At 60.4% G+C, this 56,766-nt stretch carries 54 protein-coding genes, 1 tRNA gene, 2 pseudogenes and 1 riboswitch (2 of these 58 cut by a window edge); of the genes and pseudogenes, 20 read left to right on the top strand and 37 right to left on the bottom strand.

From position 1 onward, the window contains the following. The 6 genes and pseudogenes from panC to ACFOFO_RS17320 form a co-directional block, all read left to right on the top strand. Nucleotides 1-197, top strand: partial view of a pantoate--beta-alanine ligase gene (gene panC, locus ACFOFO_RS17295; protein WP_390332150.1) — the 3' portion only. It extends 643 nt beyond the left edge of the window; the window shows 197 of its 840 coding nt (coding positions 644-840); its start codon lies beyond the left edge, outside the window; it ends in the stop codon at nt 195-197. Nucleotides 198-228: 31 nt separating this feature from the next. Next, complete coding sequence (locus ACFOFO_RS17300) at nt 229-996, top strand: hypothetical protein (protein WP_390325607.1); 768 nt, start codon at nt 229-231, stop codon at nt 994-996. 94 nt (nt 997-1,090) lie between these two features. Beyond that, nucleotides 1,091-2,488: a hypothetical protein gene (locus tag ACFOFO_RS17305; RefSeq protein ID WP_390325610.1), complete on the top strand. Its 1,398-nt coding sequence runs from the start codon at nt 1,091-1,093 to the stop codon at nt 2,486-2,488. Next, nucleotides 2,481-3,212, top strand: coding sequence for a hypothetical protein (locus ACFOFO_RS17310; protein ID WP_390325611.1), 732 nt, complete (start codon nt 2,481-2,483; stop codon nt 3,210-3,212). Before ACFOFO_RS17305 ends, ACFOFO_RS17310 begins: the two co-directional genes overlap by 8 nt. A gap of 7 nt (nt 3,213-3,219) precedes the next feature. Beyond that, nucleotides 3,220-6,060, top strand: a complete 2,841-nt coding sequence (locus ACFOFO_RS17315; RefSeq protein WP_390332152.1) for an ATP-binding protein — start codon at nt 3,220-3,222, stop codon at nt 6,058-6,060. A gap of 33 nt (nt 6,061-6,093) precedes the next feature. Beyond that, nucleotides 6,094-6,338: pseudogene (locus ACFOFO_RS17320) on the top strand (transposase); the annotation flags it as partial. 31 nt (nt 6,339-6,369) lie between these two features. Here ACFOFO_RS17320 and ACFOFO_RS17325 read toward each other — a convergent pair. From ACFOFO_RS17325 to ACFOFO_RS17380, 12 genes and pseudogenes are all read right to left on the bottom strand, one after another. Beyond that, nucleotides 6,370-7,077 (bottom strand): GntR family transcriptional regulator, encoded by a 708-nt coding sequence (locus ACFOFO_RS17325; RefSeq protein ID WP_390332155.1) that lies wholly within the window; start codon nt 7,075-7,077, stop codon nt 6,370-6,372. 14 nt (nt 7,078-7,091) lie between these two features. Beyond that, the gene (locus ACFOFO_RS17330; protein WP_390325617.1) at nt 7,092-8,543 is read right to left on the bottom strand and encodes an NAD-dependent succinate-semialdehyde dehydrogenase; all 1,452 of its coding nucleotides are present in this window, start codon (nt 8,541-8,543) and stop codon (nt 7,092-7,094) included. A gap of 155 nt (nt 8,544-8,698) precedes the next feature. Next, complete coding sequence (locus ACFOFO_RS17335) at nt 8,699-9,784, bottom strand: ABC transporter ATP-binding protein (protein WP_390332156.1); 1,086 nt, start codon at nt 9,782-9,784, stop codon at nt 8,699-8,701. Then, complete coding sequence (locus ACFOFO_RS17340) at nt 9,781-10,581, bottom strand: ABC transporter permease (RefSeq protein WP_390332158.1); 801 nt, start codon at nt 10,579-10,581, stop codon at nt 9,781-9,783. The genes ACFOFO_RS17335 and ACFOFO_RS17340 overlap by 4 nt, the downstream gene beginning before the upstream one ends. 1 nt (nt 10,582) lies before the next feature. Next, nucleotides 10,583-11,467 (bottom strand): ABC transporter permease, encoded by an 885-nt coding sequence (locus tag ACFOFO_RS17345; RefSeq protein WP_390325619.1) that lies wholly within the window; start codon nt 11,465-11,467, stop codon nt 10,583-10,585. A gap of 71 nt (nt 11,468-11,538) precedes the next feature. Further along, nucleotides 11,539-12,570, bottom strand: coding sequence for an ABC transporter substrate-binding protein (locus tag ACFOFO_RS17350; RefSeq protein ID WP_390332161.1), 1,032 nt, complete (start codon nt 12,568-12,570; stop codon nt 11,539-11,541). Between the two features lie 54 nt (nt 12,571-12,624). Further along, nucleotides 12,625-12,939 (bottom strand): NIPSNAP family protein, encoded by a 315-nt coding sequence (locus tag ACFOFO_RS17355; RefSeq protein ID WP_390325622.1) that lies wholly within the window; start codon nt 12,937-12,939, stop codon nt 12,625-12,627. A 12-nt stretch (nt 12,940-12,951) separates the two neighbouring features. Then, nucleotides 12,952-14,424, bottom strand: coding sequence for an aldehyde dehydrogenase (locus tag ACFOFO_RS17360; protein WP_390325624.1), 1,473 nt, complete (start codon nt 14,422-14,424; stop codon nt 12,952-12,954). 34 nt (nt 14,425-14,458) lie between these two features. Next, complete coding sequence (locus ACFOFO_RS17365; protein WP_390332163.1) at nt 14,459-15,496, bottom strand: LLM class flavin-dependent oxidoreductase; 1,038 nt, start codon at nt 15,494-15,496, stop codon at nt 14,459-14,461. Between the two features lie 49 nt (nt 15,497-15,545). Next, entirely contained in the window at nt 15,546-16,484 is a 939-nt protein-coding gene (locus ACFOFO_RS17370; protein WP_390328162.1) for a flavin reductase, read from the bottom strand. 96 nt (nt 16,485-16,580) lie between these two features. Next, a pseudogene (locus ACFOFO_RS17375) lies at nt 16,581-17,351 on the bottom strand (alpha/beta fold hydrolase); the annotation flags it as partial. Further along, the gene (locus tag ACFOFO_RS17380) at nt 17,341-17,928 is read right to left on the bottom strand and encodes an amino acid synthesis family protein (protein ID WP_390325627.1); all 588 of its coding nucleotides are present in this window, start codon (nt 17,926-17,928) and stop codon (nt 17,341-17,343) included. The gene ACFOFO_RS17380 and the pseudogene ACFOFO_RS17375, both read right to left, overlap by 11 nt. Nucleotides 17,929-18,250: 322 nt before the next feature. Here ACFOFO_RS17380 and ACFOFO_RS17385 point away from each other — a divergent pair, with 322 nt between their 5' ends. Further along, nucleotides 18,251-19,435, top strand: coding sequence for a diguanylate cyclase domain-containing protein (locus ACFOFO_RS17385; protein WP_390325630.1), 1,185 nt, complete (start codon nt 18,251-18,253; stop codon nt 19,433-19,435). Nucleotides 19,436-19,441: 6 nt separating this feature from the next. Here ACFOFO_RS17385 and ACFOFO_RS17390 read toward each other — a convergent pair whose 3' ends face one another. After that, the gene (locus ACFOFO_RS17390) at nt 19,442-19,813 is read right to left on the bottom strand and encodes a DUF6691 family protein (RefSeq protein ID WP_390325633.1); all 372 of its coding nucleotides are present in this window, start codon (nt 19,811-19,813) and stop codon (nt 19,442-19,444) included. Between the two features lie 2 nt (nt 19,814-19,815). After that, nucleotides 19,816-20,184, bottom strand: coding sequence for a YeeE/YedE family protein (locus ACFOFO_RS17395; RefSeq protein ID WP_390325636.1), 369 nt, complete (start codon nt 20,182-20,184; stop codon nt 19,816-19,818). Nucleotides 20,185-20,220: 36 nt separating this feature from the next. Here ACFOFO_RS17395 and ACFOFO_RS17400 point away from each other — a divergent pair, with 36 nt between their 5' ends. The 6 genes from ACFOFO_RS17400 (at nt 20,221) to ACFOFO_RS17425 (ending at nt 25,351) form a co-directional block, all read left to right on the top strand. Then, nucleotides 20,221-21,081, top strand: a complete 861-nt coding sequence (locus tag ACFOFO_RS17400; RefSeq protein ID WP_390325639.1) for an MBL fold metallo-hydrolase — start codon at nt 20,221-20,223, stop codon at nt 21,079-21,081. A 77-nt stretch (nt 21,082-21,158) separates the two neighbouring features. Next, nucleotides 21,159-21,839 carry a DUF599 domain-containing protein gene (locus tag ACFOFO_RS17405; protein ID WP_390332165.1) on the top strand — a complete coding sequence of 227 codons (681 nt, stop codon included), beginning with the start codon at nt 21,159-21,161 and terminating at the stop codon, nt 21,837-21,839. Between the two features lie 140 nt (nt 21,840-21,979). Beyond that, nucleotides 21,980-22,558: a GNAT family N-acetyltransferase gene (locus ACFOFO_RS17410; protein WP_390325642.1), complete on the top strand. Its 579-nt coding sequence runs from the start codon at nt 21,980-21,982 to the stop codon at nt 22,556-22,558. 194 nt (nt 22,559-22,752) lie between these two features. Continuing rightward, the gene (locus tag ACFOFO_RS17415; RefSeq protein WP_390325644.1) at nt 22,753-23,715 is read left to right on the top strand and encodes a chromate resistance protein ChrB domain-containing protein; all 963 of its coding nucleotides are present in this window, start codon (nt 22,753-22,755) and stop codon (nt 23,713-23,715) included. Then, nucleotides 23,712-24,884: a chromate transporter gene (locus tag ACFOFO_RS17420; RefSeq protein ID WP_390325645.1), complete on the top strand. Its 1,173-nt coding sequence runs from the start codon at nt 23,712-23,714 to the stop codon at nt 24,882-24,884. Before ACFOFO_RS17415 ends, ACFOFO_RS17420 begins: the two co-directional genes overlap by 4 nt. Before the next feature lie 11 nt (nt 24,885-24,895). Beyond that, nucleotides 24,896-25,351 carry a chromate resistance protein ChrB domain-containing protein gene (locus ACFOFO_RS17425; RefSeq protein ID WP_390325647.1) on the top strand — a complete coding sequence of 152 codons (456 nt, stop codon included), beginning with the start codon at nt 24,896-24,898 and terminating at the stop codon, nt 25,349-25,351. Nucleotides 25,352-25,504: 153 nt separating this feature from the next. Here ACFOFO_RS17425 and ACFOFO_RS17430 read toward each other — a convergent pair whose 3' ends face one another. Further along, nucleotides 25,505-25,939 (bottom strand): hypothetical protein, encoded by a 435-nt coding sequence (locus ACFOFO_RS17430; RefSeq protein ID WP_390325649.1) that lies wholly within the window; start codon nt 25,937-25,939, stop codon nt 25,505-25,507. Here ACFOFO_RS17430 and ACFOFO_RS17435 point away from each other — a divergent pair. Then, nucleotides 25,938-26,087 carry a hypothetical protein gene (locus ACFOFO_RS17435; RefSeq protein ID WP_390325651.1) on the top strand — a complete coding sequence of 50 codons (150 nt, stop codon included), beginning with the start codon at nt 25,938-25,940 and terminating at the stop codon, nt 26,085-26,087. The genes ACFOFO_RS17430 and ACFOFO_RS17435 overlap by 2 nt on opposite strands. Nucleotides 26,088-26,319: 232 nt before the next feature. On the opposite strand, the gene bluB is transcribed toward ACFOFO_RS17435, so the two are convergent. The 21 genes from bluB to ACFOFO_RS17540 all read right to left on the bottom strand — a co-directional run bounded on the left by bluB (nt 26,320) and on the right by ACFOFO_RS17540 (nt 50,433). After that, nucleotides 26,320-26,988, bottom strand: a complete 669-nt coding sequence (gene bluB / locus ACFOFO_RS17440; RefSeq protein ID WP_390325654.1) for a 5,6-dimethylbenzimidazole synthase — start codon at nt 26,986-26,988, stop codon at nt 26,320-26,322. Next, on the bottom strand, nt 26,985-28,487 hold the full coding sequence (locus tag ACFOFO_RS17445; protein ID WP_390325657.1) for a cobyric acid synthase: 1,503 nt from the start codon (nt 28,485-28,487) through the stop codon (nt 26,985-26,987). The genes bluB and ACFOFO_RS17445 overlap by 4 nt, the downstream gene beginning before the upstream one ends. Beyond that, on the bottom strand, nt 28,484-29,293 hold the full coding sequence (locus ACFOFO_RS17450) for an ABC transporter substrate-binding protein (protein ID WP_390325659.1): 810 nt from the start codon (nt 29,291-29,293) through the stop codon (nt 28,484-28,486). The genes ACFOFO_RS17445 and ACFOFO_RS17450 overlap by 4 nt, the downstream gene beginning before the upstream one ends. Then, nucleotides 29,290-30,207: a cobalamin-binding protein gene (locus tag ACFOFO_RS17455; RefSeq protein ID WP_390328163.1), complete on the bottom strand. Its 918-nt coding sequence runs from the start codon at nt 30,205-30,207 to the stop codon at nt 29,290-29,292. The genes ACFOFO_RS17450 and ACFOFO_RS17455 overlap by 4 nt, the downstream gene beginning before the upstream one ends. A gap of 512 nt (nt 30,208-30,719) precedes the next feature. Next, the gene (cobD, locus tag ACFOFO_RS17460; RefSeq protein ID WP_390325660.1) at nt 30,720-31,730 is read right to left on the bottom strand and encodes a threonine-phosphate decarboxylase CobD; all 1,011 of its coding nucleotides are present in this window, start codon (nt 31,728-31,730) and stop codon (nt 30,720-30,722) included. Between the two features lie 98 nt (nt 31,731-31,828). Beyond that, nucleotides 31,829-32,785 carry an adenosylcobinamide-phosphate synthase CbiB gene (gene cbiB / locus ACFOFO_RS17465; RefSeq protein ID WP_390325663.1) on the bottom strand — a complete coding sequence of 319 codons (957 nt, stop codon included), beginning with the start codon at nt 32,783-32,785 and terminating at the stop codon, nt 31,829-31,831. Nucleotides 32,786-32,809: 24 nt separating this feature from the next. Next, nucleotides 32,810-33,361: a bifunctional adenosylcobinamide kinase/adenosylcobinamide-phosphate guanylyltransferase gene (gene cobU / locus ACFOFO_RS17470; RefSeq protein WP_390325666.1), complete on the bottom strand. Its 552-nt coding sequence runs from the start codon at nt 33,359-33,361 to the stop codon at nt 32,810-32,812. Next, nucleotides 33,349-34,674, bottom strand: coding sequence for a cobyrinate a,c-diamide synthase (locus ACFOFO_RS17475; protein ID WP_390325667.1), 1,326 nt, complete (start codon nt 34,672-34,674; stop codon nt 33,349-33,351). Before ACFOFO_RS17475 ends, cobU begins: the two co-directional genes overlap by 13 nt. 32 nt (nt 34,675-34,706) lie before the next feature. Further along, a complete protein-coding gene (gene cobO / locus ACFOFO_RS17480; RefSeq protein ID WP_390332167.1) occupies nt 34,707-35,342 on the bottom strand; it encodes a cob(I)yrinic acid a,c-diamide adenosyltransferase in 636 nt (211 codons plus the stop codon). Then, entirely contained in the window at nt 35,339-36,118 is a 780-nt protein-coding gene (locus tag ACFOFO_RS17485) for an ABC transporter ATP-binding protein (protein ID WP_390325669.1), read from the bottom strand. Before ACFOFO_RS17485 ends, cobO begins: the two co-directional genes overlap by 4 nt. Beyond that, nucleotides 36,115-37,134 (bottom strand): FecCD family ABC transporter permease, encoded by a 1,020-nt coding sequence (locus ACFOFO_RS17490; protein ID WP_390328165.1) that lies wholly within the window; start codon nt 37,132-37,134, stop codon nt 36,115-36,117. Before ACFOFO_RS17490 ends, ACFOFO_RS17485 begins: the two co-directional genes overlap by 4 nt. A 577-nt stretch (nt 37,135-37,711) precedes the next feature. Continuing rightward, nucleotides 37,712-39,604: a TonB-dependent receptor domain-containing protein gene (locus tag ACFOFO_RS17495; protein ID WP_390332169.1), complete on the bottom strand. Its 1,893-nt coding sequence runs from the start codon at nt 39,602-39,604 to the stop codon at nt 37,712-37,714. 131 nt (nt 39,605-39,735) lie between these two features. Continuing rightward, a riboswitch (cobalamin riboswitch) is annotated at nt 39,736-39,963 on the bottom strand. Nucleotides 39,964-40,328: 365 nt separating this feature from the next. Continuing rightward, the gene (cobC, locus tag ACFOFO_RS17500; protein WP_390325676.1) at nt 40,329-40,919 is read right to left on the bottom strand and encodes an alpha-ribazole phosphatase family protein; all 591 of its coding nucleotides are present in this window, start codon (nt 40,917-40,919) and stop codon (nt 40,329-40,331) included. Nucleotides 40,920-40,932: 13 nt separating this feature from the next. After that, nucleotides 40,933-41,745, bottom strand: a complete 813-nt coding sequence (locus ACFOFO_RS17505) for an adenosylcobinamide-GDP ribazoletransferase (protein ID WP_390325677.1) — start codon at nt 41,743-41,745, stop codon at nt 40,933-40,935. Between the two features lie 19 nt (nt 41,746-41,764). Beyond that, nucleotides 41,765-42,796, bottom strand: a complete 1,032-nt coding sequence (gene cobT, locus ACFOFO_RS17510) for a nicotinate-nucleotide--dimethylbenzimidazole phosphoribosyltransferase (RefSeq protein ID WP_390332171.1) — start codon at nt 42,794-42,796, stop codon at nt 41,765-41,767. 158 nt (nt 42,797-42,954) lie between these two features. Beyond that, a tRNA-Ser gene (locus tag ACFOFO_RS17515) sits at nt 42,955-43,044 on the bottom strand. 99 nt (nt 43,045-43,143) lie between these two features. After that, on the bottom strand, nt 43,144-44,433 hold the full coding sequence (gene serS, locus ACFOFO_RS17520; RefSeq protein ID WP_390325679.1) for a serine--tRNA ligase: 1,290 nt from the start codon (nt 44,431-44,433) through the stop codon (nt 43,144-43,146). A 275-nt stretch (nt 44,434-44,708) separates the two neighbouring features. Further along, nucleotides 44,709-45,233 (bottom strand): REP-associated tyrosine transposase, encoded by a 525-nt coding sequence (locus ACFOFO_RS17525; protein WP_390325682.1) that lies wholly within the window; start codon nt 45,231-45,233, stop codon nt 44,709-44,711. Between the two features lie 76 nt (nt 45,234-45,309). Continuing rightward, complete coding sequence (locus ACFOFO_RS17530; RefSeq protein WP_390332173.1) at nt 45,310-46,593, bottom strand: replication-associated recombination protein A; 1,284 nt, start codon at nt 46,591-46,593, stop codon at nt 45,310-45,312. A gap of 595 nt (nt 46,594-47,188) precedes the next feature. Continuing rightward, nucleotides 47,189-47,965 carry an outer membrane lipoprotein chaperone LolA gene (gene lolA / locus ACFOFO_RS17535; protein ID WP_390332175.1) on the bottom strand — a complete coding sequence of 259 codons (777 nt, stop codon included), beginning with the start codon at nt 47,963-47,965 and terminating at the stop codon, nt 47,189-47,191. A gap of 86 nt (nt 47,966-48,051) precedes the next feature. After that, a complete protein-coding gene (locus tag ACFOFO_RS17540) occupies nt 48,052-50,433 on the bottom strand; it encodes a DNA translocase FtsK (protein WP_390325687.1) in 2,382 nt (793 codons plus the stop codon). 501 nt (nt 50,434-50,934) lie between these two features. Here ACFOFO_RS17540 and trxB point away from each other — a divergent pair. Next, nucleotides 50,935-51,891, top strand: coding sequence for a thioredoxin-disulfide reductase (gene trxB, locus ACFOFO_RS17545; RefSeq protein WP_390332177.1), 957 nt, complete (start codon nt 50,935-50,937; stop codon nt 51,889-51,891). A 154-nt stretch (nt 51,892-52,045) separates the two neighbouring features. Then, entirely contained in the window at nt 52,046-52,690 is a 645-nt protein-coding gene (locus ACFOFO_RS17550; protein WP_390325689.1) for a Smr/MutS family protein, read from the top strand. A 102-nt stretch (nt 52,691-52,792) separates the two neighbouring features. Here ACFOFO_RS17550 and ACFOFO_RS17555 read toward each other — a convergent pair whose 3' ends face one another. After that, nucleotides 52,793-53,284 carry an Lrp/AsnC family transcriptional regulator gene (locus ACFOFO_RS17555; RefSeq protein WP_390332178.1) on the bottom strand — a complete coding sequence of 164 codons (492 nt, stop codon included), beginning with the start codon at nt 53,282-53,284 and terminating at the stop codon, nt 52,793-52,795. 139 nt (nt 53,285-53,423) lie between these two features. Between ACFOFO_RS17555 and kynB the strand changes: the two genes are divergently transcribed. The 4 genes from kynB to ACFOFO_RS17575 form a co-directional block, all read left to right on the top strand. Continuing rightward, nucleotides 53,424-54,080: an arylformamidase gene (gene kynB, locus ACFOFO_RS17560; protein ID WP_390325691.1), complete on the top strand. Its 657-nt coding sequence runs from the start codon at nt 53,424-53,426 to the stop codon at nt 54,078-54,080. 118 nt (nt 54,081-54,198) lie between these two features. After that, nucleotides 54,199-55,449: a kynureninase gene (kynU, locus tag ACFOFO_RS17565; RefSeq protein ID WP_390325693.1), complete on the top strand. Its 1,251-nt coding sequence runs from the start codon at nt 54,199-54,201 to the stop codon at nt 55,447-55,449. Between the two features lie 138 nt (nt 55,450-55,587). Next, complete coding sequence (kynA, locus tag ACFOFO_RS17570; protein ID WP_390325695.1) at nt 55,588-56,427, top strand: tryptophan 2,3-dioxygenase; 840 nt, start codon at nt 55,588-55,590, stop codon at nt 56,425-56,427. Between the two features lie 160 nt (nt 56,428-56,587). Beyond that, a protein-coding gene (locus ACFOFO_RS17575; RefSeq protein WP_390325697.1) for a DMT family transporter crosses the window boundary here: on the top strand, nt 56,588-56,766 show its 5' portion. Its footprint extends 769 nt past the window's final position; only the first 179 of its 948 coding nucleotides appear in the window; its start codon is at nt 56,588-56,590; the stop codon falls past the right edge of the window.

The raw sequence follows: 56,766 nt of genomic DNA on the forward strand, positions 1-56,766 counted from the left end.
TGGACGTATTCGCGCTGGAGCATGAGGCGATGGACCGACTCAGCAAGCGCGGCTGGAAACCGGACTACATCTCGATCCGTAAGCGGGTCGATCTGCAACCGCCGGCTGCCGGCGACATCGCCCAGTCCGAACCGCTGGTAGTGGTGGCTGCCGCCAAGCTGGGTGGCACGCGCCTGATTGACAATCTGGAAATCTGACCGCTGGTCAGGGTGCTAGCACAGAGAACCGATGACAATTGCCATTTTTATCCTGCTGTCCTTGCTCGGCATCCCATTCTGGGCATGGCTGGTGCTGCGGATCCGGCGCGTCAGCAATCTGGGCGCGATCCTGCCTTTCATCTTTGCGGTGCCGGCGCTGTATTGGGCCTGGCGGCTATGGGACGATGACGAAGCCAAGATTCGTGCACCATTCATCGCGGTAGTGGTGCTCAATATTGTCCTGGCCGGCGTCGGAATGAAGATCACCCAGGCACAGATCGAGACGCTGCTATTCGGCCAAGAGGCGGTACAGGCACAGGTTGCCACCCAATCGGACGGGCGCCATGCCGACATGAAGCGCTGGTGCCGGGAGCAGCATGATGCCGACTACGATGTGGATCTGGCGACCTGCGTCGAAGCCACGACGGACGATGCGCAGGCCAGAATTGACGATCATCAGGTGTTCGGCCAATTGGCCAAATACCTCGATCAAAGCGGTATCAAAGGCGAATTCGACGAGACCCGCACCACAGGCACCGAACAACTGCTGGCGAAGCCCGGCGTGACCGGCGTATCGGCTTACGACTTCCTGCCGTTGTCGATGTCACAGGCACCGATGTCCATATTGCAATGCGTGTCCGAAATTGCCTGCCTGCAACTGGAAGCCGATACCGGCCTGCTTGGCAGCCACGCGATGCTGCGTAACCGCAACCTGTTGCTGCTATTCGGTCCCGACGCCGCGGACGATGCCCGCATCAACCAACTCAAGGCCGCGTTTTCCAGTTTCCGCCCGACCTGATTGCGGCGTGCAATGACACCGCATCTACATTGACACAGGTGGCAGGCAGCAACCGGCCCAGACCCAAGCACCAGGCATCCCCCTCACATTCAGTATGCAGAACACATCACACAATAACAAAGCAGATAGCCCGGCAGCGCTCGATGCGGACCCGCAATATCCACAAGATACGCTGCAAGCGTATTTCAAGGCGGACGTGTCGCCCGACGAGATCGAGCAGGTGTTTCATCTGAAACGCGCACAGCCGCTGTTACAGGCGTTCACCGCCCTGTTTCATGGCGGTTTCAACGGCGTACTGGTACGTCTGCTGGTGCTGCGCGAACTGGCTGCCGATGCCCATTCGCCGACATTTTCGCGCGCCGACATCAACCTCAAGCTGTCGTATCTGGAGCCGGAAAGCCTGGAAACGGTGTTGGCGCGGCTGCGCTCGCATCAACTGCTGGCGTGGGACGCGGCGCAAGGCGTGTATCGGGTCACGCCGACTGCACGCAATGTGCTGTCGGCTATCGATAGCCTGCTGCAGCTGGGCCAGGCAGACGATGAAGAAGCCGAAATGGGTTTCCTGCTGTCCCAGGTCGCCGGTGCGCAAGCGATCGGTGGCATCTCGGTCGAGCAGTTACAGCATTTGCTCGGGCGGCTGGTCGACCTGACCGAGGAATTTCGCGATGCGATTGCGTCCGGCTCGGAATTTCGCTTGCGCTCGGCCCAGGCAAAATGGAATACCGCCTGCGACTGGGTCGAAAAAGGCTCGCAGATCGTGCATGCGATTACCAGCGATGCGCGCGCCGACGCCGCCACCCACCGCGCCGCGCAGGCCATCGGCCGGGCCCAGAGCACCTTGCTCAATATGCAGGGCATGTTCTCGCGCGCGCTGAACCAGATCGAGCGACAACGCGTACATCTGGGTCAGTCCGGCTTGTCCACGACAGACATCAAGACCTGGCTGTTGCAGCAGGACGACCTGGCGGCGCTGGCGCGCGATGCGGTCTCGCAGCCGGTCACGCCGCTGTTCATCACGCCGGCGGAAATGATCGACGTCGCCGAAGCCGAACTGTTTTCGGACCGCGCCGCTGCCGTCAGCTCGGTGCTGCCGGTCGGCGCCGATGCGCCGGTCTCGATCAGTGAAGCGGTACCGATGATGCGCGAGCTGGACGACTGGCTGGAGCGATTGTCCAGCTTTGCGCTGCCCGCTGCCGGCACCGCCGCCGCAGCGCAGCCGACGCCGGTGCAGGACGCGCTGCTGCCGTCCAGCTTTGCGATCGCCTCGTATCGCGCGTCGCTGCTGCCACTGCTGGGCGACAGCAGCGAGACCGCATTGCAGGGCGCGACCGCCGCGCTGGCGCGCTTGCCGGTATCGCTGCAGCACGGCGACGGCATGATGACGCTGAACGACCCGCAGGTCGCCGCCATTTCGCTGGCTAGCCTGATACGCAATTTGGACCTTGATCTGAACCTATCCATGAACCAACAAGCGGAGCCGCAGCATGAATGATGATGCACAAATTCTGATCGCGCGGCTGTTGACGCATCAAACCCTGCGGCGCGACGACAAGCTGGTCAGACGGGCATTGTCCGATGAATTGTTCCGCGCGGAACTGGACGCGCGCCTGTTCGGCTGCGGCATGAAACTGCTCGACAACGTCTACGCCGACCACGTCACGCTGGCACTGACGCGCGAGATCGAACCGAAGATTTTCGGCGCGCGCGACAGCTGGCAAAACAATAATTTCGGCCTGGCGCGTGACGGCGTCGCGCTGCTGGTAGTGCTATGGGCGCAGATCATCCTGCCCAAGCGCGAACGGCAGGAAGCGCATCAGCACGCGGACCAGAACCAGAACGACATGTTCGGCAAGGACAAGCCGCTACCCAGCGCGGAAGAATCGTCGATCGGGATTTCGTATCGCGCGCTGCTGGCCGACTTCGGCGACAAGCTCGGCAAGAAGACCCGGATGGACATGAATCTGGGACAACTGGCCAAGCTCGGCTTCATCGAGAAGAAAGGTGATGCCATCCTGGAAGGCCCGCTGCTGGACCTGATGATGGACACCGACACGCTGAAGGAACGGATACTGAACGGTGCGCTGGCGGAAATCTTTGGCCCTGCCGCGACCAAGTCCCTGGCGTCCACCGAGCCGGCGATCGCCAACGCTACCGCTGCCGACTCGGACTCAGCAGACGACACCGCCGCCCACACAGCCGCCCACATTACAGAATAAGACCGCCATGTTTCATATCAAATCGCTAGAAATGGTGCACTGGGATTATTGGCAGCGCATCAAGAACATTCCGCTCGACGCCAAGATCATCACCATCGCCGGCCAGAACGGTTCAGGCAAGACCACCTTGCTGGACGCGCTGCGCACGCTGTTCGGGCTCGATTGCTCGATGGGCCGTACCTACAAGCACTATGCGCGCCATTCCGGCCAGCAAAGCGCGTGGCTGCGGGCGGTGGTCGATAACAAGAGTGTCGGCCGGCAATTGTCCAATCGCCCTTTCCGCAGCTCTGGCTTTTTCAGCGAAGACGAAGTCACGCTGTTTTGCCAGATCCAGAAAAACGGCGGCGACTGGAAACGGCAATACCTGATGCGCGCCGGCGTGGTCGAGATCGAAGAAGTGACTGACGCAAGCGACTGGCTGGGCGTCGAAACCTATCGCAAGCGGCTCGCCAATGCCGGCCTGTCACCGGCGATGGCCAAGGTACTGGCGCTGGAACAAGGCGAAACCGACAAGTTGTGCGAATACGCACCGCGTCAGCTACTCGACCTGGTGTTCCAGGTGTTCGGCGACAAGGAAGTGCTGGACGCCTACGACGAAGCGAAACGGCATCAGCACGACACCGAAGTCGAGCTGCAGAGATTCGAGACCGAGCTTGAGCTGTCGAAAGCCAATCTGGACGGCCTGCGCCTGCGCGTCGCCAGTTTCCATCAATGGGAGGGCCTGAACAAGGAACGGCGCGACCTGCAGGAAGAAATCCTGCCAAGCCTGCAGTACCATGAAATCCGCCAGCGCGCCGCGCACGACAGCCGGGTGCTGCGCGACACCAGAAAATCGTTGCTGCAGCAGGACGGGCAGCTGTCCGACAAGCGCGCCGAACTGTCCAGCCGCATGCAGGCGTTGACCGCCGCACAGCAGCATGAAACGGCGCTGGAAGCAGAAAAGTCAACGCTCGAGCAGCGACTCAATGAGATCAACGGCAAGCTGAAACCGCAGGAAAGCCTGCTCGAACAAAAGGTGCGCCTGCAAAAACTGGCGGCCGACGCCGGTGCCGGCATCGCCGATGTCGCCGCTGAGCTGGAGCAAAAAGACACTGAGCTGGCGCGGCAAAAGCAAGCGCGCGACAAGATCGCCGCCCGGATCGCCGCCGACCAGACCACCATTGCCGCGCTGGAAAGCAAGACCGCCCTGCCCGAACCGGACCATGTGCGCGGCATGCGGCGCGCATTGCGCGACGCCGGCATCGGGCACGCGATGCTGCCCGATATCGTCGAAGTGACCGACGCCCGCTGGCAAGGCGCGGTCGAAGGCGTGCTGCGCGCCTATACCGCCGTGGTGCTGCTCGAGCATCCACGCGATGCCGCCAGCGCCTATCGCATCGGCGAGCAGGAACGCTACGGCCACTTTATCGTGCCGGAACGCGTCGATGCGCCGTCGTGCAACGACGACAGCCTGCTATCGGTGGTCAAATTCAGCGCCCCCGCACCGTCCTGGCTGATCGAGCAACTGGCCCGCATCAGCCGCGTCGATTCGGTCGAAGCCGGTATCAAACAAGCTGATAAGCAAGGCGGCCATCAGGAGTGGATCACACCCGAGGCCTACCATCGCGAACGACGCGGCGGCCGCTCGCTGTTTGTCGAGGCATCGCGCTACCGTTTCGGCCAGGCCGGCCGCAACCAGCGCCTGGCCGCGCTGCAAAAAGGCTTGCCGGCATTGGAAGCGGGAGAAGATCAGCTGACGCTCAGGATCGGCAAGCTGGCCGGTGAAGTCAGCGCGCTGAAGGCACGCATCGCCGGTGTCGATGCCGCCAAGGAGCTGGTCGCACGCCAGGCCGAGTTCGACGAAGCGACGCACAACGCACAACCGCTGAAGGCGGCACGCACCGAAGTCGGTGGCCGTCTCGGCGAATTGTTCGGCCTGATCAAGAGCGCGACTGAAGCGCGCACCCGCGCCGACGGCGCCTGGCATGGTGCTAAAAAAGCGCTGGCCGATAGCGAATCGCACCTGACCCACGCGCAGAAGCAGAGCCGCGAAACGCGCAGCGAGCATGCGCAGGCGCTGACGGAAATCCATCGGGCATGGCGCCACCTGCCGTTCAGCTGGCGTCGTCCGGCACGCCGCCTGGCGCTGGTCGATGTCCATCAAAATGCCCATCAGGTCGAATTGCGCATCAAGAATCTGACCAGCAACCTGGACCGCGACGACTGGGAAACCAACGATACCGTGGTCGACCAGCACGCCCGCATGAACGCCCAGTTGACGGGCCGGCAAGCAGAAACGGACGATCGGCGCTACCAGAACAACCGCGCGATCGAGGCCACCGGCAACGCCCGCGGCGCCTACATCGAGCGGCTGCGCTACACCATCAAGACCTACAGCCGCAACATCAAGGAGCTCGGCGAACTGGCCGGCATCGAGGTCCATGCCGACAGCGTGCGGCTGGAAAACGACGACGTGCAACTGGCGCAAGCCGGCCTGCACGTGCGCTTCAAGTTCGACGGCAAGGGCGCGATCGGCATGAACGACGGCGAAGCATCCGGTGGTCAGCAAGTGATGAAGTCGCTGATCCTGCTGATCGGCCTGCTGAAATCGGACGACGGCTCCGGCGGCTTCGTCTTCATCGACGAACCGTTCGCCCATCTCGATATCCGCAACATCCAGCTGGTCGGCCAGTTCCTGAAGAATACCGATGCGCAGTATCTGATGACGACGCCGCTGACGCACAACACCGATGTCTACGATCCGTCCGAATTGACGCTGATCACCAGCAAGAAGAAGAAGGATGCGCCGTGGGCGCAGCCGATATTTGTGTTGCAGCGGCGGCTGGAGGAAGTGAAGCGGCGAGCGTGATCTGGCACGATGCGCATGCTTGTTCTATGTCGACGTCGTCACAAGACGGGCGTACCTGAGGACTGACGTTTGCAACCAAACCGGAAATCGCGCTGGTGCAACTACGTGGAGCGATCGCATCGGGTGTGCCGACAGGTGTGGTATTGGCGGACGCCGGTTATGGAAACGAAACTGCCTTTCGTGACGGCATGACGGAATTGGGTTTGCTCTACGCAGTGGGCATTCGGCCAGCAACGACCGTATGGGCACCTGGCGTCACGCCGTTGCCACCGAAACCGTGAAGACCAAGTGAATGAATGGGTGCGATGCCTAACCTGCCTCGGCAGCCTGCTTGGCCTGACTCGCCTCCTGTAGTTTTGCGATAGCGATCTCAGCAACCCGACGAATGTGCGCGACCGACATTTCGTGGGCTTTATCCGGATCCCGATGTTGGATCGCATCCAGAAGCGCGCGCATTTCCGACACCGCATCGGCACCGCGGCCACTGGAGCTGATCGTCATTGCACGCAGGCGGTTGATGCGCGCGTTGAGCGATTGCACGATTTCCAAAGAGGTTGTTTTACCACCGCCAACAAACATCCCTTCATAAAACTCGGTGGTATTACGCATTACTTTCTGAAAATCGCGCTCGGCAAAGGCGCTTTCTATTTCGTTGATCAAGTCACCCAACTGCCTGATCACCTCATCGCTGGCCAACACGGCACAGGCTCTGGCTGCGTGTCCTTCCAGCAACGCGCGAATCTCGTAAATCTCCGCGACCTTGCTCACGTCGAGGGTTGCCACCACCGGTCCCTGTTGCGAGCCGGTTTCCACCAGCCCTTCCGTTTCCAGATGCCGCAGCACCTCGCGCACAATGGTCCGACTGACGCCCAGCTCGTCGCAGAGTGTTCTCTCGATCAGGCGCTGGCCAGGTAGAAAGTAACCGTTGATGATCGCTTCCCGCATTTTTTCCAGAGATAGCTCTCTCAGGGTTTTCGCCGTGCGTTCTATTTTGATCGAGTTAGCCTTGGGGTTCATACATCACCTCTTCTTTATTCAATGCCAGCAATACACAGATACTTGATTTCCAGATAATCATTGATGCCATATTTGGAACCTTCGCGCCCGTAGCCCGATTGCTTAATGCCGCCAAATGGCGCTACCTCAGTCGAAATGATTCCGGTGTTGATGCCAACCATCCCTGCTTCAATCGCCTCCGCCACACGCCAGACCCGGCCGATATCGCGCGTGTAAAAATAAGAAGCAAGCCCGTATTCGCTAGCGTTGGCCTGGCTGACAACATCGGCCTCGGAGCTAAATCGAAAAATCGGCGCCACCGGGCCAAACGTTTCTTCGGTCGCGATTTTCATCGCAGGCGTTACATTGCTCAAGATGGTCGGCTGGAAAAAAGTCCCGCCGAGCGCATGGCGCTTGCCGCCCAAGACGACTATCGCACCTTTGGCGACAGCATCGCTAATGTGCGCTTCCACCTTGCTCACCGCCGCCTCGTCAATCAGCGGCCCCTGTTCCACCTCAAGGTTCAGCCCATTACCGACACGCAAAGCTTCCACTTTGGCGCGCAGTTTGGCGACAAAAGCGTCATAAATCAAGTCATGCACATAAAAACGGTTGGTGCAAACGCAGGTTTGCCCGGCGTTACGGTGCTTGGAAGCGAGCGCGCCGTCCACCGCGGCATCGAGATCGGCATCCTCAAACACAATGAAAGGGGCATTGCCGCCCAGCTCCATGCTGACCCGTTTGACGGTATCGGCGGACTGGCGCAACAGCAGGCGACCAATTTCGGTCGAACCGGTAAAGGTGATCTTTTTCACCAGCGGATTGCGCGTCAATTCACCGCCAATTGCCACCGGGTCGCCGGTGATGATATTGAGTACGCCTTTCGGGATCCCGGCTTGTTCCGCCAGTACCGCCAACGCCAGCGCCGACAGCGGTGTTTGCTCTGCCGGTTTGGCCACTACCGTGCAACCTGCGGCCAGTGCCGGCGCCAGTTTGCGCGCCAGCATCGCGCTGGGGAAATTCCACGGCGTGATTGCCGCCACCACGCCCACCGGCTGCTTGATCACCAGCAAACGTTGATCCGATTGCGTGGCCGGAATCACATCGCCGTAAATACGCTTGGCTTCCTCGGAAAACCATTCGATATAGCTGGCGCCGTAGGCGATTTCGGCTTTGGCTTCGGCCAGCGGTTTGCCCATTTCCTCGGTCAGAATCTGCGCCAGCACGTCGCTGTGCAGGATCACCAGATCGAACCAGCGGCGCAAAATAATCGCCCGTTGGTTGCCACTCAACGCACGCCAGGTAAGGCCGGCCAGATTGGCCGCCGCAATCGCGTCGCGGGTTTCCGCTGCACCCAGCTTGGGCACTGACGCGATGATTGCGCCGGTGGCGGGATTGTGGATGACGAGCCGCTCCGGGCTCGATATCCACTCGCCATTCAGGTAGCAACTCTCCTTGACGAGGTCCTTGTATCCCAGTGTTTGCATGTGGTATTCCAGTTTAACGTGGGCAGCGCTCTCGCCGCCAAAAGTTCAGCCGTGGATTTGTGCAGCAGCCAATTATGTAAAAACACTCATAGGAGTTTAGATTTAACACCCGTACATTCAATCGGCCTTGATGCTCACGCAAGTCCTAAAGTCAATTAGGCAAACACCCGACCATGCTGGACATCCCAGTCCACCATCGCCGGCGCACCGATCGCCAGATTGTGGCCGTCCTGCGCCTGCATCGGGATGCGAATATCGATTTCCTGCTGCCACGGCGTCTGCACTGAAAAATGCATGCTGTCGCCCAGATAAGTCATGTCGCGGATCGTGACTGCCAGACCGGCCTGATCAGACGCGCCGGCAAGCGGCCGTATGCGCAATTGTTCAGGGCGCAGCATCAAGGTGCCTTCGCTGCCGCTCGCCAGCCTTTGGCTGGCCGCGCCGCCTTCGACGATGTGCCCGTTCGGTAGAACCGCGCGGGCGATATTGCCAGTGACCTCGGCCACTTTGATCGGCATGAAATTCGAATTGCCGACAAAGCCGGCCACAAAACGCGAGACCGGTGCCTTGTACAATTCCTTGCCGGTGCCGACTTGCTCGATCCGCCCCTGATTGAAGACTGCAATCCGGTCTGACAAGCGCAATGCTTCTTCCTGATCGTGCGTCACATACAGGATGGTGACGCCGGTTTCGTGGTGAATCCGGCGCAGTTCGAACTGTAATTCTTCGCGCAGTTTTTTATCCAGCGCCGACAGCGGCTCGTCCATCAACAGCACCGGCGGATCGTAAGCCAGCGCGCGCGCAATCGCCACCCGCTGTTGCTGGCCGCCGGACATCTGCGCCGGCAGGCGGTCGCGATAATCGGCCAGATGCACCAGTTTCAGCATCTGCTCGACCTTGGCCTTGATTTTTGCCTCAGGCTGGCGCCGCACCCGCAGCGGGAATGCGACGTTCTCGCCCACCGTCAGATGTGGGAACAGCGTATAGCGTTGAAACACCATGCCGATATTGCGAAGATTCGGCGGCGTCGACAGCAGCTCCTTGCCATCCAGCAAAACATCACCCTCGGTCGGCTCCTGAAAACCGGCCACAATGTACAGAGTGGTACTTTTTCCCGAACCGGAAGGGCCAAGAAAGGTCATGAACTCCCCTTTCTTGATGTCCAGCGACACACGATCAATGGCTACAACCTGGTCGTAGCTCTTTCTCAGGCCGCGAATCTGCAGAAATGCGTTGTTCATGACGATTTACCTTTTTTAATCAGAGAAACAAGCAGCATCATGACGACGGTGATGCCGATCAATAATGTGGACGCCGCGGCAATCACAGGAGTCAGATCCTGGCGTAGCGTGCTCCAGATCAGTACCGGCAGCGTGCGCAAAGTAGGGCTCGCCATAAAAATCGACAGCACCACCTCATCCCAGGAAACTAGGAAAGAGAAAATGGCAGCGGCGAACAAGCCCAGGCGAATCGACGGCAGAGTCACCCGCAATTTCACCTGCAGCGGGCTGGCGCCGCAGATCTGCGCAGCCTCTTCCAGAGAGATATCAAAGCTGCCGAGCGAATTGCTGATCGTGATGATGGAAAATGGCAGTGCGATGACCAAATGCCCAAGCACAAAACCGGTCACGGTGCCGTTCAGGCCCAGCCGCAGGAAAAACGCATACAGCGCGACTGCCAGCACCACCACCGGCAATACCATCGGCGTCAGGCAAAAGGTCTGCAGCGCATTGCGCCCGACAAACTTGCCTCGGGTGAGCGCCAAGGAGGCTAGCAAGCCGAGTGTGACGGACAAGATGGTGACCATTACGGCAACCTTGGCGCTGTTGAATAAAGCATCAATCCAGGTTGAGTCGGTAAACAACTGTTGATACCAGTGCAGCGTCCAGCCCGGCGGCGGGAAAATAAGCCATTGCGAATCCCCAAAAGAAAGCGCCGCGATGAAGATGATCGGCAATAACAAAAACAGCACCACCAGCACGCCGATGCTGACCAGGACCCAGCGCCAGGAACCCAAACGATCGAAATCAAGTAGCATCTCAGCGCCCTCCGTTAGCAGTTCGCGCGCCGCCAAAATAGCGCAGTTGCACGGCATATAGACTCAGGGTGATCACCAGCAGCACAAACGACGCCGCACCCGCCAAGCCCCAGTTCAGCAGCGATTGCACCAGCTGCGCAATCAGTTCGGCCAGCATCATGTAAGACGGCCCACCCAGCAATGCAGGCGTGACGAAATAACCAAGCGACATGACAAACACCATCATGGCGCCAGACACGATGCCGGGCAGCGCCAGTGGCACCAGCACGCGCGAGAACGCTTGCCAGCGGGTCGCACCGCAGATGGCGGCCGCGCGCAAGGTAGACGGATCGATAGCACGCAAGGTGGCGTGCAATGGCATCACCAGAAACGGCAGCATAATGTAGGTCATGCCGATGGTGACGCCGATCAGGTTATTCACCAATGCCAGCGGTTCGTTGATGATGCCCCATTGCAGCAGCAGGCGATTGATTAAACCGGTTTGCTGCAGCAGCACCATCCATGCATAGGTGCGCGCCAGCAGGTTGGTCCACATCGACAACAGCAAAATCGAAAACAGCAAGGAACTCCACTTCTTCGGCAGGATCGCCAGCAACCATGCGATTGGGAAACCGAACAGCAGGGTCACAGCAGTGACCACCGATGCCACCAGAAAAGTATTGGCGAACACCCGCAGATAAGTCGAAGAACCAAGCAGTTCGGCATAATTCCCAATGCCGGGAGTGGGTTCCAAAACGCTACGCAGCAGTAGTGCAACTACCGGCAGCAGGAAAAAAATGGTGAGCAGCAACAAGGTTGGCAACAATAATTTGATACCACGAAACCTTGCTCCCAGCCTGGACCGCTGGTGTGCGGGGGCGGCGATGGCGGCCGATGCAGTTGACATGACAACTCCTATTCAACAAATGACCGAGCCGCTGCATGAAAGCGCTACAGGGCTCGGTGTAATTTCAAAATTTATTGCGCCTGCCATGCGTACCAGCGCTTGGCGATTGCCTCACGGTTTTCCGACCAGTACTTCATATTCAGATTGATCTGGCCAGTGGTGAATCTGGTAGGCAAGCCGCTCACAGCTGCGGCCGGCATCAAGGACTCGGATTTCAGATTGATCGGTGCAAACCCGGTTTCATCAGCGAACTTGGCCTGTCCTTCAGGGCTGGTCGCCATCGCCAGGTATTTCATCGCTGCGCCCTTGTTCTTGGCGCCTTTAGGCACGACCAGCATATCCGCCGCGGTCAGATTTTGCTGCCATGAAGTGCCGACATTGACGCCGCTTTGCTTCAGGACATGCAGACGGCCATTCCAGAACATGCCGATCGGCGCTTCACCCGAAGCCAGCAACTGCTGCGACTGCGCACCGCTGCTCCACCAGACGATCTGGCTCTTGATGGTGTCGAGCATTTTGAACGCACGATCCAGATCCAGCGGGTACAGCTTGTCAGCCGGAACACCGTCCGCTAGCAAGGCGATTTCCAGTACGCCAGGTGCCGACCATTTGTAGAAGGTGCGCTTGCCCTGAAATTTTTTCAGGTCAAACAAATCTGCCCAGGTCGCTGGCTCGGCTTTTTTGTACACATTTTTGCTGTAGCCGAGGACGAACGAGTAATAAAAGCTGCCAACCGCAAATTTATCCACGAAGCGTGGGTCGAGATCCTTCTGTGGCACCACGGAGAAATCAATCGGTTCCAGCAAACCATCTTTGGCCGCCTTGTAAGCGAAATCAGCCTCAACATCGACCACATCCCAGTTGACGTTACCGCTCTCAACCATCGCCTTGAATTTGCCATAATCGGTCGGGCCGTCCATTGCCACATTGATTCCGGTTTTGGTGGTAAACGGCTGCGCCCAATACTTTTGTTGCGCCTGCTGGGTCGAACCGCCCCAGCTGGTAAATACGATTTGCTCGGCGGCCAATGCCGGAGCGCAAGCCAGAACGGCCGCACAGGTAACGAGTGCGGTGCGAGCAAAGAGGGATGTCGATTTCTTCATGCTATGTCTCCAATATGGTCTAGTTTTCTTAAGCCTGAGAACAACAAAAATTGATTACTGCATCGGGGAAAACGCCGCCGCCTTCATGATCTTGTTTTCCATTTCCTCCATCAAAGCCTGGATCTTTGGCGCAAATGATTGCCAGTCCGGATCCTGGCCAAGCGCCAGGCGCCGCTGTTCTCGCACATCCAGGCTGGGGTAGGCCCAGATATGCACGATCTGATTCAATGGTCCGATTTCGGAATAAAAATAAGCGATCAAATCACCGAGATAACGTTTTTGCAGTTCGATGCCTTCTTCTTCAACCAGTTTCAGGTAGGTCGGCAGCGTGCCTGTTTTTATCCGGTAAGTTCGTACTTCGTAATACATGGACACTCTCGCTTATCGCATGACAAAAGGATCCTGGATCGGCTCATCCGAGGTGCGAATCCAGACCGACTTGGTTCTGGTGTAGTCGAGCACGGACTCCATCCCGCCTTCGCGCCCCAGACCACTCTGCTTGTAACCGCCAAACGGCACCATCGGCGACACCGCGCGATAGGTATTGACCCACACGATGCCGGCGCGCAACGCACGGATCAGACGATGGGCCCGGGTCAGGTCGCGCGTAAACACGCCGGACGCGAGCCCGTATTCGGTGCTGTTTGCCAGCGCGATCGCCTCGGTTTCGGTGTCAAAGGTAACGACGCTTAACACCGGCCCAAACAGCTCTTCCATCACGCTCGGGACTTGGTGATCAGGGCAGCTCAGAATGGTTGGCTGGTAGTAAAAGCCTGCCCCAAACCCGTCTGGCTGCTGGCCGCCGGTCAGCACCGTAGCGCCCGCCTTGATGCTGCGCGCGACCACATTATTGATGTGTTCAAGCTGGCGTTTGGTCGCCAGCGGGCCCATTTCAGTCGCTTCATCCTGCGGATTACCGATGCGAATGCCCTTGGCTTTGGCCACCAGTTTTTCCAGCAGACGGTCGCGCACGCCGCGCTGCACCAGCAAGCGCGACCCCGCCACACAGCTTTGCCCGGTGGCGGCAAAAATCCCGGCAACAATCGCATTCGCAACACTATCGACATCCACATCATCGAATACCAGCACCGGCGATTTACCGCCCAGCTCTAACGTGGTGTAAGCCAGGTTCTCAGCCGAGTTGCGCACGATATGACGCGCCGTCTCCGGCCCGCCGGTAAAAGCGATGCGCGACACCAGTGGATGGCTGGTCAGAGCGCGGCCGCAGTCAGCGCCAAAGCCCGTAATAATGTTCACCACGCCAGGCGGGAAGCCGGCTTCATGCACTAGCCGGGCAAATTCCAGCAGTGGCGCCGGCCCTTCCTCGGATGCCTTGATGACGATGGTGCAGCCAGCTGCCAGCGCCGGACCGATTTTGACCGCAGACAGGAATAGTTGTGAATTCCACGGCACGATCCCGGCCACCACGCCGATCGGTTCGCGCCGCAGGTACACCTCCATATCGGCCTTATCAGCTGGCAGATGGGCGCCTTGAATCTTGTCGGCCAAACCGGCGTAGTAACGGTAGTACTCGGCCACATAGCTGATCTGGCTGTGCGTTTCCCGAATGATCTTGCCGGTATCGGCAGTCTCCAGCTCGGCCAACCGGGGCGCCTGCTGCTCCACCAGATCGGCCAGCTTATACAGCAATTTGCCACGCTGGCTGGCCGTAAGGTCAGCCCATGACGGCGCGCTAAAGGCGCGGTGCGCGGCCCGTATCGCGCGATCCACGTCCGCTTCGGAAGCGGCCGGCATGATGGCCCAGGACGCGCCGCTTGCCGGATTGACGCTTTCGAATGACGCGCTGCCGTCCTCAAACACACCGTCAATATAATTTTGAAACCGTCTCAACATAGCCCAAACTCCTGTTCTATAGAGTGGTGTTCGCTCACGCGCTGAACGCAGGCATGACTTGATTGATGAACAGTTCAAGCGATTTCTTTTTGCGCTCGAAACTCATATGGCTGTCGATCCAGAAGCTGTACTGATCATAGCCCAGGCCTTCATACACTTTCAGGCGCTCCACCACTTGCTGCGGCTGGCCGATCACCAGGTTCTTGCGCATCATTTCGGGCGTGTAGTTCGGGAACGACGCAATATCCTCAGCGGTGAGCGTCTCGATAAAACCTTGCTCTACCGGGCGCGCATTTTTGAACAATTTACTGAAGTAGCAATAAAACGACCCCAGATCCTTGGCACCTTCCAGCACTTCAGCTTCATCCTCACCGACGAAGGTATGCATCAGCATCATGATTTTCGGACGCGGAATTTCCGGATGGGCGGCACAGGCGTTGTTGAAACGCTCCATCAGGCTAGTCACCTCGGTGTCGCCGGCTGCCAGTGAAGTCACCTGCAGATTACATTTGTTGGCTACTGCAAATTCATGCGAATTCGGGTCGCGCGCGGCGACCCACAACGGTGGCTGCTTTTGGACCGGACGCGGCTGCGGCGTGGTCGTCGGAAATGACCAGAATTCACCCTGGTGCGCATAATCGCCTTCGAACAGTTTTTGCAGGGCTGGCACCATTTCACGCAAACGTGCGCCGGCACCAAATGCATCCAGGCCAGGATGGAGCCGTTCATATTCAAACGAGTACGCACCGCGCGCAATCCCGATATCTAGACGGCCATTGGACGCGAGATCGGTCATCCCGGCTTCACCGGCCAGTTTGATTGGGTGCCAGAACGGGGCAATCACGGTGCCGGTGCCGAGCCGGATTTTTGTGGTCTTGGCCGCCAGATAGGCCAGATTCACGAAAGGATTGGGCGCGATGGTGAATTCCATGCCGTGGTGCTCGCCTACCCAGGCGGTCTCGAATCCGCCCGCCTCTGCAATCTGCACCAGCTCGGTCATCTCATCAAACAACGCGCGCTGTGATTTTTCTTTGTTGTAACGCTCTATATGGAGTAGCAGTGAAAATTTCATGATTGGTAAACTCCTTAATTCGTTCCGATAGGTAAATGTCGCTCTTGCATTACGCCGATTTTGCCAATGGCTGCACCGATCCGCTATTGGCGTCGCCGACATAGACCCCAAACGCGTCTTCACTGCGTTCTTTCACGTAACGCCGCAACATCGAGCTGACCGCTTCATCCTGCAAACGATCCCAGGGAATCGCGTCCAGCGGCACCATTCGCACCGCGCCGTCCTGCGGCAACTCACCGATCACCTGGCCGCGGTAATACACGTGTACCACACCGGTTTTTGCCCCGGCATCTTCAAATACGGCAAACAGGAAGTCCAGTTGCGCATCGATCTTCATCTTGCTCAATACGCCGCGCAAACTAGTCGGGTCGGAAGTCGGGTCGAGTCTGGTGCCGCTCGGCAAATTGAACACATGCTCCGATGTCTCCAGCATGACGATGCCGCCGTGGCTTTCCAGAATCGCGCCGACGCGGGCGCTGGTTACCGCGGCCATCGCATCTTGCGACAGGCTAAAGGTCAGGTAGCCGCCGCGGCAGTAGCCGAGCGGGCTGGCTGAAGAGGTCGAAAAGCCAACTACTCGCCCCAGCAGGATGATGTGATCGCCGGCTTCGATTACTTGATAGGTTTCGCAATCAAACCAGGCTGCAGCCCCGTCCATGATCGGGCTGCCGGTCACACCTTTATGCCAGGCCACCTGTTCAAACTTGTCCGGCGACTTGGAAGCAAACACGCCGGACACGTTTTTTTGATGTTCGGCCAGCACGCTGATCGAGAAATGCGAGGTGCCAGAAAAAACCGGATAGCTCGATGCCACCTTGCCGATGCACACCGATACCAGCGGTGGTGTCAAGGAAACCGAGCTGAAGGAATTAGCGGTAAAGCCACGCGGCGTGCCATCTTCCTGGGTCGTTGCCACCACCGTCACGCCAGTGACAAACGATCCGAGTGCCTTGCGAAACTCCATCGTATCTATCGTTGATGCGGTCATTGCATTCGTCTCCTTGCCGCTTGCTGTATGCAGCACTGTATTTTCTGATGGTGTTGTAGTGTTGATGAACATGCTGAGATGGCGGTTGACTTCGGCTGCTGCGGTCAGACTCATCATGTGGCGCTCGCCCGGGATAACCACCAGTTGGGCGTTGGGCGCAGCCTGCGCCATCGCTGCCGACATCGCCGGGCTCGAATTCAGATCGCATTCACCGGTCATGAATAAGGCCGGCGCTTTCAAGCCAGGCAGACTATGCACATGAATCTGGTCCGAGCTTGCGAATAAATCGTAAGTTCTGGCATAGCCAAGCGTATTGATCGATTGCAGCAGTGTATGCACCAACTCGGCGACATCGGTCAGCGCGGCCGGGGTCGAATTACCGAACCAGCGCTCCATGGTCGAATCGACGGTCGCCGCAATACCGATGTCACGCAAGGTTTCGGCGCGCTGCATCACCGCCTTGCGCTGCTCGGCAGTACGCGCATAAACCGCATTCAAGGCGGCGACTTTGGTGGTGCGCTCCGGGTAGCGGATCGCGAACTCAAGTGCAATCAGCGCGCCCATCGAATGGCCGACGACGACGGCTGCCTTGATCTTTAAATGATCGAGCAAGTCCGCCAGTTGCTGTGCATACATCTGCAGCGTGACGCCTTCCGGCGGCAGCTTGCTGTCGCCGTGGCCCAGCATGTCATACACAATGACTTGATACTGCCCGGCAAAGGCGGCGATCTGGGGAGCCCAGACCACCTTGCCCATGCCGACCCCGTGGATGAAGACTAACGGCTGCCCGGCGCCATACACCGTGAATGCGGTACCGTTGGCGACGCCAGCATTCACCGGCTGTGGCAACAGGCTATCAGGCTTCATCGTTGCCAAGTTCCTTCATATCCTGGTAGCGGTCGCCAATCCGATGATGTGGCCGGCCACCGACCGAAGCACCCAATGCCACCAGAATCTCGTCATGCGCCGGTGCATCATTTATCGAAAACTGGATAGTCAGGTAGTGCGAGCGCATGCCTTCGTCATCCTTGTGCATCATCGGAATCGCTACTGGGCAGTTGGGGCCGCCGCGCACATTGGTGAAGCTGAGGAAACTCTTCGCGCCCACCGCCTGGCGATAATGGTTACCAAAACGCAGGGTATGGATCAGCGCCGAAGCATGCTCGACTTCACCGGATGTGCCAACCACGGCGGCCTTGCCATACGCCTCGACGGCGGCGCCGGAGCCTACCATCTCAATAATTTTCTTGGTCAACAGTTCGCCCAGCACTGGTGCAATCGCGTGAATCTCGGGTTTTAGATCCTCGACAAATCCGCGTCCGAACCATGGGTTCTTGAGCACGACTGCCGCTGCAAACATCTTTAGCGGCTGTCCCGCTTCCTTGCCACCCTCGATCAGGGTTTCTTCCATGTAAGTCACAACTTTACGAATTTCGAGTCCCATCTTGATTTCTCCTTGAGCCGTTGATCATTGCGTTGGTTGGAATACGTATTACGGTATTACTGTATACCACTAAATTAGCCAAGTCAATTTATTTGTATTATGGTATGCCAAAAAATTGATTGAAAATCCTCAGAGAGATCGTATCGATCCTTTCCATAGGGAGTCACTGCGCCGCGGCAACCATGTTGGACGGCATCAGCAGCCCATACCTTGCAATCCAGAAAATATTGGTTACATAAAACATACCGACAAAAAAGATTCCACCGGGCACTTTTTGAAAAGCATGCTGTCGAAGCAACACAGACAGCGAAAAAAGCCCAATATGCCCATCAAAAATGCCATAAAAGCAACAAAATCATGGTCATTTAGAAAAATCCTGCTTTCCGGCTTGCTGGCGGCCTGTGTAGCGGCGATCTTGCTTACCGGGTCGATCTTCCACGTCACGACGACGATCATGGAAACGGCGAGTACCGTCTCGCACACCTACGAACTGATCGGCAGTATTAAAAAACTGCAACTCGATCTGGCCGATATTGAATCCGGCGAGCGCGGTTACGTGATTACCGGGGATCAGAACTATCTTGCCACCTATAACATCGCGCTCCGCACGATCCAGAACCGCATCGATGCCATTGCGACGCTGACCGCACGCAATCCGGCACAGCGGGCCAGAATCAGCAGGATTGAACGTCTGGTTCCCGCCAAATTGAAAACCATCCAGATCATCGTCGACACGCGCAACGCCGGTGCGATCGATGCTGCCTTGCTATTGGTGTCGATGGAGCAGGACAAGCTGGAAATGAATCGGATACGGGCCGTGCTGGATCAGATGAAGGCGGCGGAGAGCGCGTTTCTGACCGAGCAGATCGCGGCGCGCGATGATGCCTACCGCAATTTCTGGTGGAGCTTCGGCGCGCTGGTGTCGGCCATGTTTGCCGGCGCCATCTGGCAATATCGGCAGCTGCGCAAAATCATGCGTCTCAAGGAAGAGGCCGAGCAGCGCATCCTGCATCTGGCGGAACATGATGCGCTGACCGGTCTGGCGAATCGCCGCCTGCTGCGCGCCCGGCTTGATCTGGGCATCGCGTACGCGAAGCGCAACGGCCAGATGCTGGCGGTGATCTTCCTTGATCTGGACGGCTTCAAGCAGGTCAACGACAATCTGGGGCACGAGGCTGGTGATGAGCTATTGAAGGCGGTATCGCAGCGCTTGCAGCAAGCGGTTCGCAGCAACGATACGGTTGCGCGGCTGGGCGGCGACGAATTCGTGGTGGTGCTGTCGGAGGTAGCGGATCTGTCGGTCGCGACCGCCGTCGCCAACAAGCTGATCCAGGTGTTGGCGCTGCCGCATCGGATCACCGGCAGGGATGTGCAGATTTCTGCCAGCATCGGCCTCAGCAACTATCCGAACCATGGCGATATCGCCGACATGCTGCTCTCCAAGGCCGACAAAGCGTTATATCAGGCCAAGGCGGCTGGCAAGAATCGGTACAAGATGGCGGCCTAGGGTTTGTTAGCGATGGGCGGTGGGCTGAGGTCGAACCGGAAATTCTGTACCCTCAATCAATTCAAACACCGCCATTCCAGCCAGCATAGCCCCGACGAATATAAACGCCTTCAGTTCACCGGTGCCGAGTGCTACCAGCGCCGGTCCCGGGCAAAAACCGGCAAGCCCCCAACCTATGCCGAAAGTCAGGCTGCCCAGCACCAGGGGTTGGTCAATCCGATTTGCTGTTGGCAGCAACATCGGCGTTCCCAGCAGCGAGGGGTCCCAGTTGCCGGCGATATCCAGGAAAGCCAGGACTTTTGCGGGATTGAACATGCCGGAGACGATCAATCCGATCCCGAATAGCAAGCCGGTGCACAAGGCGATAAATATCTGCATGACTATCCCTGAAATGACAGCAGGTGGCGCACCACGAAGACGCTGCAGAACCCGGCAGCCATGAAGCACAGCGTGGCGACCAATGACCGCCGCGAGAGGCGTGACAGGCCGCATACTCCGTGACCGCTGGTGCAGCCCGACCCATATCGCGTGCCCAACCCGACCAATACTCCGGCCAACGTCAAGGTCGGATAGCTTGCGTCTATTGCAATCGGCGGCATCAGGCTCAGGCCGCCGTAGATCACCGGGGCCAGGATCAGACCTGCCACGAAGGCTACGCGCCAGCCGAGATCGCCCGCCCGTCTTTTTAGCGACCCGCCCACGATGCCGCTGATCCCCAACGCGCGCCCGTTGAGCAAATGTTTGTACATATAATGATGGGCGAAACTGGAATGAAAGAGGATTGCATGCAGCCCACTATTGAGGGATTTTTCGACGACGACACCTCGACTGTGACCTACGTCGTCTACCACCGGGAAAACGGTCAGGCCGCCATCATCGATCCGGTGCTCGATTACGATCCCAATGCGGGGCGTACCCATACCCTCAGCGCCGACAAGGTAATTGCCTTTATCCGCGCAAAGTCGTTATCGGTTGCCTGGATACTGGAGACCCATGCGCACGCCGATCATCTGTCAGCGGCACGCTACCTGAAGAAAATATTGGGCGGCCAGATTGCGATTGGCAACAGGATTGCCCAGGTACAGGGCGTATTCAAGAAGATATTCAACCTGGAGCCCGAATTTCACCTTGATGGCTCGCAGTTCGATCACCTGTTCGAACACGATGAAATTTTTCAGGTCGGACCGCTGCAAGCTCAGGCATTGTTTGTGCCGGGCCACACGCCGGCCGATATGGCTTACCGGTTTGGAGACACCATCTTCGTCGGCGACACCTTGTTCATGCCGGATGTGGGCACAGCCCGCTGCGACTTCCCCGGTGGCGATGCCCATGCCTTATATCGTTCGATCCAGAAACTGCTGAGCTTTCCGGACACAACCCGGCTCTACATGTGCCACGATTATCCGCCGCCCACCCGCCCGCCGCACTGGATAACGACGGTCCGGGCGCAGCGCGACAGCAATATTCATGTCCACGACGGTATTACCGAAGAGGCATTTGTTAAGATGCGCGAGGCACGCGATGCAACGCTCGGGATGCCGGTACTGATCCTGCCCTCGATCCAGGTCAACATCCGCGCCGGGAACTTGCCGCCGCAGGAAAGCAACGGCGTCAGTTATTTGAAAATCCCGCTCAACGCCCTGTGAACAGAACGCAGAACGAGCGCGCGACTTGCAAGAATCGCACATGATGGATTGACCGGGTAACCCTCGCGGAGCAAGGCATGAATTTTATTGAGCAAAATCTCGATCAGGTATGGCAATGGGCCAGTATTGCTGCGAGCCTGATCGCGTTTGGCTGCTATGAGTTGTATCTGCGCAAAGCGGGCAGCACGGCACCGATGAAGACCGCGCGCAGTGCGCATGCCGCGATCCGCCGGCAATGGATCAAGAGTGTGATGGGGCGGCCCGGCGCCGAGATCCTGGTGATCCAGACCTTGCGCAATTCGGTGATGGCGGGCAGTTTCATGGCGTCGACCGCGGTGCTGGCGCTGTCCGGAACGCTGACCTTGAGCGGCTTCGGCAATGCGGAAAGCCGGCTGTGGCATCTCGGCACGCCGCTGACACCGCAGGATGCGCTGGCGGCGCTCAAACTATTGATGCTGGCTGCCAGCTTTTTCGTCTCGTTTCTGTTTGCGGCGATGGCGGTGCGCTTTTTTAACCATGCCGGTTATCTGATCACGACCGAGGTGCCGGTGGTCGAACTGCCCGCCCGGCAGGCGCTGGCCGCCGCCTATCTGAATCGCGCCGGCCATTATTACAGCATCGGGTTGCGTGCATTTTTCGCCTGCGTACCGTTCCTGGCTGGCCTGTTCAGCACCTATCTGATGTTGCCGGTGACCGTGCTGCTGCTGGTGATACTGCACGGCTTCGACCGCATCCCGACCGCTACCGATCTGGATTGATTATTGGACAGTATATGCAAACTTCCCAAAAATTTACTGCTGAACCAAGCTTCGCCTTGCAGAGTATCTACATGGGAAGCAGCCGATTTGACTGCACGCCCGATCATTGCGCTGAAGTACGGCGATCCTGACTGGAAAACATGAGCGCCCACTTCCCGATCCTCGAAACCTCGCGCTTGCGCCTGCGCGCACTGACGCCGGCCGACGCGCCGGCGCTGCTGCGGATTTATTCCGACGCCGAAACGATGCGCTGGTTCGGCGTCGATCCCATGCAGAGCGTCGAAGAGGCAGAAAGAATCATCGATGCCTTCAACACCTGGTTCGTCGCGTCCAGCGGCATCCGCTGGGGCCTGGTATTGCGCGACCATCAGCGCGGCAGGATGCACGACAAAGGTGATCTGATCGGCACTTGCGGCCTGTTCCGCTGGAGCAAGAACTGGCGCCACTGCGCGCTCGGATACGAACTGGCGCACGACTGCCATGGACAGGGCTACATGCGGGAGGCACTCACCGAAGTGCTCAATTTCGGTTTCACGGCGATGGATTTACATCGCGTTCATGCCGAGATCCATCGTGACAACCTGGCCTCGATACGGCTGGTGCAAGGGCTCGGCTTCCGTTTTGAAGGGGTCCATCGCGAGACCGCGTATTGGGGCGAGCAATGGCATGACCTGGGCTCGTATTCCTTGCTGGCTCAGGAGTGGCGCGAAGAGTGCTGACAAGCCCCACGGCGTTGCAGTGTTATCCCCAAAAACCGCGAAATACTGCGAAATCAGCCGTTGCGCGTCTATATTTAGCCGTTTCTCACGTAACTCTGCTGAAACGCACAGCGCTGCAGATCGGAAAATAGTCGCCCTCAAATCCGAAGCGGGCATGCCTTGTAAATATCAATACATAATGTAGAATAATCTACATGGATATTGAAAAACACGGTTGGCTACTGCTGGTGGCCAGTTTGCCGACCTCGGGTGCAACACCGAGGATGCGCCTGTGGCGGGCGATCAAATCCCTCGGCTGCGCCGCGTTGCGAGATGGCGCTTATCTGTTGCCTGCGGCCCCAAACCATGAAGCAGCGATGGCGGAACTGGCGGAGCAAACGAACCGCGAGGGCGGTCAGGCTTGGGTGGTGGACGTCGCTCCTCGCTCGCGGGAAGACCAGGCTGCATTCATGGCGCTGTTTGACCGCATGGGCGAGTACGCCGAACTCGCCGGGCAGTTAAGCCAGGCCAGAAAGATTCTGGCATCCCAAACCCCAGTTGAAGTCATCAAGCTGGTGAAGAAGCTCCGCAAGGAGCTCGACAATATCCGCCGCATCGATTTTTTCTCCAGCGAATCATCCCTGAGCGCCGAGGCCGCGTGGTCCGACTTTGCGGAGGCTGCCAATGCGCTGCTGTCACCGGATGAGCCACATGCGGCAGAGCGCCCGATTGCACTGCGCAATCCCGCTGATTATCAGGGCCGCACCTGGGCCACGCGGCGCAATCTGTGGGTCGACCGGGTCGCGAGCGCGTGGTTGATTCGGCGCTTCATCGACCGCAAGGCCAGCTTCCTTTGGCTCGACAGTCCAGCCGCTTGCCCGCCGGACGCGTTGGGTTTTGACTTTGATGATGCCGCATTTACACACGTCGGCGACCGGGTCACCTTTGAGGTACTGCTGGCGAGTTTTGGACTCGAAGCCGACCCGGGGCTGGCCAGGCTCGGCGCACTGGTTCATGCGCTCGACGTTGGCGGCAGTTCGACGCCAGAGGCGGTCGGCTTCGAGGCAATCGTCTCGGGAGCGAGGACCCGGCTGAACAATGACGATGCGCTGTTGGCCGAGATCGGGACCGTGCTCGATTCCCTGCTGGCGCATTTCAACCTGGAGAGCACCACATGACCGATTCCCCAACCATTCCGCAATACACGCTTGGGCAGATGGTGTTGTACATGCTGCGTCTCGGTGCGCTCGGCTTCGGCGGGCCAGTGGCCTTGGTCGGTTACATGCAGCGCGACCTGGTCGAGGAGCGCAAATGGATACGTCCGGAAGACTACAAGGAAGGTTTGGCCTTGGCCCAACTGGCGCCCGGCCCGCTGGCGGCGCAGCTTGGAATCTACATGGGTTACGTCCATTACCGGATTCTGGGCGCCACCCTGGCCGGGCTGGCTTTTGTCATGCCATCGTTCTTGATGGTGGTCGCGCTGGGCTGGGCCTATGTGCGCTTTGGCGGCTTGTCCTGGATGCAGGCGGTGTTCTACGGTGTCGGCGCGGCGGTGATCGGCATCATCGCGATCAGTGCCAAGAAGCTGACGGTCAAGAGCGTCGGCAAGGACAAACTGCTGTGGGCCATCTACCTGCTGCTGGCAGCGGTCACGGTGATCACCGAATCCGAAATAGCCTGGTTATTCATTGGTGCAGGCGTGTTGGTCTGGCTGTTGCGGGCACCGCCGAAATGGCTGAGCAAAACCAGCGTTCATGCCGCCAGTCTGGCGCAGCTACCGGTGGCAACCGGCTGGTTGGGCGGATTGGATGTGTCGGTGCTGAGCCAGATCGGGATTTTCTTTGCCAAGGCCGGCGCCTTCGTATTCGGCTCGGGACTGGCCATCGTGCCTTTTCTGTACGGTGGCGTCGTCACGGAACACCACTGGCTGACCGATAAACAGTTCGTCGATGCGGTAGCGGTGGCGATGATTACGCCGGGGCCGGTGGTCATCACCGTCGGCTTTATCGGCTACCTGATTGCGGGAACGTCCGGCGCCACGGTCGCTGCACTGGCGACGTTTTTGCCGTGCTACCTGTTCACGATCATCCCGGCCCCCTACTTCAAAAAATACGGCAAGTTGCCCGGTGTCATCGCCTTCGTCGACGGCATCACGGCCGCCGCGATCGGCGCCATTGCCGGCTCGGTGATCGTCATCGCCCGGCGTTCGATTGTCGATGTACCGACCGCCGCAGTCGCGCTGGTCACCGTGCTGTTGCTGTGGAAATTCAAGAAGCTGCAGGAGCCGGTGATCGTCGTCGTTGCCGCCCTGGTCGGCCTGGTTTTGTACCCGCTGCTACATACTTGAAGGAGCGAATCATGCAATGGATAACACGCGAGCGACCCAAGATTGACCGGATAGCCTGCCCTTGGCTCATCGCCCGCTTCATCGACCAGGAACCGGAGTTTCTGTACGTGCCGGCCAAGGAAGTGTTGACGGAGGCGGCACGCAGCGGCGCGATCCCGTATGACATCCCGGGTGCCGAGTTGTCGCATGTGGGGGACTTGTGCAGTTTCGACGCTTTCCTGAAAAAATATGCGTTGACCGATCCGGCACTGCAACAGCTCGCCGCCATCGTCCGCGGCGCTGACACCTCGCGGCTGGACCTCACGCCGCAGTCACCTGGGCTGTATGCCTTGTCGCTGGGATTGTCGCAAGTCTTCGTCGACGACCAGGAAATGCTCAAGCATGGGATGGTCATGTATGACGCGCTGTACGCGTGGTGCAAGCACTGCCAGGCCGAGACCCATCAATGGCCGCCTTCGATTAGCTGATGGCGTCAGCCTGCCCGCGCCGGATCGACATCAGCTTTGCATTGAGCAACCAGCATGTGATTCGCTCAATAAAAAACCACCCGTGACTGAGTGGTTTTTTTTGAGGGGGGTAGCGAACTAAGCCGGTCCGGATTGGCAGTTGAACCAGTCCGGTCAGCACTCGCCCTTCTTCGCATGTCCCGGTGGGCAATGGTAGCCGCGACGGTCATCGTCACGGTCACCACGATGACCATGACGATCACCGTCATCATCGTCATCATCATGGTCGCGATGCTTGGAGCGCTTCCAGCCACCCTGCTTCAGGCGCCAGCTGCCGCCGTCGCGATCCCAAACCGGTTGCTCGTAGACCATGCCGACGCGCGCGCGCTCCCAGTGGCCCGGTTGCCAGACATGGCGATAGCCGTCCCAGTTCCAGAAACCGGTGATCCAGATGTTGCCGACCCGTGGCGGCGGCGGCGGTTCGTAACGCGGCGGCGGCGGTTCGGAATTGATATTGATGCTGAAGCCGATCTGCGCATGCGCCTGCGCCGGCGCAAAAGCGGCAGCGCTGACGGCAATGACTGCGGCCGCTAACAGAGGTAGTTTCATGCTGGATCCCGTGGTAGTTTCTTTGAGGCAAACATTATGCCGCAGCGGCCTGATCGGTGCTGGATTTATTACAGATTCCAACATCCCTGCCAGCCTTGAGACGTTGGATATACTTGCCGCACAGACGCCTGTCATCTCATTAAAATAAAGCGATTATCAGACATACTCCCGACGTGCGTGGATGAATCAAGAGAAAATAGGAAGCTAGTCGCCAACTTCGTGGTCCGTGCATGAATCACGGCGGTCCTGCCGATCCGGACTTGGTTCCCATCGAAAAATTCGCCGTCAAAAATGATAAAAAGACGGGGTATATATCCAATTACAACATTTTATAAGCGGGAATGATGGCAATGACCGGCAGTATATATACCAACCCGGGCTCAGGTGACGGGATCGGCCGGCCCGACATTGCCCCAGCTGTTTTCATAAATCAGCTCCTGCAACGCGCGGCGCTGATCCCAGCCTTCGGTCTCCAGCATCGGCGCCGGGTAAAACGCCTCGACCTGACCGACGCACAACAGCGCGAAAGGCTGGCTGCCTTCCGGCATCTGGCATAGCTCGCGCAGATGCGCCGGATCGAACATCGAGACCCAGCCGACACCGATTCCTTCGGCGCGCGCCGCCAGCCAGAAGTTCTGGATCGCGCACGAGGCCGATGCCATGTCCATCTCAGGCATGGTGCGGCGGCCGAACACGTATTTTTCGCGATGATCGACCAGCGCCACGATCAGCAACTCGGCGCAGGCCAGAATGCCTTCGACCTTCAGTCGCATGAATTCATCACCGCGCTGCCCTAGCGCCGCGGCGGTGGCTGCCCGCTCCTGCTGCACGTGCTGATACAGCGCCTGGCGCAACAGCGGATCGAGGATCCGAATGAAGCGCCACGGCTGCATGTAGCCGACGCTCGGCGCGTGGTGGGCTGCGGCGATGAAGCGTGCCAGTTGTGCGGGCTCGATGGCGCCGGGCACGAAATGTCGCATGTCGCGTCGTTCGCGGATCGCCCGATACACGGCGTCGATTTCGGCGTCCGAAAATTGATGTGAATTCATCGCGCACACTCCCATTGTGGCAAGGATGTAATGGCATCCAGCAGGCCGGCGCTGGCATCGGCGATCCGGTCCAGGCTGGCCTCGCGCAGTTGCGCCAGATCGACCCTATTATCGGTCCGTAACCCGGCCCACGCCAGCAGCGCGGCGCAGGCGTCGGGTGTATCGAACATGCCGTGCAGATAGCTGCCGAGGATCTGGTCGTCGGCCGAACGCGCACCTTCCGGCCGCGCGTGGATGCCATCGGCGATGTGAAAGGCCGGACGCGCCAGCGCGGCGCCATGCGAGCTGCCCATATGGATTTCGTAGCCGCTGACGGTGGCAACTGTTGCACCCGTTGCGGCGTCCGCAAAAGCGCAATGGCCGTTCACTTGCGCCAACCGCTTGGCCTGGGTCAGCGTGGTATCGATCTCGAGCAGGCCGAGCGCAGTCGTCACGCCAGGCGCGCCTTCGACCCCGTGCGGGTCGGCCACCGTGTGCCCCAGCATCTGGTAACCACCGCAGATCCCGATCAGCTTGCCGCCATAGCGCAGATGCTTGCGCAACGCATCCTGCCAGCCTTGCGACTTGAGCCAGTCGAGGTCGGCGCGGGTGTTTTTGCTGCCGGGCAGGATGATCAGATCGGCCTGCGGCATCGGCTGCCCCGGCCCCACGAATTGCAGATCGACGTCGGGATGGGCGCGCAACGCGTCGAAGTCGGTATGGTTGCTGATGCGCGGCAGCACCGGCACCGCGATCCGGAATTTTCCGCCGACGCTCTGCCCGGTCTGGATCGCGTCTTCTGCATCCAGATGCAGGCCGTGCAGATACGGCAGCACCGCCAGCACCGGCTTGCCGGTCTGCTGCTCGAGCCAGTCCAGCCCCGGTTGCAACAGGCTGATGTCGCCACGGAAGCGATTGATCACGAAGCCGACGATGCGCGCCCGCTCGCTATCGGACAGGCAGGCCAGCGTGCCGACGAAATGCGCGAATACGCCGCCGCGGTCGATGTCGGCCACCAGGATCACCGGGCAATCGACCGCTTCGGCAAAACCCATGTTGGCGATGTCGCGGTCGCGCAGGTTGATTTCGGCCGGGCTGCCGGCGCCTTCGACGATGACCGTCTCGTAGCCCGCCAGCAGGCGTTGATGCGACGCCAGCACCGCCGCCATCGCCACCGTCTTGTATTGATGGTAATCGCGTGCGTTCATGTCGGCGCGCACTCTGCCGTGGATGATCACTTGTGCGCCGGTGTCGCTCGACGGCTTCAGCAGCACCGGGTTCATGTCGGTATGCGGCGCCAGACCTGCCGCCTGCGCCTGCAGCGCCTGCGCGCGGCCGATCTCGCCGCCGTCGTTGGTCACCGCGCTGTTCAGCGCCATGTTCTGCGGCTTGAACGGCACCACCCGCACACCCTGCCGATGCAGCAAGCGGCACAATGCGGCGACCACGGTGCTCTTGCCGGCGTCCGACGTTGTGCCCTGCACCATCAGGGTACGGTACGGAAACGGCTTGCCGCTCATGGGGTAATCCCAACGACACGTTGCTGCCACTGCGCGACGATCGCGCTGATTTGCGCCAGGCCCTCGGTGATGGCCGACGGGCCGGGCGACAGGATGTCGGGCGATTTGATTTCGAACAGCATGTTGTTTTGCAAGGCCGGAATCGCGTCCCAGCCGGGGCGATTGCGCACGGAATCGGGCTGGAATTTCTTGCCGCACCAGGAGCCGATGATGATGTCGGGTGCGCGCCGCACCACCTCTTGCGGATCGGCGATGATGCGCTGTTTTGCGCTCTGGTGGATCGACAGTTCGGGAAACGCGTCGGTGCCGCCGGCCAGCGTAATCATTTCGGCGGCCCAGCCGATCCCGCTCATCAAGGGCTCGTTCCATTCCTCGAAATAGATCACCGGCCGCCGTTGCCATTGCGCGGCGCGCTGGCGCACCGCATCGATGTGCGCCTGCAGTTCCGACACCAGCTGTTCACCGGACGGCTGCCGATCGACCAGCGCCGCCAGTACCCGCACCATGCGCAGGATGCCGGCCACGTCGCGCTGGTTGAACAGATGCACCTCGATGCCGGCAAGCGCGAGGTCGCGGCAAATGTCGGCCTGCAGGTTGCAGAAACCAATCGCCAGATCGGGCTCGACCGCCAGGATGCGTTCCAGCTTCGACGAAGAAAAGCCACTGATCTTCGGCTTCTCCGTGCGCGCCCGAGGTGGCCGCACCGTAAAGCCGGAAATGCCGGCGATGCAGTCTTCGGCGCCGAGCGCGTACAGGGTTTCCACCGATTCGGTCGACAGGCAGGCGATGCGGCGGTAGTGGCTCATGGCTGCACCTTGCCCGGTCCGGCCGGATGCGCGCTTCGGTGCTGGCGCGCCAGTTCCAGTTTCTCGCACAGCGCCGCAGTGCCTTCAACCATGCGCGGGCCGGAGCGGCTGAGCAGGTCGCCGTCGAGCGAGAACAGATTGCCGTTGCGCACCGCCTGCATCGTCGGATACGCCTTCCACAGGCTGACGCCGCCACCGTTCTGGTTGCGCTGATCGCCGCTGAGGATGGCTTCCGGATTTTCCTGCAGCACCGCTTCCACCGTGACATTGGGCGCAATCACGGTCATGTTGGCGAAGATGTTCTCGCCGCCGCACAGGCGGATCGCGTCGCTGACGATGTGCTTGCCGTTGAGCGTGTACAGCGGCTTGTCCCAGACCTGGTACATCATTCGCACCGGCGAGCGGTTGCCGTATCTCGCCTTCAGGGCGGCAAGTTTGGCGCGTTGCTCATCTGCCGCTTGCTGCGCCACTTTTTCGGTACCCAGCAATTTGCCGATGCGTTCGATGTTGTCGGCAATGTCGCCCAGCTTGTGCGGCTCGCTCTGGAACAGCGGGATGTTCAGCTTGCGCAGCATCTCGATCTGACGGTCCGCATTGCCGTGCATCCAGACCACGATCAAATCGGGCTTCAGCGCCAGCACGCGCTCCATGTCGACCTGACGATTGTCGCCAACCAGCGGAATCTTCTTCGCCGCGGGCGGAAAATCGCTGTAGCTGACGGTGCCGACGATGCGATCGCCGCCGCCGGCCGCGAACACCAGTTCAGTCACATGCGGCGCCAGCGTCAGCACGCGCTGCGCTGGTTTCGCTAAGGTGATCGTTTTGCCGGCGTCGTCCTGGACGGTGATGGCGGCCAGTGCGTGGCAGCTGAATAGCGCGAGCAAGTAGCCTAATTTATTGATGTTGTACTTCATTGTGTTGCTCATGTTTTTATTCCTGAAATGTGAAACACGAAATCGGTCGGCAATCGCACTGAACCGTAAAACTGTCGTCCAGCCCTTCGAAAGGCTCAGGACAAGCTGGCCTTGGGCCGCGCTGGGAGCCATTGGCTTCGATGCCCCCGATACGGCTGCTTGCACGATGACCTGATAGAAATGACTATCAGTCGGATATCAATTGGCTGCGTCAGTTCGTCACGAACGCCACTGGGTTCCTGCGTGCGCAGGAACGACGTCTATATTTAAATTCACGATTTATCACTTTCTTCAATTCAAAACATGTAAAACACCTGAGCGATCGGCAATTGCCTCTGACGACAAAACTGTCGTCCCAGCGAACGCTGGGACCCAGTGGCGTTCGATGCGCCCCGATACGGCTGCTTGCACGATGATCTGAAAAAATTGGCTATTAACAGGTTTTTAATTGGCTGCATAAGTTAGCCACCAAAGACGCTGGGTTCCTGCGTTCGCAGGAACGACGTTAATGTTTAAATTTGTGATTGAACATTTTCCCAATCCAATAACGCCCGCTCCAGCCGCAGCCAACCCGCCTCATCCGGCGGCAAACCCAAGCGTATCCCGTTCGCCGCCTCGCGAAACAAACGGACCCAGATCCCGCGCTGCGCCATGTGTTCCCAAAACGCCTCGGCCTGCGGCTCGGGCCACCACTGATACAGCTCGCTACCGGAAGCAATGATTCCATACTCCGCCAACAAGCGCTGCAGGCGCGCCCCCGATGCCCGCAGCGTTGCACGCATCGCGTGCTGCCATGCGCGATCCTCCAATGCGGCGCGACCGATCTGCTGCGCCGGCCCGCTGACCGCCCACGGCCCGAGCATGTCGGCCAGCGACTGCAGCAAAGCCGGGGCGGCTGCAACAAATCCCAGCCGCAATCCCGCCAGCCCGAAAAATTTCCCGACCGAGCGCAGCACGATCAAGCCGGCACTATCGCTCCATCGCGCCACGCTGTGTTCCGGCCGCATATCGCCGAACGCTTCATCCACCACCAGCCAACCGCCGCGCGCCGCCAGCAGTTCGGCCCAGGTGCGCAACCGACCGGCCTCGATCGTGGCGCCAGTCGGATTGTTCGGATTGCAGACCACCATCACGTCGGCCTCGCCGATCGCAGCATCCAGCCCGGCATACGGAACCTGCCGCATGCGGTGCCCATGCTGCGCCCAATGGTGGCCATGCTCGGCGTACGAAGGCGCCGCGACTACCACGCGCGAACCCGGATGCAGCGATGCCCGCAAGCGCGGCAAAGCCTGTATCGCCGCCTGGGTACCGGCTACCGGCAACATCAACGGTGCTTGGTAGTACGCTGCGGCGGCCAGTGCCAGCGCCGGATCAGTCTCCGGCAAGCGGTGCCAGACCTCCGCCGCCAGTTGCGGCACCGGATAGCCGTGCGGATTGATGCCGGTCGACAGGTCGAGCCAGTCTTCCAGCGGCCGGCCGAAGCGGGCGGCAGCCTCGCGCAAATTGCCACCGTGTTCAAGCATGGATTGGGCTTTCTGTGATGGACATTGTTCGCTACCTGAATGATTGTTTCATCGCCACTCAAATAAGTATATGAAAGTGCGCATGTAACAACGAGCCTTCACCAGAATCTTCTACTTAGATAGCCGGCCGCGCCCAATAGAATAAATACGCCTGTCCAGCAAAACGCCGTCAGCACGACCAGCCGCCAGGCACGATCGATGTCGGCTGCGCGCGCGTTGCGGCCTGCACCGAGCGGCGGCCGATATTCGACCTCGCCGTCATACACTGCCGCGCCACCGAGCGCCAGACCAAGCGCACCGGCGCCGCTGGCCATCACGGGACCGGCGTTGGGGCTGGGCCAGGCTGGCGCCTGCGTACGCCAGCAGCGCCAGGCGCGACGTTTGTCGTCCAGCGTCGCCGCCAATGCGACGTAGGACAAGGCGGTCAGGCGCGCCGGCAGCCAGTTCAGCACATCGTCGATGCGTGCGGCTACGCAGCCGAATGCGCTAAAACGCTCATTGCGGTAGCCCCACATCGCGTCGAGCGTATTGGCCAGACGGAACAGCAATGCGCCGGGACCGCCGCCGATCGCGAACCAGAACAAGGTGCCAAATACCGCATCGTTGCCGTTCTCCAGCAGCGATTCTGCGGCGGCTTTGGCCAGATCGGTTTCCTGCGCGGTGGCAGTATCGCGACTGACGATGCGCGCGGTCAGCTGGCGCGCCAGCGCCAGATCGCCGCAGTCCAGCGCCTGCGCAATCGGCTGCGTGTGCTCGCGCAGGCTGCGCAGGCCGATGCAGAAATACAGCAGGATCGCGTGCAGCAGCAATCCGGCGCTACCGATGCGTGTGAGCCACACCGCCAGCAGCGTGAACGGGATTACCGCCAGCGCCCATGCCAGTGCGCCGCGCCAGAATCTGGCCGAACCGGCATTCAAAGATCGTTCGATCGCATCGGCATAGCGACCGAAACCGACCAGCGGATGCCAGCGCCGTGCTTCGCCCAGCAGCGCATCGAGCGCGATGCCGGCCAGCGCCAGCAACGCCAGCATCGGCCAGCCGAGCCCGCTCAGCACGGCTCTCCCTTCACCGCTCGCCCTTCACCGTTCACCCTTTAACATCAGCGGCAAACCGGCGGCGATCAAGGTCACATTTTCGCAAGTGGCCGCGACGGCCTGGTTCAGCCGCCCCGCTTCATCGGCATACCAGCGCGACACCGCGCCGAGTGGCACCACGCCCATCCCGACTTCGTTCGATACCAGCAGCAGATCGCCACTGACCTGCTGCAGCGACTGTAAGAAGCGTGCGCGCTGTTTCTGAAAACAGGCCGGTGGCGTAATGCGGCCGATCTCGGGGAAATCCTGCGCTTCGGCAAACAGCAGATTCGACAGCCATAGCGTCAGGCAGTCGACCAGCAGCACCCGCGCCGGCGCGCTCCATTCTGCGATCGCGTCGCCCAGCGCCAACGGCTGTTCCACCGTATGCCAATGGGCCGGGCGCTGCTGCCGATGCAGCGCGATGCGCTGCGCCATTTCCGCATCGCCCGCCTGCGCGGTGGCGATGTAAATCACTTCCTTGCCGGACGCCGCCGCCAGTTGTTCGGCGTAAGCGCTCTTGCCGGAGCGTGAACCGCCGAGGATCAGGGTGCGCATGGTGCCGCCTCCCACGGCAGACCGAGGAACAAAGCCGCCACCGCCGTCGGGCAGGACGGGAAATACGCATGAAAATACGATGCGCTCAACGTGCCGACGCGGTACACCGCCTCGCCGGCGGCGCCGGATGGATGCTTGATGGTGTGCGCGACCGGCGTCGCATCGGTGTCGAAGCGCGAATAATGAAAGGTATGGCCGCGCAATTGCCCATGTGCGGTCGCCACGCCCTGCGAGCCGAGCCCGGCCAGCCGGGCCTGCATCTGCACCTGCCCCGGCAGCAAGCCGACCATCGGCGACGCGGTCCCGGATTGATCGACCAGGGTCTCGGCCAGCACCATCATGCCGCCGCATTCGGCAAAGATCGCCTTGCTCGCGGCATGAAAACCACGCACCGATTGCTGCCAGTTGGCGGCTTGCGCCAGCGTGGCGGCGTGCAGTTCCGGATAACCGCCCGGCAGATACAGCGCGTCGGCGTCAAGCGGCACCGGCTGATCGGCCAACGGTGAAAAGAAGCACAGGTCCGCGCCCAGTTCGCGCAGGCAGTCCAGATTGGCCGGATACAGGAACGCAAACGCCGCATCGCGCGCGATCGCGATGGTCTTTCCGGCCAGTGCCGCAGCCGGCGGCTGCTGTACCACCGGCGCCGGCAAGGTGGTCGGCGCCAGACGCTGCCATGCGGCTTCATCGAGTTGCAGCTGCTCGGCCAGCTGATCGAGCAACTGCTCCAGTTCAGTGACCTCAGCCGGCAGCACCAGTCCCAGATGGCGCTCCGGCAGCGATTTTTCCTGCCGTTGCAGACTTCCCAGTAAGGGAACGTCGCGCAGCGCATCGGCGACCATGCCGGCGTGGCCAGCGCTGCCGACGCGGTTGGCGATCACGCCGGCAAGATCGACCGGACCGTAGTCGCGCAATCCCAGCACCAGCGCGCCGGTGGTTTGCGCCATCGCCGCCGCATCGATCACGGCCAGCACCGGCACGCCGAACGCGCGCGCCAGATCGGCCGACGACGGATTGCCGTCATACAGGCCCATCACGCCTTCGATCAGGATCACATCGGACTCAAGCGCCGCCTGCGCCAGCAACTGGCGGCAGGCGTCGAGCCCGACGATCCACAGGTCGAGCGAATGCACCGGAGCACCGCTGGCGCGTTCCAGCAACATCGGGTCGATGAAATCGGGGCCGGTCTTGAACACGCGCACGCGCTTGCCCTGGTGCTGGAGTTTGCGCGCCAGTGCTGCGGTGACCGTGGTCTTGCCCTGGCCGGAGGCCACGGCGGAGACTAGTACCACCGTCGCTTGCACCGTTTGCGTCATGGTTGGAATCCCATCGTCAGCCCCGGCAGCGGTCACCATTCGACCCCGGCCTGCGCGGCGATGCCATCCTTGAACGCATGCTTGATTACCTGCATCTCGGTCACCGTATCGGCGATCTCGATCAGATCGGGCAATGCGCCGCGGCCGGTGATCACGACGTGCTGCATTTCCGGCCTGGCCTGCAGATCGGCAATCACTTTTTGCACGTCGAGATAGTGGTACTTCAAGGCGATATTGAGCTCATCAAACACCACCAGCCCGATGGTCGGATCGGACAGGAATTGCCTGCCCTTTGCCCACGCGGCCTCGGCCTTTTCAATGTCGCGCTCGCGGTTTTGGGTTTCCCAGGTGTAGCCCTCGCCCATCGCATGGAAGCTGACTTCATCGGGGAAGCGGCGCAGGAACTGTTCTTCGCCGGTCGACATCGCGCCCTTGATGAATTGCACGATGCCGACCTTCATGCCATGCCCCATCGCGCGGATCGCCATGCCGAAACCGCTGGAGCTCTTGCCCTTGCCGTTGCCGGTATTGATGACGATCACGCCGGTGACGCGCTGCGCGTCCTTGATCTTGGCATCGACCACCTCCTTCTTGCGCGCCATCCGCACCCGGTGCCGGTCGTTGATGTCCTGGTCGGAATTGGTCGTGCCCTTGATGTCGTCGTTCATTGCTGTTCCTCACCGGGTATGAAAATAATGCGTTGGCCGTGCTGCACGGTTTCGATCGGATGGCCGAGGCAGCGGCTCAGGATCGGCGCCTGCATCACGTCCGCCACCGGCCCGGCCTGCCAGTGAGCATCGCCCATCAGCAGCAAGGCATGACTGGCGACACCATGCGCCAGGTTCAGATCGTGGCCGACCATCACCGCAGTCTTGCCTTGTTCGCGGCACAGGCGCGCCAGCAACTGCATCACGCTGACCTGATGCGCCAGATCGAGCGCGTTGGCCGGCTCGTCGAGCAATAGCAAGGGCGTGTCCTGCGCCAGCACGGCGGCAATCGCGACGCGCTGGCGCTCGCCGCCGGACAAGGTCCGCACGTCGCGCTCAGCCAGATCGGCGACATCCATCGCCTGCAGTGCCGCATACGCAGCCTGCAGATCGGCATCCGACTCCCAGTAACGCGCATCGTGATATGGATGGCGCGCGCTCAGCACGGTTTCGATCACGCGGTAACCAAAGGCATCGCTGCGCCCCTGCGCCAGGAAGGCGCGTTCGCGCGCCAGCGCTTGCAACGGCCAGTCATGCAATGGCTTGCCGCCGATCTCAATGCCACCGGCGTCGGGCTGGCGCAAGCCAGCCAGTGTGCGCAGCAAGGTGCTCTTGCCGGCGCCGTTGCGGCCGATCACGCACCAGCATTGACCGGGCTCGACCTGCCATTCGAGGCCGGTCAGCAACAGCCGCGCGCCGACGCGCAACTGCAAATCCCGGGTGCGCAGTATCGTCATTTTTTATGAATATGATGCAGCTGGAGCAGGAACACCGGCACCCCGATCAATGCCGTGATCACGCCCACCGGCAATTGCTGCGGCGCCAGCACGGTGCGCGCCAGCGTATCGGCCAGCACCAGAAAAGTGGCGCCGATCAGCGTGGCCGCCGGCAGCAGCAGGCGATGGTCGGGGCCGAGCGCAAAACGGCAGGCATGCGGCACGATCAGGCCGACAAAGCCGATGCTGCCGGCGCTGCTCACCGCGCTGGCCGTCAGCAAGGCAGCGCAGAAAAACAGGCCCTGACGCAGCGCGCTGACGCGAATACCGAGCGTGGCTGCGGCCTCCGCATGCAGCGCCAGCAGGTTGACCGAGCGCGCGACGCGCGTTACAAACAGCAACGCGGCGACCAGTACCAGCCACGGCAGCCAGCGATTTTGCGTGCCGGACAGGTCGCCGATCAGCCAGAACACCATGCCGCGCAGCCGACTGTCTGGCGCGATCGACAGCATCAGCGTCACCAGTGCGCCACAGCCGGACGCGACGATCACGCCGGTCAATAGCAGCAGGGAGGCATTGCCGTCACTGCCGGCGCTACCGCGCAAGTCGCGTCGTGCCAGGCCATACAACAGCAGCGCCACCGCGATCGCACCGCCGAATGCGGCCAGGTCCACCAGCCAGCTGGCGGCCATCAGCAGCATCGCGGCCAGCGCGCCGACTGCGGCACCGCCGGAGACGCCCAGCACGTATGGGTCGGCCAACGGATTGCGCAGCAGGGCCTGCATCATTACGCCGGCCAAGGCCAGCGTGGCGCCGGTGACGAAGGCCGACAAGGCGCGTCCCAGCCGCAGCTCCAGCAGGCTGGCGGCCAGGGTGGTGGCGCTGCCGTGCACCAGCTCGCCCATGGCCGAGAACAACTCCGGCAGCGACAACGCGACCGAGCCGACGGCGCAGGCAAACACTACAGACGCGACGGCGAACAGGCACAGCGCACCCAAAATTATGATGGCACGCTGGCGACTTCTCGACTGCGGCATGTCATTGCGGGTCTGCACCATGGTCTCGGCGAGCGTCTGGCTTCTAGAAATGGATTGTGTCAATTCGGATTGCATCAATTCGGGTAATCGTATCGTTTGGCGTTTGCCGAAATACAAATACTCCTAAGCAGTATAGTGAACAACCCTAATGTTTTCATGCGGAATAGCGCAGCTTAACTCAGGAGTATTTCTTGAATCCAATTCGGCGGCGCCGACCAGGGCGATTGCATGAAGATCGTTGCAGGTTGAGGCTTTTCGCCCCTTCACCCTTGCAGGGGGAAGGTTGGGATGGGGGTAGGACGGTCGATCGGCAACATGCATCATTCATCGACCGCACTACCCCCACTTCCAGGAGTATCCGCTTGCATGCGGATACCGCTCCGCAGGCAGGAGGCACGCCTCCTGAATTCCCTGCGCAGCCCTAACCCCCTGCAAGGGGGAGGGAACGCAACCCGGCAGCACCAATGTTCATGCGGTTCTTCGTGCGATTACCCTGGGCACCGGCCCTATTACTTGACACATCGTACAAAATATACGATGCCGACCGGCGCCGCCCTACACGCAAGTTTAGCTGCGATCAATAGCCATAACGCACACCGACGAACAGGTTGGAGCCGGCCGTCGCGTAGTTTTTCGCCAACTCATAATCCTTGTTCAGCGCATTATTCCAGCGCCCGAACACCGACCAGTTCTGCGCTAGGTCATAACTGCTATACAGGTTCAGCAAGGCGTAACCCGGGAGCGGCTTCTTGTTGGCGAAATCGTCAAAGCGCGTGCTTGCAAATACCGTCTCGACCCCGGCCTTGAGCGCGCCGGCGGCGTATTCAAGCGCCACGCTGCCATGACGCTTGGCCCGGCGCGCCAGGGTCTTGTCGGTGGTCGTGTCGCGCGGATTTTGCAGATCGAGCGCACCGCGCAGGTTGAAACTGCCGACGCGGGTCGAGGCACCCAGCGAAATCCCCTCCAGCAAGGCCTTGTCGACGTTAAAGGCGCAACCGAAAGGATGGGTCGCCTGTTCCACCGGGCAAGTTGCGGTATTGACCAGCAGATCGTTGATCTGATTGTGATAGTAGACCGCGCTCAGATGCGATGCACCGGCTTCGTAGTAAATGCCGGCCTCGGCGTTCCTGCCCTGCTCCGGCTTGTTCGATGTCACGCCAAAGCCTGGGAAATACAGCTCGTTGAAGCTCGGGGCCCGGAAGCTGGTGCCGTAGCTGGCGTTGACGCGCAGCGCGCTGCTGATATGGTAGCCGTAGGCCAGGCTGCCGGTGGTATGGGTGCCGAATTGCGCACTGTTGTCGCTGCGCACGCTGACGCTGGCCAGATGCGCGTCGCGTTTGAGCTGGTAGGCTGCCGCGACCGAATTGGTATTGCGCTTGCCGTCCACGGAGCCGTCATCGGTGTCGACTTTTTCTTCGCGTCGCTCGGCGACCAGCTGCAGCAGATCGCTGCCGAGGTTGATGTCGTTTTGCCAGCCGAACTGGCGTTGCCGGGTGCGAATCATGCTCTTGCCAAAGGACGCATCGGTGTCGGTCTGGTCGATACCGTAGGCCAATTGCAATTTGCTATGCCAGTTAGGCAGCAGCTGATTGTTGGAGTACAGCGAGTAGTTTTCGATCTTTTCCACATTGCGGTCGTCGAACCCGAGTCCGGCATCGAATTGTGCATTCAAACGGCTCTGCAGCAAGGTCAGGCCGATCTCATGCCCCTTCGCCAGGTCCACGCTGAACTGTCCACTGACGCTATCCTTGTCGTAACCGTCCTTGTCCGGGTTAAAGCTGAACGTGCCGGCGGCCGGCTTGGTTGCGGAGAAGCCGTCGGCCTGCTCATGCGCGGCGCTGATCGCATAGTGGAAATTGCGCTCGCCATCGATCGCGCTGCCACCGGACACGCCGGCTTCAACATTGCGCGTGCCGTAGCTGCCGACGCCGGCGCTCACGCTCGGATGGAAGCCGGTCGCGCCTTTCTTGGTGAAAATCTGGATCACGCCGCCCATCGCGCTGGAACCGTACAGGCTGCTCAGCGGACCGTAGACGATCTCGACGTGGTCGATCTGCGACAGCGGAATCGCTTCCCAGGTAGCCGCACCGGTGGTGGACGAGCCGACTCGCACGCCGTCGACCAGCACGATGCTTTGCGCATTCGCTGCGCCGCGCACGAATACCGATGAGACGTTGCCTGGCCCGCCAGTGCGGGAGATTTCGATGCCGCGTTTTTGCTGCAACAGGTCGACGATGGAAGTGAAGCCGGACTGCGCGATCTCTTCCGGGCCGATCACGACGTTATCGGCCAATACGTCCTTGGCCGCGACTGGTGTGCGACTGGCGGTGACGAGGACCCGTGCGACCTGATCCTGAGTGGAGGTGGTGGTTTGTGCGGAAGCAGTAACGGAAAATGCGGCGGCGACGGCAAACGAGATTGCCAGCGGCTTGAGCGCCTGTATGGCGTGCCGGGAAACAACTGAAGTCATGATGGATTTTCAAAGAATAAGCAACCGGTCCGCTTCCCCGCAGGCCGGGTTGAACAGAAGCACCAGCACCATGACTAGCCAGGCAAACGACCACGCGGACGCGATTCGACATTTGCACGGATGGCACGGCGGCACCTCCACCTATTCTGGCCGGTATCCGGGCTAACAAGCGAAACCGTCTCACCTTCCCATGCAAAGCACAGTGGTGTTGAAACCGGTCCGTCGCCGAAGCGACGCTTGCTTACCGTTGCGGGGGCAGCACACGATGAGTGGTCGAAGCTTGCATCGATCGACCGCGTGTTTCCCGTTTAACTACAGACATGGACATGTCCGTGAGCACCAAAACCTGTCTATTCTACGAGGTAAGGCCGTTGGCGGCAAGCCGGGCAATCTGCTCACGCAGAGCGATTACATGAAGATCGTTGCAGGCGGAGGCTTCTCGCCCCTTCCCCCTTGCAGGGGGAAGGTTGGGATGGGGGTAGGATGGTCGATCGGCAACATGCATCATTCATCGACCGCACTACCCCCACTTGCAGTGCGCATATCCGCTTGCAGGCGGATACCGCTATGCAGGCAGGAGGCATGCCTCCTGAATTCCCTGCTCCGCCCCTAACCCTCCCCCTGCAAGCATGTCCTGAGCTTGTCGAAGGAGGGGAGGGAACGCAACCCGGCAGCACCAATGTTCATGCGATTCTTCGTGCGATTGCCCTGACTGCTCACCGCGTCACCACTCCAGCGTCAGGATCTCGCCATACGCGATCTGGTGCGGCGTGCGGGCGGCAGCGAGCGCGGCGGCTTTGAGCGCGTTGACGGCAATGCTCTGGTCCGACTGGCTGGTCGAACTGCGCACTGCGATCAGCGCAAGCAACAAGCGTATCGTGCCAGCGTGGCATACCACGATCGCGCCATCCGGCGCCGCCTGCGACAACTCGTCCAGAAACGAGGCGACCCGCGATGCGACCTGCAGCACGCTCTCGCCGCCGCCCGGCTGGTAGTCGGTCAAATCGCTGGCCCAGGCATCGATCTCGGCGCGTGCAATGTGCTGCCACGCGCGCATTTCCCAATGACCGAAATCCATCTCCGCCAGCCGCGCATCGTACCTGACCGCCACCTGCAGCGATGTGGCCAGGCGCTCGGCCAGCATGGCGCAACGCCTCAGGGGACTGGAAAGCAATGGCAGGTCGGCAGGCAGGCGGGCCGCGAGCTCGTGCGCGGTGCGCGCGAGTTCTGCGGTCGCAACGGCGACATCGCTGCGACCGTAACAGATTCCGTTCGCGATGTCCGGGCGTGGATGGCGGATCAGGAACAGACGCATGGTCGCAACCGGATCAGCGCGTCAGATGACCGATGGCGGCCAGCGCACCCAGATAGAACGCCAGCTCCGAGAACTGCTGCACGGCGCCCAGGCAGTCGCCGGTATAGCCGCCGATGCAGCGTACGAAAACGCGCGCCAGCCATAGCGCCGCCAGCACGGCCAACGCGCTGCCCGATGCCAACATTCGCCAATCGATCGCGCCGCACAGCATCAGTGCGGCCATGACAACAACAGCGGAAAATAGCGCGATGCTGAATTCAACACCAGTCATGTGCTGCGCCAGCGGTTTGGCCTTGCCGTCGGCCTTGACATAGTCCAGCCGCCAGACCAGGCCAACTGCCAACAGACGCGATAACGGATGCGCCGCCAGCAGCAGCGCAGCCACCCGCGTCGATGGAATCGCGGTTAGCGTCACGCACTTCAGCCCCAGCAGCAGCGCAATGCCGATCGCGCCATAGGCGCCGACCCGCGAATCCTGCATGATTTCCAACACCCGCGCCGGCGTCATGCCGCCGCCGAAGCCGTCGCAGACATCGGCAAAACCGTCTTCGTGAAATGCGCCGGTCAGGTAGATGCTGGCAATCGTGGACAACAGCACGGCCACCGCGGGCGGCCAGAATTGCAGCGCCAGCGTGTACACGGCCGCGGTGATTGTGCCGACCACCAGTCCGACCGCCGGAAAATAGCGCGCCGCATGCTGCAGCCAGCCGGCATCGAAACCGACCCAGCGCGGGATCGGCAGGCGTGTAAAAAATTGCAGCGCGATGAAAAACAGCCGCAGCTGATGCAGGCCGCTTGTTATCAGACCGACTGGCGCTGGGTTCATGGCGACGATTCGCGTTGGGTCAGTTCTTTTCGCTGACCTGTGCCGACTCGAAAGTCGCCATCTGGCTCAGGAAGTTGACTGCAGCATGCAATAGCGGCAGCGCCAGCGCGCAGCCGGTGCCCTCGCCCAGCCGCAAGCCCAGTTGCAGCAAAGGCTTGGCATCGAGCGCGGCCAGCATCTGGCGGTGCCCTTGCTCGTTCGAGCAGTGCGAAAACACGCAGTAATCGAGGATCGCCGGTTGCAGGCGCGCCGCCACCAGCAGCGCGCTGGTGACGATAAAACCGTCGATCAGCAACACCATGCGGCGCTCGGCCGCGGCCAGCATCGCGCCGACCATCATCGCGATCTCGTAGCCGCCGAAGGTGGCCAGCACATCCAGCGGCGACGCTGCATTGGCGTGGTGCGCGACCGCGCGCTCGATCACCGCCTGCTTGTGCATTACGCCGGCCGCGTCCAGTCCGGTGCCGGCGCCGACGCAGCTCGCTACCGGAATGCCGGTCAGCTGGTGCATGATGGCGGCGGCGGATGTCGTATTGCCGATGCCCATTTCACCGAAGCCGAGCACGTTGCCAGCCGTCGCGCGCGCCAAGGCGATGCCGTGCTCCAGCGCAGTCCCGCATTGCTCCGCACTCATCGCCGGCTGCTGCGCAAAATTGTGCGTGCCGGGGCCGATCTTGCAGTCGATCAGACCGTCGCGCACGCCAAAATCGTGATTGACGCCGGCATCGACGATCTGCAGCGCCATGCCGTTCTGGCGCGCAAACACATTGATCGCCGCGCCCTGCGCCAGAAAATTCTCGACCATCTGCCAGGTCACGCTCTGCGGATAGGCCGACACGTTTTCGGCGACGATGCCATGGTCGCCAGCGAACACGATCAGCGCCGGCGCGTGCAATTGCGGCTGCACGGTCTGCTGAATCAGACCGAGTCTTGCGGCCAGCGACTCCAGTTCGCCGAGACTGCCCAGCGGCTTGGTCTTGTTGTTGATCGCGGCGTACAGCTTGGCGGCCAAATCGGGATTGGCTATAGAGGCGATCTGCGGGAGTGGCATGGTCGTGTGCATGGCTGCTTGGCGAACAGGGAAAGGTTTACTTGAACCGGAGCTGGATTATCGCCGGCAACCAATACAAACGGCAAATACGCGACCAACAAAAAAGCCCCGCAACTCGCGTTGCGGGGCTTTTTCATATCGGCCAAGGCCGAACTTACTGGCGGAGAGGGTGGGATTCGAACCCACGGTACCCGTATGAGTACGCCTGATTTCGAGTCAGGTACATTCGACCACTCTGCCACCTCTCCTGATTCGGTCGACTTGCGGCATGGTTCTGCCGCAAAGCGTGAAATTATAGCAGAGTAAATTCCGATGTGGAACCTCTATTTGTTTCCCGCGTCACGGCATTAGGCCACCAGGCGCGCCAGCCCACCCATATATGGCTGCAGCACCGCCGGAATCTCGACGCTGCCATCGGCCTGCTGGTAATTTTCCAACACCGCGACCAGCGTGCGCCCCACCGCCAGGCCCGAGCCATTGAGCGTGTGCAGCAGTTCCGGCTTGCCTTGCGCATTGCGGAAACGGGCCTGCATGCGGCGCGCCTGGAACGCCTCCATGTTCGAGATCGACGAGATTTCGCGATAGGTATTCTGCGCCGGCAGCCACACTTCCAGATCGTAGGTCTTGGCCGCGCCAAAACCCATGTCGCCGGTACACAAGCTCAGCACGCGATACGGCAGGCCGAGTTTTTGCAGGATCACCTCGGCATGGCCGACCATCTGCTCCAGCGCTGCGTACGACTGTTCAGGATGAACGATCTGCACCATTTCCACCTTGTCGAACTGGTGCTGGCGAATCATGCCGCGCGTGTCGCGGCCATAGCTGCCGGCTTCCGAACGGAAGCACGGCGTGTGCGCGGTCAGCTTGATCGGCAGCGCGTCGAGCGCGACGATCTGATCGCGCACGGTATTGGTCAGCGTTACTTCCGACGTCGGGATCAGATAAAAGGTCTCGCCCTCGCCTTCGGTGCCGCCTTTTCTCACCGAGAACAGATCGGCCTCGAACTTCGGCAACTGGCCGGTGCCGCGCATCGAGTCGGCATTGACCATGTACGGCGTATAGCACTCGGTATAAGCATGCTCGTCGGTGTGCGTGTCCAGCATGAACTGCGCCAATGCACGATGCAGGCGCGCGATGCCGCCTTTCATCAGCGAGAAGCGCGATCCGGTCAGCTTGGCCGCCATGTCGAAATCGAGCCCGAGCGCGGCGCCAACATCGACGTGGTCCTTGACCGCGAAATCGAAGCTGCGCGGCGTGCCGACCGTGCGCACCTCGACATTGGCCGCTTCATTCACGCCGACCGGCGCCGATTCATGCGGCAGATTCGGAATCGCAAGCATGAAGTCGCTGATCCTTGTCTGCAGCGCGGCCAATGCGTGCTCGTCCGCCTTCAACTCGTCGCCCAGCCCAGCCACCTCGACCATCACCGCGCTGGTGTCCTCGCCCTTGCCCTTGAGCATGCCGATCTGCTTGGACAACGCATTGCGCTTGCCCTGCAGCTCTTCGGTACGGGTCTGGATCTGCTTGCGTTCGGCTTCGAGCGCGTTGAAGGTCGCCACATCGAGCTGGAACTGGCGCGTCGCGAGGCGGGCGGCGACGCTGTCGATGTCTTTGCGGAGGAGTTGGATGTCGATCATGGGGTTATATGTTGGAGATGGGGTTATCTGGTCGCGTATTGTATCAAGGGCGGACGCGCGGCAATAAGTACGCCCGGTTATTGCATGTGATCGGTCATGCTGTGCGCCGCCACTCACATAATGAATGCACCCTCATCTGTGAGCCCGGTGGGTTCCTGCGCTTATACCGAATATTTATCCGATATAAAGCTCAAAACGGTATATCCGTCAATGCGGTAGGATGGGTGAAACCCATCGCCTTTCCCGATTAAAGATGGGTTGCACCCATCCTACGATCAATCATCTCCGTCGATACTTGCATCCGTTCCGCCCCAATCGGGCAGATAGACTCCGCGCTCTACATACGCATGAAATGTGGAATGCGGCCAATCGACTACCCTGCCCGCATGACCATGTTTGACCGGATTGAAGTGAATGTAGTCGCAATGCACTTGCATATCGTGCTCGTCGCGCAGGGTGTGCTCCCAGAAGCGGCGTTGCCAGATGCCGCGTTCGCCTTTTTGTGCTCGGCTTTGCGATAGATCTTCGTCTTTCGGCAAGGCCCGCGAAAACGCGCTTTTGATTCTGCGCCAGCGGTTCGAGTAGTCGCAATCGCCCTCCGGCAAACGCCAGATCGCGTGCAGATGATCGGGCAGAATGACCAGGGCGAGCACCGAAAACGGATGTTGTTGCTTTTCGACGTGAATGGCCTGTTTCAAGGTGTCGGCGTGTCTTACCAACAGATCGCTCTGTCGGTCGGCGATGGCAAGTGTGAAGAAATAACTGCCGCCGGGGACGAGATTGCGCCGATATGAGGTCATATTTTGTTTGATGACGGTGGATGATGGGTTGCACCCATCCTACGTGTCTGTCTTCAATCGTCTCAATCTGGAAAATTCATTTCAACGCGTCCTCATCCAGCGCCCGCAAATGCGCCAGCTTCTCCGCAATCCTGATCTCCAGCCCGCGTGGCACCGGTTGGTACCAATGCTGATCCGGCAGTCCGTCCGGCAAATAGGTTTCGCCGGCCGCGTAGGCTTCCGGTTCGTCGTGCGCGTAGCGGTACAGCTTGCCGTAGCCGAGCTCCTTCATCAGCTTGGTCGGCGCGTTGCGCAGATGCTCCGGCACCGGGCGCGATTTGTCCTTGGCGACGAAGGCGCGCACGGCGTTGTAGGCGTTGTAGACGGCGTTCGATTTGGCGGCGCAGGCCAGGTAGACGACCGCTTCGGCCAGCGCCAGTTCGCCTTCCGGCGAGCCGAGACGTTCGTAGACTTCGGTCGCGTCGAGCGCAAGGCGCAGCGCGCGCGGGTCGGCCAGGCCGATGTCTTCGCTGGCCATGCGGATGATGCGGCGCGCCAGATAGCGCGGGTCGGCGCCGCCGTCCAGCATGCGCACCAGCCAGTACAGCGCGGCATCGGGGTTGGAGCCGCGCACCGACTTGTGCAGCGCCGAGATCTGGTCGTAGAAGGTGTCGCCGCCCTTGTCGAAGCGACGCAGCGCGTCGCCCAGGCATTCGGTCAGCAGCGCAGCATCGACTTCAGTCTGCGCTTTGGCGGCAGCGGCGCGGGCGACGATTTCCAGATTATTGAGCAGCTTGCGGCCGTCGCCGTCCGCGCTGGCGATCACGGTGGCCTGTGCCTCGAGCGTAAAGCGCAGGCCGTCCAGTGCAGTGGTGCAGGCGCGCTCCAACAATTGCCCGAGATCGTCCTCGGTCAGCGATTTCAGTACATACACCGCCGCGCGCGACAGCAGCGCGCCATTGACTTCGAACGACGGGTTCTCGGTGGTGGCGCCGATGAAGGTGAACAGGCCGCTCTCGACATGCGGCAGAAACGCGTCCTGCTGGCTCTTGTTGAAACGGTGCACTTCATCGACGAACAGGATGGTGCGGCGGCCCGAATTGGCGCGGATCACTTGCGCCCGTTCGACCGCCTCGCGGATGTCCTTGACGCCGGACAGCACGGCCGAGAGCGCAATGAATTCGGCGTTGAAACTGTCGGCCATCAGGCGCGCCAGCGTGGTCTTGCCGACGCCGGGCGGGCCCCACAGAATCATCGAATGCGGCTGGCCAGACTCGAACGCGACGCGCAGCGGTTTGCCGGGGCCGAGCAGATGCTGCTGGCCGATCACATCGTCAAAGGTTTGCGGGCGCAGGCGTTCGGCTAGGGGGGTGGAGGTCATTGTGTGGGCGAGATGGCGGCGGCCTTCTGGCTGCCGTTAAAGAATGCGTTGAATTGGTTGATCCGATTTCTCGGATTTTCGGCGATATTGTGACCGATTTTTCATGAAATCATGCCAGGATATACTGGCAGGCGTATTTTTTAAGGGCCAATGATTCCTTAGGGTATAAGGACATTTTTAGACATACTCCCGGAAAATTCACCTCACAAGACTACATACACGCCATTTAGCGTCGTCCCAGCGAACGCTGGGACCCAGTGTCTTTCGTCGCATCCATTGGTCATTTATTCCACGCGACAAAAGTCTCCTCGGTGCACAATGTACGCCGCCGGATCCCAGCGTTCGCTGGGATGACGGTATTTTCAGGTATTGGGGGCAGATGAAAGGCTGTTGAATGGCTACCTTGTTATCGAACGCACTACCCCCTCCTTCCAGGAGTATCCGCTTGCACGCGGATACCGCTACGCAGGCAGGAGGCATGCCTCCTGAATTCCCTGCTCCGCCCCTAACTCCCTGCAAGGGGGAGGGAACCGGCCGCGGCATACTCAACCGTTGCGAAGTTTGACCGTAATCGGGCTGCGATGTGCCCACCGCGTCATTGCCGGAAAACATCGGCGCCCTTCGGCACCACGAACTTGAACTGGTCGGCGCTGACCGTCGGATTTTTTTCAAACTTACTGAAGGTGAGGACCGACACCTGGCCGAACGAGTCGCGCAGCTCCATCGCTTGCGGTACGCCGTTGCGCAGGCCGATGCCGATCTGTTCGAAGTTGGAATCCTTGGATTTGGGGGTGGCTTCCATCCATTCGAGGCCATCCTTGACCGCGCCCTCCTTCAGCGTGAAATTCTTTTCCAGGTCGTTGCTGCCGAACAGGATCGCGGCCGGTGACGAGCCGAGCGCGTTGCCGAGTTTCCTGGTGGTGACCTGATTCAGGTCCTTGTCGTAGATGTAGAGCTGATCGCCGTCGGCCTGCAGCAATTGCTCGTAAGGCTTCTGGTAGGTCCAGATGAATTTGCCGGGACGCGCGAACAGGAAGGTGCCGCTCGCTGATTTTGAAATCTTGGCGCTGCCGTCCATCATCTTGACCTGGCGCTGGGTGAATTCGCCCTTGGCGGACTTAGTGGTGGCGACGAAGGTCTTGAATTGGTCTAGGGCTGACGCGCTGGCGACGGCAGGTAGCGCGATGGCGGCGGCTAATAAGAGTTTGCCGAACGACACTGGGTTCCAGCGTGGCCGCAGGCCGGCTTGCCCTGAGCTTGACGAAGGGCTGGAACGACGGGATTGAGTACCGATGGGTTTCAATGATGAGTCACCGGTTTGCGTGGTACCGCTTACTATCTCAGCATGGTGATGACGGTCATTTTTTGGCATTCGTTTTCCAATCTCTATGTAGGATGGGTGCAACCCATCACCAACGTCCGCAATGATGGGTTGCACCCATCCTACGGCTCGATTTTTCATTCGGCATTATTCGCATTCGCCGGCACCAGAATCTCGCGGTTGCCGTTCGATTGCATGGTCGATACCACGCCACTCTGTTCCATTTGCTCCAGCAGGCGCGCCGCGCGGTTGTAGCCGATGCGCAGGTGGCGCTGCACCAGCGAGATCGAGGCCCGGCGATTCTTCAACACAATTCCCACCGCCTGGTCGTATAACGCGTCAGCCTCGCCGCCGGCTGACCCTTCGGCGGCCGGCATGCCGTCGGCACCGTCTTCCAGCACGCCGCCTTCGAGTATGCCGTCGATGTAATTCGGCTCTCCTTGTGCCCTCAAATGATCCACCACGCGATGCACCTCCTCGTCCGAGACAAAGGCGCCGTGTACGCGCGACGGCAGGCCGGTGCCGGGCGGCATGTACAGCATGTCACCCATGCCGAGCAGGGCTTCCGCACCCATCTGGTCGAGGATCGTGCGCGAGTCGATCTTGCTCGATACCTGGAACGCGATCCGGGTCGGGATGTTGGCCTTGATCAGACCGGTGATGACGTCGACCGACGGGCGCTGCGTCGCCAGAATCAGATGCAGGCCGGCGGCGCGCGCTTTTTGCGCAATGCGGGCGATCAGCTCTTCGACCTTCTTGCCGACCACCATCATCAGGTCGGCCAGCTCGTCGATGATGATGACGATGGTCGGCAGTTTCTCGAGCGGCTCGGGAGAATCTGGCGTCAGGCTGAATGGATTCGGGATATGCTCCTCGCGCTTGGCGGCCTCGGCGATCTTGGTATTGTAGCCGGCCAGATTACGCACGCCGAGCTTGGACATCAGCTTGTAGCGGCGCTCCATCTCGTTGACCGCCCAGTTCAGCGCATGGCCGGCCTGGCGCATGTCGGTCACTACCGGCGCCAGCAGGTGCGGGATGCCTTCGTAGATCGACAACTCCAGCATCTTCGGGTCGATCAGGATCAGGCGCACGTCGTTCGGGTCGGACTTGTACAACAGCGACAGGATGGTGGCGTTGATGCCGACCGATTTACCCGAGCCGGTGGTACCGGCCACCAGCAAATGCGGCATCTTTGCCAGATCGGCCACCACCGGATTGCCTCCGATGTCCTTGCCCAATGCAATCGTCAGGCTGGAGCTGCTGTCGTGGTACACCTTGGAGCCGAGGATCTCGGTCAGGCGCACGATCTGGCGCTTCGGATTAGGCAGCTCGAGGCCCATGTAATTCTTGCCGGGGATCACTTCCACCACGCGGATCGAGGTCAGCGACAGCGAGCGCGCCAAGTCGCGCGCCAGGTTGACGATCTGGCTGCCCTTGACGCCGGTCGCCGGTTCGATCTCGTAGCGGGTAATGACCGGCCCCGGATAGGCGGCGACGACCTTGGCGACGACACCGAAGTCGGACAGTTTTTTCTCGATCAGGCGGCTGGTGTATTCGAGTGTCTCGGGACTGACCGTTTCCTGCGCCGGCGGTGCGTCGTCCAGCAACGACAGCGGCGGCAGGTTGGTGTCGGGCAAGTCGGTAAACAGCGCGACCTGCCGCTCCTTCTCGATCCGTTCAGATTTGGGCACGGCGATGATCTGCGGCTCGATGCGAACTGGCGGCGCTTCGACGATCTTGCTGCGCTCCTGCACCAGCACGACTTCGCGCTGCACCGCCGCGACATGGCCGACCTTGCGATCCTGGCGCGCCGCGTAAAAATTGCGCGCCGCCGCGATCGCCCGCTCTATACCGCCGCCAATACGCTCCGCCACGGACAGCCATGACACATGGAAATACAGGCTGAACCCGAGTCCGAACAGCAACAACAGCAACAAGGTCCCGCCGGTGAAGCCGAGCGCGTTATTCGCCGCGCCGCCGATCAGTTCGCCCAGCACGCCGCCCGGGGCGCGCGGCAGTTGCACCTTCAAGGAATACAACCGTACAAATTCCAGGCCCATGCTGCCGGCGAACAACAGCGCAAAACCAACGCCGCGGATCAGGCCTTCGTGATGATGCTCAGGTTCGGACTCCGTTTGCAGCAGGAATCTTTGCGACAGCGCCCGATAACTGGTCCAGACCGAGCGCAGCAACAGGACGCACCACCACCATGCCGAAAAACCGAAGATGAACAGCAGCAAGTCCGACAGCCAGGCGCCGACGCGGCCGCCCCAGTTACCCAGCTTGGGCACGACATTGGCATGCGACCAGCCGGGATCGGCCTTGGTATAACTGAGCAGGATCAGGATCAGGTACAGCGCCAGCGCGGTCAGCACGAACCAGCGCGCTTCAGACAACAAGCGCAACAGCCGATTCGGCAGCGGTGCGCGCTCGGCCACCTGGGATTTGCGGCGATAGGCTTGGGTCTGGGCTGGCGACGATGGCGGGGTCTGTGCAGAGGCTGGGCTAGGTTTGATCATAAGTCCTGGCGCAATGCGCCGTTGTGTTGCTAGGAGTCTGTCCGCCTTACGGAATCGAAGCGAAAACACGCTGAACGAGGACAGATTTTGCCGGGTTTGCAGCGTCAATAGCGAGCTATTGACCAAGAAACCGGTGACACTGTACCGTTCAGAGAGTTTTGGCAGCCGATTCCCGGGGGCGCCGAGCCGTAAGTCGGACAGACTCCTAGTAATTAATAATACGGATTGCGACATCATCTGGAATGCTCCCTGCGATGCAGGCACGCTGCAGGCAGGCGCATGGGGCCGATGTGAAGCTTCGGCCGCTTCGTCTATAATCTTAACCAGTTTTCCGGATTCCCACGAATAATTCGGGCGCGCTTGAATTTTTGCCTTGCGCCATCATGTAATTATCAGTATTAGCCGATGTTAATCGACAGATAACAACAATTGACTGCGCAACTTTGACTGCGCAACAATTGGCCGCCCCAACATCAACTTCATTATTTCAGGCAACTTTTTATGACCACACCCAAACACGCTCGCGTCATGATCCTCGGCTCCGGCCCGGCCGGCTACTCGGCCGCCGTCTATGCTGCCCGTGCCAACCTGAAGCCGGTGCTGATCACCGGCGTTGAGCAAGGCGGTCAGCTGATGACCACCACCGACGTCGACAACTGGCCGGCCGACGCGATGGGTGTGCAAGGTCCGGAGCTGATGCAGCGCTTCCTGCAACACGCGGAGCGTTTCAATACCGAAATCATTTTCGATCATATCCATACCGCCAAGCTGACCGAGAAGCCGATCCGACTGATCGGCGACAGCGCTGAATATACCTGCGACGCGCTGATCATCGCGACCGGCGCTTCGGCCCAGTACCTCGAAATCCCGTCGGAAGAAGAGTATATGGGCAAAGGCGTGTCGGCCTGCGCCACCTGCGACGGGTTCTTTTATCGCGGCCAGGAAGTGGCCGTGGTCGGCGGCGGCAATACCGCAGTCGAAGAGGCGCTGTACCTGGCCAATATCGCCACCAAGGTCACGCTGATCCACCGCCGCGACAAGTTCCGCGCCGAGGCGATCCTGGTCGACCGTCTGAATGCGAAAGTGGCAGAAGGCAAGATCGAGATCAAATACAACCACACGCTCGACGAGATCACCGGCGACGCATCCGGTGTGACCGGCGCCAACATCAAGTCGACGGTCGACGGCAAGATCACACCGCTCAAGCTGCACGGCGTCTTCATCGCGATTGGCCACAAACCGAATACCGGCATCTTCGAAGGCCAGCTGGAAATGAAAAACGGTTATATCCGCACCAATACCGGCCTGGAAGGCATGGCCACCGCGACCAGCCTGCCGGGCGTGTTTGCCGCCGGCGACGTACAGGACCATATCTATCGTCAGGCAGTCACCAGCGCCGGCACCGGCTGCATGGCCGCACTCGATGCGCAGCGTTTCCTGGAAAGCATCGAAGGATAGTTGTATCGGCACGCTCCGCAATATCGGCAAGATTGGATTGCGGAGCGATGTAGGATGGGTGCAACCCATCTGGTAACTCATCGAGTTTCCGCGAATGATGGGTTGCACCCATCCTACCAAGACGTCCCCCTTATTAGTTCTACGGCAGTCCATCATGTCCGCCTCGCTCAAAAACTTCGCCGACCTCAAGGCGCTCAGCAAGACCCTGAAGGTGCAAGAAGACGCGCGCAAGGTCGCCGAAGCCGAGCGCCAGCGGCAAGAGCAACAAACCAAACGCGAGGCCGATCTGTTCCGCCTCAGCATCGGCCAGGTCGCGCCATTGCCACAGCACAACAAGCATGCGAGCAGCACGCCGCGCCCCGAGCCGGTCGCGCGCCAGCATCTGGCCGACGAGCAGGCTGCATTGCAAGAATCGCTGTCCGATGAATTCGACGTCGAGACCTTGCTCGAGACCGACGCCGCGCTCAGCTTTGCGCGCAGCAATATCGGACCGGACGTGGTGCGCAAGCTGCGCAAGGGGCATTGGGTGATTCAGGATCAACTCGACCTGCACGGCTTGCGACGCGACGCGGCGCGCGAGGCGGTCGCAGAATTCTTGCGCAAGAGTTGCCGGCGCGGACTGCGCTGTGTGCGCATCGTGCACGGCAAAGGGCTCGGCTCGGTCAACAAGGAGCCGGTGCTCAAAAACATGGTGCACAAATGGCTGGTGCAAAAGGATGAGGTGCTGGCCTTCTGTCAGGCCAAGGCGGCGGACGGCGGCGCCGGTGCGGTGGTGGTTTTATTGAAGGGAAATGGCTAGCCGACCAAGCTTGGCGCCAGTCGTTCCTGTAACTGCGTGAAATTTCCCCTCAGCCGCAGGCCGCATCGAGTGCGGCAGTCCGCGGCACGTCCGATCATCCGATCATCCGTTAACGCCAGCCTCGCCCATCAACAACTCCGGCGCCAGCATCTGGGTGTCCTTCAGCGTCTGCAGCACGATGTTGGAACGAATATCGAGCACGCCCGGCGTCTTGTATAACTTCTCCAGTACGAAGCTCGAATAATGCTTGAGGTTGCGGGCCCGCACTCTTAGCAAATAATTCGCCTCGCCGGTGATGATGTAGGAGCCGACCACTTCCGGCCAGCTTTGCAGCGCCGCCGTGAAGTTTTCATGCCAGTGCTCGACATCGCGCCGCATCGTCACCTGTACAAACGAATCGACTTCCAGCCCGAACGCGGTGGCATCGAGCAAGGCAATGTAGCGGGCGATCATGCCGCTCTCCTCCAGCGCCCGTACCCGCCGCAAACAGGCCGATGGCGACAAGAAAACCTGTTCCGCCAGGTCCTGGTTGCTGACCCGGCCATCCTGTTGCAGCACCGTCAAAATCTTCAGGTCAATCGCGTCGATCTTCATATCGCAGATTCCTTCAAAATATCATCGATAAACTCAATTAAATTCTATTCTACCGGTGATTACTCGCCAACTTTGCAAGAAAAATTCAGGATTTATGGCATAAAATTTACTCCAGTTTCCACTCAACGACACCCTCACCATGCCCGCACCGTCGACCATCTGGGATATCAGCCCCTTGATTTCGTCCGCCATCCCAGTCTGGCCCGGCGATACCCCGTATAGCGCCAGCACCACCTGGGAAATCGCCGACGGCTGTCCGGTGCACGTCAGCAAGATGACGATGACCACGCATCTGGGCGCGCACTGCGACGCGCCATCGCATTACGATCCCCAGGGGGTCGGCATCGATGCGGTCGCACTCGATCCGTATATCGGACCTTGCCGCGTGATCCATTGCATGGCCGCCGACAACAGCGTCGGCCTGATCGAGCCACAGCACATCGCGCATGGATTGACCGACCTGTCACAGCCGCTGCCGCCGCGCGTGCTGCTGCGCACTTACCGGACCGCGCCGCAACAGGCATGGGATGCTGCCTTTACCGCTGTCGCGCCGGCCACCATCGCGCTGCTGGCACAACACGGCGTGCGGCTGATCGGCATCGATACGCCGTCGCTCGATCCGCAGGAATCGAAAACGCTGGACGCGCATCATGCGGTGCGCGTCAACCAGATGGCGATTCTGGAAGGCATCGTGCTCGACGCGGTGCCCGAAGGCGATTATGAATTGATCGCGCTGCCTTTGAAATTGAAGGACATGGATGCCAGCCCGGTGCGCGCGATTTTACGCACGCTCTGATGACACAAGCTCCGATTACACAAGCTCCGATTACACAAGCTCCGATTACGCAAGCTCCGATTATGCGAGCTCTGATTACGCAAGCTCTGATTTCGCAACCTCTGATAAAGGATTCCCGATGACTGACCGCAACAACTGTCTCGCACTGGATGCGAGCGACCCGCTGGCCGCCCTGCGCGATCAATTCGACCTGCCCGACGGCGTGATTTACCTGGACGGCAATTCGCTCGGCGCGCGGCCGAAAGCGGCACTGACGCGCGCGCAACAGGTGATCGCGCAGGAATGGGGCAGCGACCTGATCCGCAGCTGGAACACGGCCGGCTGGTTTGATCTGCCGTCACGCCTGGGCAACCGGCTGGCAGCGCTGATCGGCGCCGAAGCCGACGAAGTGGTGGTGACCGACTCGACCTCGATCAACCTGTTCAAGGCGCTGGCGGCGGCGCTGCAAATGCAGGCCGCCAATCCCGCGACCAGCGCACGGCGCGTGATCGTCACCGAGCGCAGCAACTTCCCGACCGACATCTATATGGCGCAGGGCCTGACCACATGGCTCGATCGCGGTTACACGGTCAAGCTGGTCGACCGCCCCGAGCAACTGCCGGCGGCGATCGATGCGCAGACCGCGGTCGTGATGCTGACCCACGTCAATTACCGCACCGGTTACCAGCTCGACATGGCGGCGCTGACCGCGCACATCCATGCACAAGGGGCGCTGGCGGTCTGGGATCTGGCGCATTCGGCCGGTGCGGTGCCGGTTGACCTGAATCGTGCACAGGCCGATCTGGCGGTCGGATGCACCTACAAATACCTGAACGGCGGCCCCGGTGCGCCGGCCTTCATCTGGATCGCCAAGCGCCATCAGGCGAAGTTCCGCCACCCGCTGTCGGGCTGGTGGGGTCATGCGGCGCCGTTTGCGATGCATTCCGAGTTCCAGCCGACCGCCGGCGCCCGGCGCGCCTTGTGCGGCACCCAGCCGATCGTCTCGCTGGCGCTGGTCGAGTGCGGCCTCGACGTATTCGCACAGACCACGATGGATCAGGTGCGCGCCAAGTCGCTGGCGCTGACCGATCTGTTCATCGCGCTGGTCGAACGGCGCTGCGGCCATCATCCGCTCGGACTGGTGACGCCGCGCGAGCACGCACGGCGCGGCAGCCAGGTCAGCTTCACCCACCCGCACGGTTATGCAGTGATGCAAGCCTTGATTGCGCGCGGCGTGATCGGCGATTATCGCGAACCGGAAATCATGCGTTTCGGCTTCACGCCGCTGTACACGAGCTACGTCGATGTGTGGGATGCGGTCGAGGTGCTGCTGCAGATTCTGGATAAGCAGGATTACGATCTGAATGCCGAGCGTGATGCGGTAACCTGAATTCACGTGATAAATATACTATGACCAGTATATTTATCAACACAACAAACACAAGCGGTAACAGCATACTTTTAATAATTTTATTAGGGGTATGCAAAACATCCAATTCCACCCAGGAGATGCACGATGACATGCCCAATGGATAAAACAGACAAGCCCGCCAACTGGCATGGCGCCAAGATGGATTTCAGCCAGGCGATGAGCTACGGCGATTACCTCGGCCTCGATCAGATCCTGAGCGCCCAGCATCCGCGCTCCCCCAACCACAACGAGATGCTGTTCATCATCCAGCATCAGACCAGCGAATTGTGGATGAAGCTGATGCTGCACGAGCTGCACGCGGTCCGCACCAACCTGCGCAGCGGCGATCTGCCGCCGGCCTTCAAGATGCTGGCGCGCGTGGCGCGCATCATGGATCAGCTGGTGCATGCGTGGGACGTGCTGGCGACCATGACGCCGCCAGAATACACCGCGATCCGGCCGTATCTGGGCAGCTCGTCCGGTTTTCAGTCGCCGCAGTATCGGGAAGTCGAATTCATCCTCGGCAACAAGAACGCGGCCATGCTGGCAGTCCACGAGAGCGCGCCCGCGACGCATCAGAAGCTGGACGCGGAATTGCGCACGCCATCGATCTACGACGAAGCGATCCAGCTGCTGGCGCGCGAAGGCCTGCACATCGACGCCGACCGGCTGGCGGCCGACTGGACGCTGCCGACCAGCGCTAATGCATCGGTCAAGGCCGCGTGGTTGGCCGTGTATCAGGACCCGACCAGATATTGGGCGCTGTACGAGCTGGCTGAGAAACTGGTCGACCTGGAGACCGCATTCCGCTATTGGCGCTTCCGTCATGTGACCACGGTCGAGCGCATCATCGGCTTCAAGACCGGCACCGGCGGCACCGCCGGCGTCAGCTATCTGAAGAAGATGCTGGATGTGGTGCTGTTTCCCGAACTGTTTGCGCTGCGCACCGAGTTGTAACTGCGGGGCGTGTTGACATTCAATTTGGGTGTGCGAATGTCAACACGCCCCAATCTGCGGCGTGCTTCCATCAGTGCGCCGCAGAAATATACTCCCTCTTATATAATCGAGTTCCGCAAATAAATCATCGGGATTTATTGCATACTCTTCAAGAATAACAATGTCATCACCGCAGCTATTCGTCCTCGCCTCGCTGATCTGGGGCTCCACCTTCTGGGCCATCACGTTTCAATTGGGCGAAGTCGCGCCGGCGGTGTCGGTGGTATATCGCTTCGGCCTCGCTGCTGCGCTGCTGTTTGGCTGGTGCCTGCTGCGCGGCGACCGGCTGCGACTGCCTTG

Origin of the sequence: Pseudundibacterium arcticum, assembly GCF_042646465.1 — a bacterium.
Classification (GTDB): Bacteria; Pseudomonadota; Gammaproteobacteria; order Burkholderiales; family Burkholderiaceae_D; genus Undibacterium_A; species Undibacterium_A arcticum.

Coding starts and splice junctions, on each gene's coding strand:
- ACFOFO_RS17300 (WP_390325607.1), top strand. CDS start 229: ATGACAATTGCCATTTTTATCCTGCTGTCCTTGCTCGGCATCCCATTC.
- ACFOFO_RS17305 (WP_390325610.1), top strand. CDS start 1,091: ATGCAGAACACATCACACAATAACAAAGCAGATAGCCCGGCAGCGCTC.
- ACFOFO_RS17310 (WP_390325611.1), top strand. CDS start 2,481: ATGAATGATGATGCACAAATTCTGATCGCGCGGCTGTTGACGCATCAA.
- ACFOFO_RS17315 (WP_390332152.1), top strand. CDS start 3,220: ATGTTTCATATCAAATCGCTAGAAATGGTGCACTGGGATTATTGGCAG.
- ACFOFO_RS17325 (WP_390332155.1), bottom strand. CDS start 7,077: ATGAACCCCAAGGCTAACTCGATCAAAATAGAACGCACGGCGAAAACC.
- ACFOFO_RS17330 (WP_390325617.1), bottom strand. CDS start 8,543: ATGCAAACACTGGGATACAAGGACCTCGTCAAGGAGAGTTGCTACCTG.
- ACFOFO_RS17335 (WP_390332156.1), bottom strand. CDS start 9,784: ATGAACAACGCATTTCTGCAGATTCGCGGCCTGAGAAAGAGCTACGAC.
- ACFOFO_RS17340 (WP_390332158.1), bottom strand. CDS start 10,581: ATGCTACTTGATTTCGATCGTTTGGGTTCCTGGCGCTGGGTCCTGGTC.
- ACFOFO_RS17345 (WP_390325619.1), bottom strand. CDS start 11,467: ATGTCAACTGCATCGGCCGCCATCGCCGCCCCCGCACACCAGCGGTCC.
- ACFOFO_RS17350 (WP_390332161.1), bottom strand. CDS start 12,570: ATGAAGAAATCGACATCCCTCTTTGCTCGCACCGCACTCGTTACCTGT.
- ACFOFO_RS17355 (WP_390325622.1), bottom strand. CDS start 12,939: ATGTATTACGAAGTACGAACTTACCGGATAAAAACAGGCACGCTGCCG.
- ACFOFO_RS17360 (WP_390325624.1), bottom strand. CDS start 14,424: ATGTTGAGACGGTTTCAAAATTATATTGACGGTGTGTTTGAGGACGGC.
- ACFOFO_RS17365 (WP_390332163.1), bottom strand. CDS start 15,496: ATGAAATTTTCACTGCTACTCCATATAGAGCGTTACAACAAAGAAAAA.
- ACFOFO_RS17370 (WP_390328162.1), bottom strand. CDS start 16,484: ATGACCGCATCAACGATAGATACGATGGAGTTTCGCAAGGCACTCGGA.
- ACFOFO_RS17380 (WP_390325627.1), bottom strand. CDS start 17,928: ATGGGACTCGAAATTCGTAAAGTTGTGACTTACATGGAAGAAACCCTG.
- ACFOFO_RS17385 (WP_390325630.1), top strand. CDS start 18,251: ATGCCCATCAAAAATGCCATAAAAGCAACAAAATCATGGTCATTTAGA.
- ACFOFO_RS17390 (WP_390325633.1), bottom strand. CDS start 19,813: ATGCAGATATTTATCGCCTTGTGCACCGGCTTGCTATTCGGGATCGGA.
- ACFOFO_RS17395 (WP_390325636.1), bottom strand. CDS start 20,184: ATGTACAAACATTTGCTCAACGGGCGCGCGTTGGGGATCAGCGGCATC.
- ACFOFO_RS17400 (WP_390325639.1), top strand. CDS start 20,221: ATGCAGCCCACTATTGAGGGATTTTTCGACGACGACACCTCGACTGTG.
- ACFOFO_RS17405 (WP_390332165.1), top strand. CDS start 21,159: ATGAATTTTATTGAGCAAAATCTCGATCAGGTATGGCAATGGGCCAGT.
- ACFOFO_RS17410 (WP_390325642.1), top strand. CDS start 21,980: ATGAGCGCCCACTTCCCGATCCTCGAAACCTCGCGCTTGCGCCTGCGC.
- ACFOFO_RS17415 (WP_390325644.1), top strand. CDS start 22,753: ATGGATATTGAAAAACACGGTTGGCTACTGCTGGTGGCCAGTTTGCCG.
- ACFOFO_RS17420 (WP_390325645.1), top strand. CDS start 23,712: ATGACCGATTCCCCAACCATTCCGCAATACACGCTTGGGCAGATGGTG.
- ACFOFO_RS17425 (WP_390325647.1), top strand. CDS start 24,896: ATGCAATGGATAACACGCGAGCGACCCAAGATTGACCGGATAGCCTGC.
- ACFOFO_RS17435 (WP_390325651.1), top strand. CDS start 25,938: ATGCTGGATCCCGTGGTAGTTTCTTTGAGGCAAACATTATGCCGCAGC.
- ACFOFO_RS17430 (WP_390325649.1), bottom strand. CDS start 25,939: ATGAAACTACCTCTGTTAGCGGCCGCAGTCATTGCCGTCAGCGCTGCC.
- bluB (WP_390325654.1), bottom strand. CDS start 26,988: ATGAATTCACATCAATTTTCGGACGCCGAAATCGACGCCGTGTATCGG.
- ACFOFO_RS17445 (WP_390325657.1), bottom strand. CDS start 28,487: ATGAGCGGCAAGCCGTTTCCGTACCGTACCCTGATGGTGCAGGGCACA.
- ACFOFO_RS17450 (WP_390325659.1), bottom strand. CDS start 29,293: ATGAGCCACTACCGCCGCATCGCCTGCCTGTCGACCGAATCGGTGGAA.
- ACFOFO_RS17455 (WP_390328163.1), bottom strand. CDS start 30,207: ATGAAGTACAACATCAATAAATTAGGCTACTTGCTCGCGCTATTCAGC.
- cobD (WP_390325660.1), bottom strand. CDS start 31,730: ATGCTTGAACACGGTGGCAATTTGCGCGAGGCTGCCGCCCGCTTCGGC.
- cobU (WP_390325666.1), bottom strand. CDS start 33,361: ATGCGCACCCTGATCCTCGGCGGTTCACGCTCCGGCAAGAGCGCTTAC.
- ACFOFO_RS17475 (WP_390325667.1), bottom strand. CDS start 34,674: ATGACGCAAACGGTGCAAGCGACGGTGGTACTAGTCTCCGCCGTGGCC.
- cobO (WP_390332167.1), bottom strand. CDS start 35,342: ATGAACGACGACATCAAGGGCACGACCAATTCCGACCAGGACATCAAC.
- ACFOFO_RS17485 (WP_390325669.1), bottom strand. CDS start 36,118: ATGACGATACTGCGCACCCGGGATTTGCAGTTGCGCGTCGGCGCGCGG.
- ACFOFO_RS17490 (WP_390328165.1), bottom strand. CDS start 37,134: ATGCCGCAGTCGAGAAGTCGCCAGCGTGCCATCATAATTTTGGGTGCG.
- ACFOFO_RS17495 (WP_390332169.1), bottom strand. CDS start 39,604: ATGACTTCAGTTGTTTCCCGGCACGCCATACAGGCGCTCAAGCCGCTG.
- cobC (WP_390325676.1), bottom strand. CDS start 40,919: ATGCGTCTGTTCCTGATCCGCCATCCACGCCCGGACATCGCGAACGGA.
- ACFOFO_RS17505 (WP_390325677.1), bottom strand. CDS start 41,745: ATGAACCCAGCGCCAGTCGGTCTGATAACAAGCGGCCTGCATCAGCTG.
- cobT (WP_390332171.1), bottom strand. CDS start 42,796: ATGCCACTCCCGCAGATCGCCTCTATAGCCAATCCCGATTTGGCCGCC.
- serS (WP_390325679.1), bottom strand. CDS start 44,433: ATGATCGACATCCAACTCCTCCGCAAAGACATCGACAGCGTCGCCGCC.
- ACFOFO_RS17525 (WP_390325682.1), bottom strand. CDS start 45,233: ATGACCTCATATCGGCGCAATCTCGTCCCCGGCGGCAGTTATTTCTTC.
- ACFOFO_RS17530 (WP_390332173.1), bottom strand. CDS start 46,593: ATGACCTCCACCCCCCTAGCCGAACGCCTGCGCCCGCAAACCTTTGAC.
- lolA (WP_390332175.1), bottom strand. CDS start 47,965: ATGCCAAAAAATGACCGTCATCACCATGCTGAGATAGTAAGCGGTACC.
- ACFOFO_RS17540 (WP_390325687.1), bottom strand. CDS start 50,433: ATGATCAAACCTAGCCCAGCCTCTGCACAGACCCCGCCATCGTCGCCA.
- trxB (WP_390332177.1), top strand. CDS start 50,935: ATGACCACACCCAAACACGCTCGCGTCATGATCCTCGGCTCCGGCCCG.
- ACFOFO_RS17550 (WP_390325689.1), top strand. CDS start 52,046: ATGTCCGCCTCGCTCAAAAACTTCGCCGACCTCAAGGCGCTCAGCAAG.
- ACFOFO_RS17555 (WP_390332178.1), bottom strand. CDS start 53,284: ATGAAGATCGACGCGATTGACCTGAAGATTTTGACGGTGCTGCAACAG.
- kynB (WP_390325691.1), top strand. CDS start 53,424: ATGCCCGCACCGTCGACCATCTGGGATATCAGCCCCTTGATTTCGTCC.
- kynU (WP_390325693.1), top strand. CDS start 54,199: ATGACTGACCGCAACAACTGTCTCGCACTGGATGCGAGCGACCCGCTG.
- kynA (WP_390325695.1), top strand. CDS start 55,588: ATGGATAAAACAGACAAGCCCGCCAACTGGCATGGCGCCAAGATGGAT.